The sequence below is a fragment of the Rhizobium favelukesii genome (assembly GCF_000577275.2).
Taxonomy (GTDB): Bacteria; Pseudomonadota; Alphaproteobacteria; order Rhizobiales; family Rhizobiaceae; genus Rhizobium; species Rhizobium favelukesii.
Genome location: NZ_HG916853.1, coordinates 1 through 57671 on the forward strand (window position 1 = coordinate 1; position 57671 = coordinate 57671).

The following is a 57671-nucleotide window of genomic DNA, read 5'->3' on the forward strand; positions in this document are numbered from 1 at the left end:
ATGAGTTGTCTTATCCACGGCAAAAAGATGTATCTACGAAATTTACCGTGTGTACGAGAGGACGTCGTGGAGAATCCCGCTCAGCTTCAGAAGGCTATTCATAAACTGATAGCGGCGCACGCGCGAGATCTCTCGGGCGCGCTTCACGAGCATCGCGTGAAACTTTATCCGCCCGAGGCTCGAAAGACGCTTCGGTCGTTTTCATCGATAGAGGCTGCGAAGCTCATCGGCGTCAACGATGGCTACCTTCGCCACCTTTCGATCGAGGGTAAGGGGCCGCAGCCTGAGATCGGAAATAACAATCGCCGTTCGTATTCAGTCGAGACTATTCAGGCGCTCCGCGAGTATCTCGACGAGAATGGCAAGGGTGACCGTCGCTACTCACCACGTCGCAGTGCTCGTGAGCACTTGCAGGTTATAACCGCGGTAAACTTCAAGGGAGGCAGCGGTAAGACCACGACCGCTGCTCATCTTGCTCAGTATCTTGCGCTCAATGGATATCGGGTTCTTGCGATTGATCTTGATCCGCAGGCCAGTATGTCCGCGTTGCACGGATTCCAGCCTGAGTTTGACGTCGGGGAAAACGAGACGCTGTACGGCGCCGTTCGTTACGATGAAGAGCGTCGCCCGCTGAAGGACGTAATCAAGAAAACCTACTTTGCGAACCTTGATCTCGTTCCGGGCAATCTCGAGCTTATGGAGTTCGAGCACGATACCGCCAAAGTACTCAGCTCTAACGACCGCAAGAACATCTTCTTCACGCGAATGGACGACGCAATTGCGTCAGTGGCGGACGACTATGACGTTGTCGTCGTCGATTGCCCTCCCCAGCTCGGCTTTCTGACAATCTCCGCTCTGTGCGCAGCAACCGCCGTTCTTGTCACCGTCCACCCTCAGATGCTCGATGTGATGTCGATGTGCCAGTTTCTGCTGATGACCTCAGAACTTTTGAGCGTCGTCGCGGATGCCGGCGGCAGCATGAACTACGATTGGATGCGTTATCTCGTTACGCGCTACGAGCCAGGGGACGGACCGCAAAACCAGATGGTGTCGTTTATGCGCACGATGTTTGGCGACCATGTGCTGAACCACCCGATGCTCAAGAGTACAGCCATTTCAGACGCGGGCATTACCAAGCAGACTCTTTATGAGGTGAGCCGCGACCAGTTTACGCGAGCAACATACGACCGAGCCATGGAATCGCTCGACAACGTGAACAGCGAAATCGAACAGCTCATTCAATCATCTTGGGGCCGCAAATGATGGCAGTAGAAATCCCACGAAACGCGACATTGACGGAAAAGTTGCCAGCCGGAAACTTTTCGAATTTTGCACTCTCTATGTCCACGCATCAGGCTTATCACGAGTGCCTCAAGGGAAAGCAAGATGGCTAGAAAACATCTCCTTTCAGATTTGAAAGCCCCTGCTTCATCAGCTACGGAGCTCGATGAAGCCAGGGCGGCCGACTTCCCTACCCCGCAATACGCGCCTCGAGGTGCAATCGGTGCCGTCTCCCGTTCGATTGAAGCTTTGAAGTCGCAGGGACTGAGCGAACTCGATCCCGAACTGATAGATGCGCCGTCCGTTACTGATCGACTTGATGAGGATGGGGCTCAGTTTGAGGAGTTTGCTCGCAACATCCGCGAGAATGGGCAGCAGGTTCCAATTCTTGTCCGCCCTCACCCGACCGTGGAAGGACGGTATCAGATCGCTTACGGCCGCAGACGATTGAGAGCGGTCAAAGCGGCCGGCCTCAAGGTCAAGGCCGCAATCAGAAATTTGACAGATGACGAGCTTGTACTGGCGCAAGGTCAGGAAAACAGTGCACGTCAGGATCTATCGTTTATCGAGCGGGCGCTCTATGCGGCCCAGCTCGAAGCGAGTGGGTACCAGCGCCCAGTCATCATGGCAGCGCTGGCTGTCGACAAAAGCAACCTTTCACGGTTGATTCAGGCTGCGACCCAATTGCCGGACGACATCATCCGGCTGATTGGTGCTGCCCCAAAGACGGGCCGTGATCGCTGGTATGAGCTCTCATCGCGATTGGCGGTAGGAGGGGCGGCAGAGAAGGCGCGCGCCCTTCTGTCGACCAGCGACGTCGGCTCCCTCGGTTCTGATGAGCGATTTGTCCGCGTTTTCGACGCAGTTGCACCAAAGAAACCTAAGAAGGAAAAAGTTCAGGCAGATGTCTGGCAAGCCGACGATGGGGTCAAGGCTGCGAGTTTCCGCCAGGACAGACGAACACTGACATTGATGATCGACAAGAAGGCAGCGCCGGAATTCGGTGAGTACCTGATGTCGGCTCTCCCCGAGATCTACGCTTCGTTCAAGAAGTCGAAGCAATAGATGAGTCGTAACGAAGAAAGGTGCCGATAGCGCAAAGAAAAAGCCCTCCGAAACGGTGTTCCAGAAGGCCTCTCTCAGTTTGGCCGCTTAGAGAATCGCATTTCCCGGAATCACAGTCAAGAGTCAACGCCACACCGGCGTAGCCTTTTCTTTGCCTTGTGAAAGGTGAAGGACATGGAAACGGGTTATATCACGACGCCCTTTGGGCGGCGGCCGATGACGCTTGCCCTGGTGAAGCGTCAGGTGAAGACCGAGCAGGCTGTAGCAGACGGTTCGGTTGATAAGTGGCGTGTGTTTCGCGACGTAAGCGACGCCCGCTCGCGCCTTGGCCTTCAAGATCGAGCCTTGGCCGTCTTGAATGCACTGTTAACATTCTTCCCAGTTGCCGAACTCAGCAACGAGAGGAACTTGGTCGTCTTCCCATCGAATGCTCAGCTATCAGCCCGCACAAATGGCATCGCTGGGACAACCCTGCGCAAATGCCTCGGTTCGCTCGTGGAGGCCGGTGTAATCATCCGCAAGGATAGCCCTAACGGCAAGCGCTACGCTCGAAAAGGCGACGAAGGAAACATAGAGGACGCGTACGGCTTCAGTCTCGCGCCGCTTCTTGCGCGCGCCGGCGAGTTTGCTGCCCTCGCCCAAGACGTGGCTGCTGAACAGCGCCGGTTCCGCATCACGAAGGACCGCCTCACGATCGTTCGGCGAGATGTCCGCAAGCTGATCACTGTCGGGATGGAAGAGAACCTTGCGGGCGATTGGACTGCCGCGGAAACGTGCTTTGTCGAGATTGTAGGAAGGTTCGTTCGACGCCCGACTCTACAGGATCTGATAGCGAGCCTCGACGAGATGAGCCTTCTTCACGAGGAAGTCTCCAGGATGCTGGAAATTAAAGAAGAAACCACAAAAAACGATGGCAATGCCATCGCGGACGGATGCCACATACAGAATTCAAATACCGAATCCTCCAATGAACTTGAACCTCGCTTCGAAAAGAAGCAGGACGAAAAGTCCGAGACAAACAAGCAGACAGAGCGGAAAGCGGAACCGGAGGCGTTCCCGTTGTCCATGGTGCTGCGTGCCTGCCCGGAGATTGGACCGTTTGGCCCAGGGGGATCTATCGGTAGCTGGCGCGAAATGATGTCGGCCGCGGTAACAGTTCGGTCCATGCTTGGTGTCAGCCCCTCGGCCTACGAGGAGGCGTGCGAAGTCATGGGGCAGGCCGGGGCGGCGATAGCGATAGCGTGTATCTACGAGCGTGGTGGGCACATCAACTCGGCGGGGGGATATCTTCGGGATCTGACGGCGAAAGCGCGGCGAGGGGAGTTTTCGCTTGGGCCGATGCTCTTTGCGCAGCTGAGGGCAAACTCGGTGCCGAACAACGCCACCGCGTGAATCGAAAGAAATTGAGGTGTTTCATGCTAAGCCACTGAAGATTAGCGGTAAGTTCTTAAAGTTTCCGGCCGGAAACTCATCACTGCCGATGTCTTAGCTTGCGGGGCTTCCCCTGAAGATCTTCGACCATCATCAATTCATTACGCGCCAAACGCTGGTGCCGCTCTTCATGCACTGGGCATCTGAACATTAGACGAATGGCCGATTTCAGGGCGGGGGAGGCGAAGGCACCGTCAAACCCGCGTGTTGTTTGGCACTCATATGCGACTTAAATCCGCTGGCGAGAATTATTCGCACCATCTCGTTGCGATGACGTCGGTAACCAAGAGCCTGAAAGCTCTTCCGCTGTCACGGATTAACCCATTGAACGACTGTGGGTTTCTCCATATCTTCCGCTGGGCATTTGGGTTGGGGACTTTGAAAGAATGGCTGCTCTAACATCTACGACGGTGGAGGTCGACGACGACGTGACCGGCCTCCAATGGGCGGTTAATGATTTCGAAGAATTGGCGAAATTGATTGCGGTCATCGCGCTTGGGCAGGCGCAGCACGCTGTGAGGATCATCGACGCCCTTGAACCTCATGGCCCTGCTCTGTCAGACGAGGAACTGTTTCGCGCAGCGCGGGGTCAAATGTTGATCCGGGGACAAACCGATGCGCAGAAAGAAGTCTCGCGCTACCATCGGGACGGCTTTTTGTTTGAATGCATTTCCTGGATTGTTGCCCGTCAGTCGAGCAGTTCCCGGACCTTCATGAAGGATCCGCACATTGCTTCCACGACGCAAGGTCTCGACGGCCTCGCGATCGAAATGGATCCGACTGAGCCGGTAATGGTTGGCGCAACTATCTTCGAGGACAAATGCACGGAAAATCCGCGGAAGAAGTTCAAGGGCGAGGTGCTCGTGACCTTCGGGGAGCACCACGCCAGCAAACGAATGCGCGATTTGGTTGCCAACGCGGTGAGTTTGATCCGGGAAAGTGGGCTTAACGGGACCGAAGCAACGAAGGCAGCCGCCAGGGTGCTCGACAAGAGCTTTCGGACCTATCGGGCGGCTCTGACCGTTGGAGCCGAGGTATCGACGGCCACAAGACGGGAGAAGCTCTTCAAGGGTTACAACGGTCTAGCCGATATCACCAAGGACCAGCGCATTGGAGCAACGTTGATTGTCAGCGAGTTGCGCGTCTGGTTTCAGGAACTCGCTGAAGAAGTAATTAAAGCACTCAAGCAATTTGAAGCCGACCATGTTTGACATCCGCACATCGGAACTCCTTCGAGCCGCGCCTAGTTTGCCCGAGCTCGATGCCCAACAAATCCCTCAGATGCTGACACGGCACTATGCCGAGCTCGTCTCGGCAAGGCTTAAGGGGGAAGATGACGCCGCTTCAGAGGAAGAAACATGGTCGCTCGATCGTATCGCTGACGCTTATGAGATTGTCGCGTCCATTGAAGAGGATCCCGAACTTCGCCGGGCTGCCGCCTTCGTCGCCGGTACAGCTCAGCAAATTATTGCACACGGCGATCGTCTCCCGCTTTTGAGACCGAGCATACGTCGCCGATCAGTCGCGATGGTGTTGATCCGGCCGTATCGGCAGCGGTGCTCTTCCTGGGAGCTGAACAATATGCTGACGCCTACGAGGCAGGAGCATCCTTTCCCCGGAGTCGGGGACCTTTCGAAATCCGGATCCTCGGCGACCACATTCGCGATTTGGCCCAGGGTAGGCTGACCTCGATACTCATCCGCGCCAATCGCTGGCGCGTCGACGCGCCGATAATTGGTACGATCCAGACCCGTGCCTTTCGTAGCCTCGCATCGGCTTTGATCGAAGGCATTGAGAGACTTGCGGCGAACTTGATGTCAGTCGCGGTCCCTGAAGCGACGCCTGGAAGATTCGCTACTGCTCAGGATGCCTTTCGCAAAGTCATAGAGCTTTGCTCGAATGTGGAACTGGCCGGGGAGGAGATGCTCGGCGGCGAGCTGCGCACTGCCTATGCGGGACCAGCGCATCTTGCCTCCATGTTGCTTTCCGCGTCTGATGCCATTGACCAGGCTGCGCTCGCCAAATTGCCTCCGCCCGATGGCGCAGACGCCGGCTTTTGGCAACGATGGCTCACATTTAGGGCCGAGGACGCGCCCTATGTTTGGCGAAACCATAGGGAAGCAATTCGCAAAGGGTTTTACCAGACTGGGAATTCCGCGGTCCTCGTATTGCCGACCGGGGCCGGTAAGACGACAATCAGCGTGCTGAAGATCGCCGCAACGCTCGCTCGTAAGAAAAAGGTCATTTTCCTTGCTCCTACGCACGCCCTCGTGGAGCAACTCACCGACGACCTGCAGAAGATGTTCCCAACCGACAAGTTTGGGCTAGAGGTTTCCAGCGACTACGATTCCCTGCTCCTGGAAGAAGCGCAGCTGCAGGACATCGAGGTCATGACACCGGAGCGATGCCTGGCGATGCTCTCCTATTCCCCGACGTCGTTCCATAAGGTTGGATTGCTGGTTTTTGACGAATGCCATCTCCTCAGCGCGGAATCGGGAAAAATCGGCCGTGCCCTTGATGGGATGCTGTGCCTGTTGGCGTTTCGAGCTGCTGTTCCGGAAGCGGATATGCTTTTCCTTTCGGCGATGCTGAAAAACGGACCAGAGTTTTCCGAGTGGATTGCAAAACTCACCGGTCGGCCCTGTCTGGCGGTCGATCTGCTCTGGAAGCCAAGCCGCCAGGCTCGTGGAGTCGTTACGTATGAGGAAAATGAAATCACGCAGGCTGTCGAACGCGCAAAATCCGCTCAGAGAGCAAAAAACGTTCAAGAAAAGAAGATTGCAAAGGGCCTGCGCGCACCTGCCGAACGTGAGATCAGGGCGCAGCCCTACGTGGTCTGGGGATTGCAACATAATTGGACAAATTCGACGACGGCGCACGCGTTCACGAGTATTTCGGACGACGCATTCCAGTTGGCGGGTGGCTTCAAAGGAGGAAGGATTTGGGCAACCCCTAACGCCAACGACGTCGCTGCGGCGATCTCGTTAAGGGCCCACAAAAGCGGCCTCAAAACCATCGTTTTCGTCAACACAAAAGCCGATGCAGTCGGAACGGCGAAGAAGATAGCCAGTGAACTGGGCGAAGCCGTCGTTCTCAACGAAAGCGAAGTGGCGTTATGGGATGCTCTCGTACTGGAGCTCGGCGATGCTAAGCATTCGATCTTTGGCGAACCAAACTTCGGTGCTGTCCCGCATAATTCATCGATGCTTCGGCTAGAGCGCGCTTTATCTGAGCGGCTGTTTCGCCGAAGCGACGGTGCGCGCGTGATTGTAGCTACGCCTACTCTTGCGCAAGGTTTGAATCTCCCGGCCCATCTCGCCGTATTGGCGGGCGACAAACGTTCGAGTGCGACAGATGGGAAGCGAGAAGCGCTCGAAGCCCATGAACTCCTGAACGCCGCAGCACGCGCGGGCAGGGCGGGCCACCTGGCCAATGGCGTCGTCATCTTGATTCCCGAACCGATAACGACGTTCAAGCCAGGAGCGGTGCTGAACGCGGATTTGAAGGGTAAGCTGAAGTCTGTTCTGCCCGAGGACGATCGCTGTGTCACGATTACCGATCCTCTCGAGGTGGTTCTCGACCGCGTCATGGAGGGGAAGCTGGATGATCGCCAGGTAACCTATACGATCAATCGCCTCGTGGCGTTGAGCGCGGCGGACGTCGACGTCGCATCAACCGATAACTTGATGTCCCGGTCATTCGGTTCGTTTCTGGCCGAGAAAAAGAAGAAGCAGAACGACTACCTGAAGAAGGTCCAAGAACTGTGGGACTTCGCAAAGGAGGCCGTCGAGAACGATCCTCAGGCGGTCGTCGTATTGATGGCATCCCAGAGCGGGCTTCCCCTTGACCTTCTGGAAAAGCTCAGGGTGCGTCTTTCCGATGGGCTAGGGAACTTGCCAACGACCATAGAGGGATGGATCGGATGGGTGTTTGCCTGGCTGAAGGAAGATGCTGATGCGTGCGAGCATTTGCTGAGAGATGTGGAAAAATCCGCCATATCAGCGGCGGGCAAGAAGGCTGGTACCCCGCTCACTGCTGCCGTGCTTGAGGCCATACAACCCGGCATTGAAGCTTGGATTAGCGACAAGCCGGTAAACGAGATTCAGCGTGCGTTGGGTGGCAATCCGAACGGCACGCCGGAGAGTTCGAAGATGTGCATGCGGGCGCGTGAACTGATCGCGACATTTATTCCTCGTGGCCTTTCGTTTGTGATTGGCGTAGTCGCTCGAATGGCCGAAGAACTTGACGCTGATAAGTCTCAACCGCCGCTCGAATTGGAGTTGCTGCAAAGCCTCTCAGGGGCGGTTCGCCGAGGGTTTGATACAGTCGGGAAACTTCAGTTTGCAAATGGACACCGCGAAATCCTGGGTCGGTTGCAATTGCATCGACTTTATGAGGAGACTTATGGCTTTACGGACGAGGAGTTTGATGAAGAGCTATAGGGCAGGGTATGCAAACTCGCACCTCTGTCTATTGGTGCCTCGTGCTATGGTGGCGTGACCACACAAAAGTGCTCGATCTGTCCGAGATTTGAGTAGCGTGACGACATCGACCGGGCTGCGGTGCCTACCCGTGGCATCCATCTTGCGGTCATAGCAGTCTTGCTGCGCGACCGCTACGACGTTCGGCACTGTTATAGTAGCTCGATGCCTGCTGCAGCGATCGGTGTCTTGACTGCTCCATCGCTTCAGGAAGCGGGATGCCGCGGTTTGCGGCCTCCGTCAGGTAGCCAGATCGCAGCCCATGTGCCGAAAACTCCCCACGGTCTAATCCAGCCAGTTCCACCCGCCGCTTGATGATCGCGTTGACCGACTGCGGATCGATCGCCCGTCGCGAAACAGTCCCCCATCGCCCGATTGCCCGAAACACACTGCCGCTTTCGATTTTGGCGGCCGCCATCCAGGCATTCAGCGCCTCCACCGGCCGGCCGGTGAGATAGACGATATCGTCCTGCTCGCCGCTGGTGGTCTTGGTGCGGCCGAGATGGATGGCGAGAGAGGGGAGGGGAGGGCCTTTCGGCATCTCGATCGGCGGTTCGACGGTCAACTGTTCGCACCGCAGCCCGGCGATCTCGCTGCGTCGGCGGCCGCCGGAGGCAAACGCGACCATCAGGATCGCCCGGTCCCGCAGATCACGCAGGCTGTCGGTCGCGCAGGTCGCCAGCAGTTTTGCGAGCACGTCACCGGTGACCGCCTTGGCGCTCTTGCGAAGACGTTGTCTTGGCGCGGCTCGGATCGCCAGCCGAATGGCTGATTTGAGGGCAGGTGAGGTGAAGGCGCCGTCCGGGCCCCGCCACTTGGTCAGCGTCGACCAATTCGCCAGCCGCCGGCGTACCGTGGCTGGCGCGTGTGGACCGACGGATTTGAGGAACTTTTGGCTCCGCAGGTTTTCATCGACGTCGGCCGGCATACCGTGATCGGGTGCGGAAGCACGCTTTTCCGGATCCCAGAGGTGATGAGCGACGAATTTGAGCAGCATGGCCTCGGGCGCCGGCCAAGGCAGCGATTTGCCGGTGGCGGCCAAGCCCCAGGCTTCCAGATAGGCGAGGTCCGAGGTCAGGGCGCGAAGTGTGTTGTCGCCCATGCCCTGGTTGACGAGATGGCGCAGCGTCTCGATATCCTGGTCGGTGAGCAGCTCGGCGAGCTCGTCGCGGCGCTCCATCGGCAGCACGGCGGCAATGGTGTCGAGCTCTTCGGCGCGCCGCTCGACGGCGGTCAATGATGTCTTGGATTTGGCCACGGGCGCTCCAAAAGGACGGGTCTCGGCGGCCGCCAGGGCCGTGATTTGCCCCGATTCTTTCTGATTTGCGACTCCAGATCAACTACCATCGATAAGCGCTGGTTATCGATGGTTAGAACGCCAATCCGTGAAATCATGTAGTGACGGACATAAACTATCCGCTGGTGTCCGTTTAGCAAGTCTATTACCATGATTTCAATGTCTTACGATTTGGCCAAATTGCCCATCCAGAGCCTGCTGCGACCGATTTCGGACGTGGGCTGTGGCTTTTACTTCCCGATTTCAATAGAAGCCGTAAGCTGAAATCTCAGCCTCCTTTTTTGACCTATCGGCTTCACTCGGGGTAGGGGAGGGGCCTCTTCAAAGTCCCGATGCCTTGGTGAGATTGACACGGAAGCGGTCACGCCGCCGCTGATATTACGGACAATCAGTGTCTTCCGAAAATTTACCGGCCTGAGAGCCGCGGCACGAGGTTGTTTATGACAGTTTGATGACGGAACATGCGGCGCGGTCCCGGCCGTTACGGTGAGGGGACGCTGCGCCGAGGGTATCATGCAGGAATCGGAACTGAAGCTTGAACTTTCACCGTCGGGTGCGGGATCGCTCCTGAAGGAAAATCCGTTCGATTCCTCGCCCACGATCGTTCAGCAAAAGTCCATCTATTTTGACACCTCCGGATGGGATCTTTCCAAGCGCGGCCTGTCGCTGCGCATTCGGCAATCGGGAAACGAGCGGATACAGACCGTCAAAGCCAGCGATGGCGCCGCGGCCGGATCGTTCACGCGCGAGGAATGGGAGCAACCGGTCGCCGGCGATACACCGGTATTCGACGACCCGCAGATCCGAGATCTGCTTGCGGAAGCTGGCCCAAAGCTCACCCGCTTGTTCGCGGTTCATGTCAAACGGCATCATTGGAATGTCGTGGATGGCGACGCCACAATCGAAGTCGCTTTGGATCTTGGCAAGGTCGTTGCAGCGGACCGCGAGGCGCCGTTCTGCGAGATCGAGTTTGAAAAGAAGGCGGGCTCGTCGACAGCGCTGTTTGCGCTCGCCCGCAAAATCGACCTGATCACACCGGCGCATCTCGGAGTGCTGAGCAAAGCGGAACGGGGCTATCGTCTGCTTGGCCCAGCGCCCGGTCCTGTGAAAGCGTCGCCGACCCCGCTCACGTCCGACATGAGTGCGGCAACGGCTTTCGCGCGCGTCGCCGCGGGCTGTCTCAGGCAGTTTCGCCTCAATGAGACGGCGCTGGGCTGGTCCCGTGATGCCGAAGCCCTGCACCGGCTCGCGTGGCGCTGCGACGGCTGCGCTCGCTTTGCTCGATCGCTAAATCGCTGTTCGACGACAGCCGTTTCGACCACCTGCGGCAAGAATTGAAATGGCTCGCCTCGGAACTTGGCGATGCGCGCAATATCGACGTGATGATCGGCCGCGCTTCGAGCGACGCTCTTTTATGCCGCCTCCGAGACGCGCGTGACGACGCCTATGGGGCGGCCGAAGCCTCACTCTCCTCGGTACGTGCCCGCTCGTTGATGATTGATGCGGCCGAGTGGATTTCCATGAGAGACTGGCGAACCGAGCAATCGGACGAGACATCGCACGAGCAGTCTTCAGACGACTTCGCCTCCGGCGTGTTTGATAAACTCTGGAAAAAGGTGGCGAAGGGGGGCGACGATCTCGTCGATGCCGATGACGAGACACGCCATGAGGTGCGCATCGCCGCGAAGAAACTGCGCTATGCGGCTGAGTTTTTCGAGCCGCTTTACAAGGCTCAGGCCAAACGTCACCGCCGCTTCATCACGGCGATGTCAGGTCTTCAGGATGAGCTCGGTAGTCTGAACGATCTTGCCACTGCTTCTGATACGCTGTCGGCGCTCGGACTGTCGGATGTGGAGGGCACGGACAACCTCGTCAGCGCGGACGACAAGGCGAAACTTCTGCAGCAAGCGGCAGAAGCGCACGACACCTTTGTCGAAACGAAACGCTTCTGGCGTTGAGGCGGCGCGCTCAGTCGGACGGCGTCGGCCGGGCGGCCTGCGGAGGCATACTCCCGGACGTCGGGCATACCCGCCGCGCGGAGTAGGGGAGGGGGCTTTTCAAAGCCCGGATGCCTTGGTGAGATTGACACGAAAGCGGTCCCGCCGACGCTGATATCGCCGCGTCATCTCGGCGGACGCGTGGCCGAGCTGCTTCTGCACATAGCGTTCGTCCACCTCAGCGGAGGAGGCAAGGCCGGCACGCAGCGAATGGCCTGAGAACTTTTCCGCGCGCTCGGTGTCGGTGAGGTCGGGGCGCACGCCGGCAGCCAATGCCGCTTTCTTGACGAGGCGCGCCACTTCCTGATCGAGCAGCCGGTCGGGGCCGACATCCTTGCCTTCACCGGTGACCCGCCGGAAGAGCGGGCCGTGCGCAATCCTTGCAAGGTTGAGCCAGGTCTGCAGCGCGACGACAGGGCAGGTGGCGTCCGAGGAACCGCGGCCGATTTCGACTTCGCGCCAGCCGCGTTTTCCCCGGACCGTCACAACCATGCCCTTGTCAAGGATCTCGACCCAGCCGCGACTGTCCTTCGTCTGGTCACGGCCGACGTCGAGCCCGACGATCTCGGAGCGCCGCAGCCCGCCGGCAAAGCCGATCAGCAGCATCGCCCGGTCGCGCAGGCCGCGCAAGGTGCCGCGGGGGAGCGTTTCCAGCATGGCGATCAGGTGTTCGGGCAAAACCGCTTCCTTCTGCCGGGGCGGGGCGGCATGGGTGTTGCGAATGCCGGCGAGCACGGTGGCGATATGGCGATCCTTGCGGTCGAGCGGGACCCCGCGCTGCGCATAGTTCCAGGTGATCGCCGACAGCCGCCGTTCGATCGTCGTCACCGAATTCAGCTTGCGGCCGGCGATTGCCGCACCCGAGGCGGTGTCACTGCCACCGGCACAGGCGGTGATGTAGAGGCCGACGGTGTGCGGGTTGGGCGGCAGGATCTCCAGCCCTTGCCGGCGGCACCAGCCGGAAAAATGCTTCCAGTCGGAGGCATAGGCTTTGCGGGTGTTCGATGAGCTCGCCGCCTCGACATAACCGCGCGCCCGGTCGGCAAGCTTTTCGAGATGCGCCGGCAACACGGTCGTTGCTTCCGCAAGAGGGGAGGGGAGGCCGGCGTTATGCATCGGGATGCCGGCCGACGCCTGCGCCGCGGAAAAATATCACCCGGAACCGCCGTGCTGGGAGATGGAGCAGCGCTCGCCTCGACGAGATTTTCGCTGTTTTGCTGGATGATTTGGCCCATTTCTCTATAATGACAGAAATGAACGATAATGGAAGTTTATCGTTCGTTTTTATCGATCGACATGGCGTGCGGTTTAAAGCACTTTCCCTCGCATAAAGCGCACCAATCGTATATGCTCTTCGGATGGATTCGTTGCCGCCCGCCATAGAACCAGCTGCGCTGTGGTCGCCCCGCCTGCCAGGCTGGGCGCTGTCGCGCCGCGGCGGCGTCCATGAAGCCGACGCCACCTTCGCCTCTGGTATCGCCCTGAAATCACTCGACGATCTCATCCGCGCCGACCCGGCGTGGCTCGGCTGCTGGCGCGATCGCCTGGCCCTCAAATCGGCCACGGTCGCCGCCCAAATGGTCGGCCGCACCGAGGACGAACACGCGTTGCGTGATGCGCTACGGCACCCGGGGACGATCCGGGGCCGGCCGGCAAGCTGTTTTTGGCCATGCGAATGCTGTCGCACCGGCCCAACACGCTTGGGTCGCCTCTCATCAAGGAACTGGCTACGCTTTTGGGGATCCGCTGGGACGATGGTCTTGCCACAGTCCCGGACCGGATCGATTCGGCGATCCAGTCCGGCCGCGCGGCGCCCTTCGTCGCGGCGGATCTGATTGCAGCGATTTGCGCAGCCCGTCCGGACGCCGAGGTGCTGGCCCTGGGCCTGGCCGACGTCGTACTGGCCCGAAAGCTGAGCTGGGCGAGACCCGTGCTGCTGCTTTTGACCGAGCGTTACGGCCCGGCCTTCCGGATGATCGGTGGGCGGGGCCGCGTCCGCCCGGGCGAGCCGGCGTACCCAAAAGCGATCTGCCTGGCGCTGGCTGACGGCGTCGACGCCGCGTTGCGCTCTGCCTTGGATATCGATCGCCGGGCCGCACGGCTGCTGGCGGTGGCGCCGAAGTTGCGGACAAAAGGCGCCGAGGCCGTGATCCGCAGATTGCTGACCGAAGATGCCGTGCCAGCCTCGGCGTCGGGCAGTAGCCTGTCGCGCTGGGCGGCCACCCGGCTGTTCGAGCGGCTGGAGAGTTTTGACGCGGTGCGCGAGTTGTCCGGCCGGTCGTCGTTCCGGATGTTTGGGTTGTGACGATGGCCGGATCCCCCGCAACCAGATCCAGACGAAGAACGCAACCAAGTGTGGGAGACGAACGTCTCTTTGATCGGGAGTTGGAAGATTTGCCGCCTGCACTGCGCTGGCGGGAATGGATGCTGCGGGTCGAGGCGGTGATTTTTGCTTCGGCGGAGCCGGTCGACCGGGAAACTCTGGCCCGGGTGGTCGGCAAGAATTGCAGCATCGACCTACTCATTGAAGACTTGCGGGAAGAACTTCGTTCCCGGCCCTATGAACTGGTGTCGGTCGCCGGCGGCTGGCAGCATCGAAGCCGTTCGGCTTACGCGCCCGCGATTCGCGCCTCGGCCGCGCCGACACGGGGAGCGGCTGCAGCATTGTCGGAGTTCGAGGCGATGGTGTTGATGGCGGTGGGATATTTCCAGCCGGTCACCCGCGGAGAGTTGTCGAAGATCTTCGGCAAGGAAGTTAGCCGCGATACGATCGGTGCGCTACGTGGCGCGGGCTTTCTTTCATCTGGGCCGCGCAGTCCCACACCCGGGGCGCCCTACACATATGTGACAACGAAATATTTCTTGTCGGCCTTCGGCATAGAAACATTGCGCGACCTGCCGGATATAGAGGGTCTCGAAGACGCAGGTTTACTTAGCCGGCATGTAGTCGTGAGTGTCGATGATTTTGACGATCACGTTGTCGATGACGCCGAGGCAGTGGAAGACGGTGACTAACTGGCAAGTAAGTATCAGCTTGGTCTTAATATTCACTGCAGGAGGTGTGGAGTGCGGCTCAGACGGTTTCCTGGGTCTTGCTGATTTCGCGGCGGTTTCTAATGAACTAAAGTGAGTGACCCGGCTTTCGCGCTCTGGTCTAGGTCTACCGCGCGTTGCATCGGACTTCGAGCCGGGTTGCGACCAATTGGGAATAATTGGTCCCGCTTGGATCGCTGAAAAACAGGGTCGTCAGCAGGGCCTGATTTTCGGCGAGAATTTCCTTCGAGTCCGGGCGGACGACTTTTCGGTTGCACCGCGCAAAACCATCCCCCGAGATTTTGAGATCAACATCGTCGGCAAAGTCCAAAGCGGTGTAGAGCGTCGGATCATAGACGCTAAAGACGGCGACGCCTTTCAGCGCGGTTTTCTGTTTCGGTTTCTGCGAAAACGACAGGACGAGAGAGCCATCTTCGTATGCCCCGTGAAAAACGTCCGGCTTTGCCAGCGCCACCGTTTTTCCGTTCATCGTTATGTTTATGTAGTAATTATACTGGGCCAGCGAATTGCGCACGGTATCGGCCACGGCAGCGAGCTCTGCAGGGTCAAGTTTCAGATTGGCGTTCTTGTCGAAGTCGAGCATGACGGATGACGAGAACACCTCGTCGAAGCGCCAGACGTCGCGGACCTCGGCCAGATTGCCATCCGGGTCCGCCACCGCTTCGAACTTTGCGTTGACGAAGATATGCGGATGCGCAGCCGCCGGCCCAGGCGCTGCCGTGACATAACCAGCGATCATGACGAGCAAAAGAATCTTCGACGCCGGCTTTTGAGCTGTGCAAAGGGTCATGCGTGTCAACCTGCCCGGAAATACGCCTGATTTAAGATGCAGGGAACTCCGAGCTTGAAATGGCCTCCGTTGGGGCTGGAATGACTTCTAAAGTTATAAAGACGGCGACGCCTTTCAGCGCGGTTTTCTGTTTCGGTTTCTGCGAAAACGACAGGACGAGAGAGCCATCTTCGTATGCCCCGTGAAAAACGTCCGGCTTTGCCAGCGCCACCGTTTTTCCGTTCATCGTTATGTTTATGTAGTAATTATACTGGGCCAGCGAATTGCGCACGGTATCGGCCACGGCAGCGAGCTCTGCAGGGTCAAGTTTCAGATTGGCGTTCTTGTCGAAGTCGAGCATGACGGATGACGAGAACACCTCGTCGAAGCGCCAGACGTCGCGGACCTCGGCCAGATTGCCATCCGGGTCCGCCACCGCTTCGAACTTTGCGTTGACGAAGATATGCGGATGCGCAGCCGCCGGCCCAGGCGCTGCCGTGACATAACCAGCGATCATGACGAGCAAAAGAATCTTCGACGCCGGCTTTTGAGCTGTGCAAAGGGTCATGCGTGTCAACCTGCCCGGAAATACGCCTGATTTAAGATGCAGGGAACTCCGAGCTTGAAATGGCCTCCGTTGGGGCTGGAATGACTTCTAAAGTTATAAAGACGGCGACGCCTTTCAGCGCGGTTTTCTGTTTCGGTTTCTGCGAAAACGACAGGACGAGAGAGCCATCTTCGTATGCCCCGTGAAAAACGTCCGGCTTTGCCAGCGCCACCGTTTTTCCGTTCATCGTTATGTTTATGTAGTAATTATACTGGGCCAGCGAATTGCGCACGGTATCGGCCACGGCAGCGAGCTCTGCAGGGTCAAGTTTCAGATTGGCGTTCTTGTCGAAGTCGAGCATGACGGATGACGAGAACACCTCGTCGAAGCGCCAGACGTCGCGGACCTCGGCCAGATTGCCATCCGGGTCCGCCACCGCTTCGAACTTTGCGTTGACGAAGATATGCGGATGCGCAGCCGCCGGCCCAGGCGCTGCCGTGACATAACCAGCGATCATGACGAGCAAAAGAATCTTCGACGCCGGCTTTTGAGCTGTGCAAAGGGTCATGCGTGTCAACCTGCCCGGAAATACGCCTGATTTAAGATGCAGGGAACTCCGAGCTTGAAATGGCCTCCGTTGGGGCTGGAATGACTTCTAAAGTTATTAAGAGCACTCCGAGCTGCGCGCCGCTGCTGTTCTCAATCCCTGGACATAGCCTTAAGCCAACCAAAGATTTGAAGGTGATGACGCCTGCGTCGCTTCGGCGCAATTGGCGACCAGTAGCCGCTGTCTTAGACCTACCGCACGGCTCAGGCCTGCGTGATGGGCGCATACTCCCGCCATGCGCATCTCGGGGACATTGCCGCGACATCATCATCTGATGGCCAGTTCCTATTCAATCCTTCACTCGATACCCGACTTGAGGGTCAAGGGCGCGCGCATCAGTGCTCTTCGTATTCGTCATGGAGATTGTATCTTGGCCAGTCGCGTTGGGGAATAAGGTCCCCCAAGCGGAACTCGAAACCTGTGACCCTGCTATAGTCCGGTGTCAGGAAGCACTTGAACTGGAGGCGGTACCATTTCCGCTTGCTTTGAAGTGCCGCGCCGTCCGCCGAAAAGACACTTCCCGACAGCAGCGGATCCGCGATCGCCCAGGCTCTGACGTATTCAGCGTCGATCTCAGCGCTCCATGCGCTGACCTGGGCCATGGCTTCGAGGCCGCACAACTGCTCGACTTGGTCGCTGCGTGCCAGTTTGGCGAGCTCTTCCCGAGCCTCGCGACTTCGTGCGTGCGCGAGTACGTCGCCCGACATCATGCGCGATGGTTTCACCATCGGCGGCTCAAGATCCTGTGCCGCCCTCTCGTTTCGAACAGGAGGAGTACTTACGCCTATGGCCTCGGACCTGGAATCCGTGGTCCGCGCCGTTCGCTTCTCCGCCTCCTGCTCCATCGACGATGGATCGACAATTTCTACGTCGAGGGTTGCCTCTTCCAGAACCTTCAAATCCGGTGGAGCTGGCAGTGAAAGGACGAAAACGCATACCACGACATGCAGCAGCCAGGATATGCCAAGGCTCCATCGAAGTCGGGCATCGGCCGATGTCGGCGTTTCGTAGCTCATCTGGGTTCCGCGCTTCAGCGCCTGTCTTGAACGCAATTGGTAGCCTTCCGTTCAGCCGCTTTGAACCCTGGAGCCAGTACAGGGTCAAGCTCGAACTGACGCTCGCATACTTCGCCGGCGGCTGGGCCGTCGACCAACTCAGCGTGGTCATGAAGTATCGCACCAGGCGCTGAGGCCAAGATCTTCGGTAAGGAAGTGAGCCACGACACGACCGCCGCGCGCCGCGCCTTATGCCTACGTCATGACGCCACACTTCCTCTCGTCACTCGACATGGAGATGTTGCGCGCCCCCCGGATACAGAGGCGCTTGAGGATCCCGGGCTGCACAGACCCAGGAGCGTGGCTGATACGAAATGTTTGTCGCGGCTGATGACAGTTCTGATGCGTACTAAGAGAGAGCAGCGAAAACAGCCTATACCCGATCCAGCATGCGGCCAGCCGCTCAACCTCTGGAAACAGGGGAACGGGCACGCCGCGGACGGCCTCTCAACCAAAAGAGGGATTCAATCCCGATCGCTGCCCCGAGGATAAAGGGCGTCGTAAACCCAAACATCGCCTCAAACAGGTTGTGGCCGCCAACCCAACAGACGACTGCAAACCCGAGCTTTACAAACCCGAAGCCGATGGCCGAAAAAAGCACGATCCAGGAGGCCGTTCTGAGACTGGTAGCAATTTTGATTGTCATGGCACCGAAATAGGGCTTGCCTCGGAAAGAGGGAAATCAAAACTTGTTGCGCACGGACGAGCTTCGGACCACTCGGCACGAGCTTGCCGCTCTGCACGACGCCGCGGTCGTCTCCAACAAGGCGACGTCACAATATAGCTATGGCTAAACTTTTTCGCCCGTGCTACTTGTTGCTAATGGTTCTCAATTGCATTTGCAATAAGGCGTGGATATGAGCGAAACGAAATCGTGGCTGGACCAAAAATTGGACCGCCGATTGCTCCTGGCAGGCGGGCTTGCGGCAGCAGGGGGTACAGTGGTCGCCGCGGGTGGCGCACGCGGGCAAGCCAGCCACCTCGGCCATGCGGTGCCAACGACAGCTGAAGAGAAGGCAGTATCGTCACATCTCACGACGCACGGCGCGATGATGACCGTTGGAGACGTGGATGACGCGCGCAACGGCTTCGATCCGACCAAGCTGCTCAGCGATTGGGACACCGGGACCGTATCGCAATTGCCGGACGGACGTAGGCTGCGCACCTTCGAGGTGACGGCCGAGGACAAAGAGATCGAGATCGCGCCGGGTATCATGTTTCCAGCCTGGACCTACAACGGCCGCGTGCCGGGTCCGTCGCTGCGCGCCACAGAGGGCGATCGCTTGCGGATCGTCTTCAGGAACTACGGCTCGCACCCGCATTCCATGCATTTCCACGGCATCCATGCCGCGCGGATGGACGGCGTACCCGGCGCCGGCCTGATCGGCCCCGGCGAAGAATTCGTCTACGAATTCGACGCGAAACCGTTCGGCTGCCACCTCTACCATTGCCATGCGCTGCCGCTGAAGCGCCACATCCACAAAGGCATGCACGGCGCTTTCGTGATCGATCCCGATCCCGCTCGGCATCCCGAGCATGAGGCTGTTGCCCGCTCGCGTCTGCTTGGCACGCCGGAGAATGCCGGTTGGCAGGAGTTCGTGATGATCATGAACGCCTTCGACACGAACTTCGACAACGAGAACGAGGTCTATGCGGTCAACACCGTCGCGCATGCCTACGCGAAAAAGCCGATCCGGATCGTCAAGGACAAGCCTGTTCGCATTTACCTCGTCAACGTGGTGGAGTTCGATCCGATCAACTCCTTCCACCTGCATGCCAATTTCCCCTGACACCGACGCTGAAGACTGTCGACCTCATCACCTAGTGCCAGGCCGAGCGCGGCATCCTCAAGTTTCATTTTCGGGAGCGCGAGCCGGGCCTGTATATGTTCCATCCACATCAGTCCGGGTTCACCGAGCTCGCTGGGTCGGCAACCGCGACACTGGCGTACTTCGCCATGACGATGGCTTTCCGGATCGTCTGCGTCACGACGGGCCACTACTCGCTGGAAGCCATTGCGGGATTCACGACCTGCGCGGTTCCCTCGATCGCCCTTGGGGTCGAGGGCAGCCTCTGGCTGAGAGGCCGGAGTTTCCGGCTCGGGCGGCGCTCGCGTTCGGACGGGGGTAACTCTCGTTTCAGCAGGTTGCCGCCGGTGGCCCGTGGCTGGAACCAGGATTCTGGCGGCTCCCATGGTTCAATAGCAGATCTTCGCGCCATAATTTGCGCTGGAAGATTTCCGTTACTGCGAGGGGCAATCGGCGTATGCTTTGTCCAGGGCGACGACATGTCGATCGGAGCGCGGAGATGGCTTTCAAATCACTGACCGCGTCCGCAATCCTCTGTGCCGCGATACTGATCGGCTTGCTCGTCAGGAGCGATGCCCACCAGGCCAGCAGCGGTTGGACGTACCCACCTGCGTGCTGCAAGGGCCAGAAATCTGGCGGCGACTGCAACGCGATACCCAGTTCCGACGTTCGAAAGGGACCTCACGGATTCTCCGTCATCATCCATCCTGGAGACCATGCTCTTGTGACAAGGAACCATGAGTTCTTTGTTCCCTACGGAGACGAGATTCCTTCTGGAGACGGGGAATACCATATCTGCCTTCACCCGACCGAAGACAACTTGAACTGCTTCTTCGCGCCGCCCGATATCGGTTAGCCGCGCTGGCGGAAGTATTGGGCGTCTGATCGGACGTCTCTACTGGGGACCAGATCGGGACATGTCGAGCAGACCTGCGCCAACGTCGGCGACCGGCACGGCGACTAGGAGCCCTCAGCGCCCACGCACGCGGAATGAGGTTGCCGCTTCTTCTTCGTATGACGTCGGCGATGATGAACGGCGAAGGCTTGGGCGTATGTGAGTTCATAGCGAACCGCGACCTGCGGCTTCGAGAGGCTAACCGGTGCGCCGGATTTGCGCGAGGAGTTTCTGGCGGAAAACTTCGGCGGGTGTTTTGTAGCTGAGGCATTTGCGCGGTGTCGCGTTCAGATGATTGCAGATCTCGGTGAGATCACGGTCGCTGAGAGACAATGGATCCACCTCTCTCGGCGAAGCGACTGACACGCTCGACCAGCGACGCCACGTTGGCCTTTCCGAACTTCTTGCGAAACTGGATGAGATCGCGTTCCCAAAGCCCGAACTGTTTGCGCTCGGCGACGACGTCTGGCCGGTAGAGAATGTTGACATCCGGGGTGAAACGCCTGCCATGGCGGCGCCTGGCGTGTCGTGGCCGGCGTCTGGCACGATGGCCGGCAGATGTCGCCCCAGCTTGATCGCATGACCGTCCGATGAATAGGCGAACTTGTAGATCGTCTCATGGCTGACGGAGATCGGATGGCGCTCAAGCTGCAATCGGCCAGCAATCTGTTGCGGCGACCAGCCATGCATGATGCGCTCAATCACCGACTGGCGCAGATGCGAGAACCGGGCAAGTTTGCGCAGCTTGGCACGCCGTTCTCGCGCCATGTCATTGGCCATCACGCAATAGTAACCGTTGAGGTCCGGCATCTCACGATCCTCGAAAGTATTGCGGCGCAGCTCACGGAAAATGGTTGAGCGATGTCGGTGCAGTTTCTTGGCGATCACGTCAACGCTGATACCAGCCGTACGCCAGCGAGCAATCTTGCGGCGTTCATTGATCTTCTTGGCACGTGATTTTTGCATTCGATACCTGATGTGAAAGTGCACAACACATCTTCGTGAGCCCGGCTTCCAATCCCGAAACCGAAATGCCAGTATAATTGCATGACCCTCCTGCGGACCCTCCATCGTGTGTTCCTGCTTGTTGCCATGCTCGCGGTCGTTGTCGGCCCGATGAGCATCGGGCTGGCCAGCAGTGCTATGGCGTCTTCGGGTGCGACGGCGATCGAGAATATTTCCAACGCCACGCCGGGAATGCAGATGGCGGAAAACATGCCATGCTGTCCCGACAAGCAGCCCGTCAAGCCGGATTGTGCCAAGGGCTGCCCGTTGGCGCTGGTCTGCACGACATCGATCTTCGCCCACACTCCCCATGTCCACGGCTGGTCGTTCGCGGTCTCCTGGTTGTCCCACCGCTACGATCTGATGCCCGCGTCGCAACTGACCTCGGCCCTGATCGAGCCGCCGGCCCGACCTCCGAAAGCCTGATCTCAAACCAAATTTGAAACACGCCTGCGGTTCTCGCCGGACGCTTGAACGCGTCCGCACGAATCCGATGGCCATCAATTTTGACCCGAAGACGCGATCGAGGAGATCCGTCCCGATGAGATCGGAATCATGAACAAGACTTCCTTTTCCGCAGGAGCGATGCTCCTCGCCGGCGTGCTGGTCGCCGGCTCCGCCACCGTGGCTGTTGCAGCCTCCCAGAACTATGAATTCCAGCCTGTCTCGACCGAGGTGAAACAAGGTCAGGGATCGCTGGTCTCCGTCCGCCTGGTCGACAAGCGGACGGGCAAGCCCGTGCCCGACGCCGTGATCTTCACCACCCGCATGGACATGGCCCCGGAAGGCATGGAGATGATGACGACCCCCGTCGAGGCGGCGACCTCGACGGAGCCCGGCGTCTACGCCTTCAAGTCCGACTTCACCATGGCAGGCGGCTGGCGCTTCAAGCTTGCCGCCAAGGTCCAGGGCGAGCCGGACACCGTCGAGGGCGAAGTCGTCCTCAAGGCAGCGCCTTGAACACGCCATCCCGCGTGACAGCCACGCTCTCCCTCGCCGTATTGCTCGGCGGGGGAGGCTAGAGCGCCGTACCTTTAATCGAACCCATAGCCTGCGGCTGTAAAATAGTTTCGACATTCTTGGCTGTTGAAGAGGTTGCAGATGGATCCGAGCGCATTTGAGAGTGCGTCAAACGTGCGAGCGGCGGCGGCTCGGAGATGGGCCTTAATTTTGGCGAAGGCCATTTCGATCGGGTTCAAATCTGGCGAATAAGACGGCAGAAACAGGAGCCACGCACCAACTTCCTTGAGGCAGGCTTTGGCTTTATCGCTCTTGTGAACGCGAAGATTATCCAGGATGACGACATTGCCTGGTTCGAGTGTCGGCGCAAGCTGGGTCTCGATGTAGGTGTCGAAGATTTCCCGGTTCATCGGCCTGTCAATAATCCAGGGCGCAGTAAGACCGAAACAGCGCAAGCCTGCAATGAATGTCTGTGTCCCCCAGTGGCCAAAGGGCGCATCCGTGATGAGACGCTCGCCGCGCGGGGAGCGCCCACGCAGTCTCACCATCTTTGTGTTCACCGAGGTTTCGTCCAAGAAAACAAGTCGATGCGGTTCAAATCGCATCCGGGGTTGGCGTTTCGAAATCCAGACATCACGATCCTTTCGGATATCAGCGCGAGCGCGTTCCGACGCCATTATCTGTTTTTTTATATGTGTATCCCTGCGTTATCAAAAACCGCGACAGGGACGATGGTGGAATAACCAATCCATGTTCATCCTCAAGGCGACGGGCAAGCTCTGGCATGGTGATATCCGGTTTGCCTTCGACCTGTGCGACCAGGAAATCGCGAAACGCCGACAGTTTCCCTGCACCTGGTGGCCTTCCTTGACGCGCGGGGGTTATCAGCCCAGTCCGCTCCCGGCGTTGCAGCAGCTTGATCGCACTGCTGTCGCTGATTGCGAAATGACGGGCAGCGGCTCGCCGTGATTGGCCGCTAGCGACCATGGAAACAACACGCTGACGAAGATCAACAGAATGAGATTTACCCATGTGATTCACCTCCAACCGCAGTGAATCACACCAATACCCTCGTGAAAACCCCACTCGATTCTCAATTCAAGTGCGATGCTCTATTGGGCTGGCACGAACGATCTTGGCGCGCGGCTCGGTCTTCATGTCGTCGAGCCGGCTCTTGCCACGCCTGCGGCTTCCATGGTCGCTACGACCGGGGCAATCATCTACTACCGCCACCCGGACGGCCGACCGCAGTTCTCCGCGACGCCGAAGAATACCGACGATGGCCGGCCGTTCCTCACTGTACGTGCGAGCGAAGATGTGAGCTTTGCAGAGACCACGCCTAAATCGGTCGAAACGGAAACGATCATGTCATCGTCTGCAGCCACGCCTGCGAAGGGAAAACTGCTCTACTACCGAAACCCGATGGGCCTGCCCGACACCTCCAAGGTGCCGAAGAAGGACTCGATGGGCATGGACTACATCCCCGTCTACGAAGGCGATCAGGGCGACGCCTCAACGGTGAAGGTCTCGCTCGGCAAGCTGCAGCGGACAGGCGTGAAGACGGCCGTGGCGGAGATGGCCAGCATCAGTCGGAAGATCGAGGTGCCTGGCACCATTGCGCTTGACGAGCGGCTCGTCAGCGTCATCTCGATGCGGACGGATTCCTTTGTCGACGACGTCGCCAACGTCACGACGGGCGACCACATCAGCAAGGGCGAGAAGCTCTTCCGCTTCTATTCCAGAGAGATTGCCACCGCGGCGTCGGAATATGCCGCCGGCAGGAGCGATGCGCGTGGCAACGGCGACACCGGTTCGGCACTGCGGTTGAAGAACCTCGGCGTCCCGCAGGAGGTCGTCGATAGCATAGCGAATGCCCGTCAGGTGCCGCCGAGCATCGGCTACACCGCGCCGCGCGACGGCATCATCCTCGAACGCATGGCGACAACAGGTATGATGGCCAAACCCGGCGACGTGCTGTTCCGCATCGCCGACATCTCCAACGTCTGGGTGATGGCCGACGTGCCGGAATATGATCTGGCTTCCGTCCGCAGCGGAGCCGAGGTCAATGTGACCGTTCGGAGCCTTCCCGGCAGGACGTTCAAGGGCGTGGTCGATCTGATCTATCCTGAAGTCGATATGCAGACGCGGACGACGAAAGTCCGCATCGAACTTCCCAATCCGGACGGTGTGCTGCTCTCCAATATGTATGCCGACGTCGGGATCGAGGCCGGAGCACCGAACCCCGTCGTCGCCGTCCCCAACAGCGCCGTCATCGATACGGGCGATCGCCGGGTCGTGTTCATCGACAAAGGCGACGGTCAGTTCGAGCCGAAGGACGTCACGCTCGGTGTCCGGGGCGAGGACCAGACCGAGATCACCAAGGGCATCGCCGCCGGCGACAAGGTGGTCGTGGCCGCCAATTTCCTGCTCGATGCCGAAAGCAACCTCAATTCCGCGCTGAACGCCATGACGCCAGAGGAGGCGAAGCCATGATCTCCCGCCTCATCTCATGGTCCGCCCATAGTCTCGTGCTGATCTTCGTCGGCACGGCGCTTGCCGTCGCCGGCGGGATCTATGCGTTGCGCTCTCTACCGCTGGACGCCATTCCCGATCTCTCCGACATCCAGGTCATCGTCTATACCGAGTATCCCGGCCAGGCCCCGCAGGTCGTCGAAGACCAGGTGACCTATCCGCTGACGACATCGATGCTCACGGTTCCGAAGTCGAAGGTCGTGCGGGGCTTTTCCTTCTTCGGCGTCTCATTCGTCTATGTGATCTTCGACGACGGCACCGATCCCTACTGGGCGCGAAGCCGCGTTCTCGAATATCTGAACGCCGCGCAGGGCCGTCTGCCGCAGGGCGTCACGCCGACGCTCGGTCCGGATGCCACAGGTGTCGGCTGGGTCTATCAGTATGCCGTGGTCGCCAAGCAATTGTCGCTCGCCGAACTGCGATCGCTGCAGGACTGGGTGGTGCGCTTCGCCGTCTCCAAGTCCGAGGGCGTCTCGGAGGTCGCCAGCGTCGGCGGTTTCGTCAAGCAATATTCCATCGTCGTCGATCCGGGCCGGCTGAAGGCACAGGGCGTCACGCTCAACGACGTCGCCAATGCCGTGCGCGCCAGCAACACGGATGTCGGCGGCCGCACCGTCGAACTGTCCGAATTCGAGTTCATGGTGCGTGGGCGCGGCTATCTCAAAGGCATCCCAGACATCGAGAACATCGTCCTGAAAAGCCAGAACGGCGTACCGCTCAGACTGAGCGACGTCGCAAGGGTTGAGCTGGTTCCGGACGAACGGCGTGGCATCACCGAACTGAACGGCGAAGGCGAGGTCGCCAGCGGCATCGTGCTGCAACGGTTCGGTGCCAATGCGCTGACGGTCATCGACAATGCCAAGAAGAGCCTCGATTCCATCAAGAGCAGCCTCCCGGCCGGCACCGAGATCGTCCCGGTCTACGACCGCTCGACACTGATCGAGGCAGCGATCGAAACCCTGAAAGGCACGCTGGTCGAGGAATCGATCGTCGTCGCTCTGGTGACCATCGCCTTCCTGCTGCATGTCCGCAGTGCGCTCGTGGCCATCATCATGCTTCCCGTCGGCATCCTAATGGCTTTCATCGCCATGAAGCTGCTCGGCATTGGCGCAAACATCATGAGCCTCGGCGGCATCGCCATCGCCATCGGGGCGATGATCGATGCGGCGATCGTTATGATCGAGAACGCCCACAAGCATCTGGAACGAGCGCCGCCCGACAAGCCACGGGTGGAAATCCTTGTCGAGGCGGCCAGCGAAGTAGGCCCGGCGCTGTTCTTCAGCCTGCTGATCATCACCGTGTCGTTCCTGCCGATCTTCACGCTGGAATCGCAGGAAGGCCGCCTGTTCGGCCCGCTCGCCTTCACCAAGACCTTCTCGATGGCGCGACGGATCCTGCTCCGACGGAGATGTTCGAGACGATCATCACCCTGAAGCCGAAATCCGAGTGGCGGCCGGGGGTGACCACCGACAGCCTTAAGCAGGAGATGGACGCCGCCATGCAGTTTCCGGGCGTCGCCAATGCCTGGACGATGCCGATCCGCGCCCGCATCGACATGCTGTCTACCGGGATCAGAACGCCCGTCGGCGTCAAGGTCTATGGCACCGATCTCGGCGAGATGGAAAAGATCGCCCGGCAGATCGAGACGGTGCTGAAGACGGTGCCCGGAACGTCGAGCGCCTATGCGGAACGGGTGATCGGCGGCTACTACTTGGACATCATTCCCGACCGCGTCGCGCTCGGGCGTTACGGCCTGACGATCAACGACATCCAGGACGTCGTCGGCATGGCGCTCGGCTCCGAGGTGGTGACGCAGACGGTTGAAGGCCGGGAGCGTTACGGCGTGGCGATCCGATATCCGCGGGCGTCGCGAAGCGATCCGCAGGCTATCGCCAGGGACGTGCAGGTCTCCCTGCCCGGTGGCGGCACGGTGCCTCTCGGCGAAGTCGCGGATGTCAAGCTGACCCGCGGTGCGACCACGATCCGCACCGAGAACGGCCAGCTCGTCGTCTACATCTTCGTCGACATCGCCAACCGCGATCTCGGCGGCTATGTGGCGGAAGCCCAGCAGGCCGTCGCCAAGAAGGTGACAATGCCGCCCGGCTATTCCGTCGCCTGGAGCGGCCAGTTCGAATATCTCGAGCGGGCCAAGGCGCGGCTCGCCGTCGTCGTCCCGCTGACGCTGGCGCTGATCTTCCTGCTGCTCTACCTGAACTTCAAGAGGCTGACGGAAACCCTGATCGTCATGCTGTCATTGCCGTTCGCGCTGGTCGGCGGTATCTGGCTGATGTGGTGGATGGGCTTCAACGCATCGGTCGCGGTCGCCGTCGGCTTCATCGCGCTGGCGGGCGTCGCGGCCGAGACGGGGGTGATCATGCTTATCTATCTCGACCACGCGATGAAGGAGCAGCGCGAAGCCTGCGAAAAGGAAGGTCGAGCCTTCTCGAAGCTGGACCTCAACAGGGCGATCATGGTCGGCGCGGTCGAGCGCGTTCGGCCGAAGATGATGACGGTCGTCGCCATCATGGCCGGCCTTGTGCCGATCCTCTGGAGGACCGGGACGGGATCGGAGATCATGCAACGCATCGCCGTGCCGATGATCGGCGGCATGGTGTCGTCGACGCTGCTGACGCTGGTCGTCATCCCGGCAGTCTACGGCATGGTCAAAGGCTGGCGGCTGCCGTCGGCATCCCTGTCCGATGCGTCCGTGGAGGAGAGCGACGACAAGCTCGAGGCGGCGGAATGAAAGGAGGATGCAATGATGAACGACATGATGGGCGGCGGCATGATGTGGGGCATGGGACTCGCAGGTTTCCTTGGACTGGTCGTGGTCGTCCTCGTGATCGCGGCGCTGATCAAGTATCTGTTCTACCGCTGAAGTCTTCGCCCGCGTCGCGGACAGTCGTTCCGAGACGCGGGCGTCGGGATGCGGTCGGACGCAGTCGCGGCTTGTGTTCGTCGTATTTTAGCGTCATCTTCTCTACTGCCATGAAACGCTTGTCGGCTCGCAAGCTTGTCGCCTTGTTCCTCGCGGTTTTCGTCGCCGTGGGGATGAGCCTGTCCGTCGCCCAGACCACGGGCATGTCGATGAAGATGGCGATGGCCTCCGGGATGACCGGTTCCATGCAGGACGGCTGCCCGGACTGCCCGGACGGCGGTGACGATGGCATGAAGGCGATGGCGTGCGGCGTCGTTTGCACGACGCCCGTCCTTGCCGTGCTTCCCGAGGGAGTATCCGTGCCGGTCGTCGAACAACTCGCCTCGTTCCCCATAAGTAGCTCGCTCCTCCGTGGCACGAGAGCACCACCCGATCTCCATCCTCCCCGAACCACCGACATCGGCTGACGTCCCGGCGGTCGTCTGACGCGACCGAGCCGGGCAAGCGAACGCGTATGCGCCGTGTCGTGGCACGTGTGTATCCACGACCACGAAGGCAGCACGTTCCTCCATCAACGGTGATTGGAAGGATCGACTGTGAATACCGCATTCCATGGCCGCATGTCGCGTCGGGGTTTTCTCCAGGCGAGCTCAAGCTTCCTGTTAGCCGCTGGGCTGCCGTCATCGCTGCTGCGTGCGGCAGGCTCGAACGAGTACCGGATCATCGCCGCGCCGGCCCGCGCGCGTCTCGCCGGCCGGGATCGTCCGGAGACCGACGTCTGGGCCTATGACGGAACCGTGCCCGGACCGCCCGTGCGCCTGCGGCAAGGCGAACCCGCTCGGCTCGTCGTCGAAAACCGGCTCGCCCAGGACACCACCGTCCATTGGCACGGCATCCGCCTGCCCAACGCCATGGACGGCGTGCCCGGCCTGACACAGCCGCCAATCAGGTCCGGCGATAGCTTCGTCTACGAATTCACGCCACCGGACGCCGGGACGTTCTGGTACCACCCGCACGCCAACAGCCTCGAGCAGCTCGGCCGCGGCCTCGCCGGAGCCGTGATCGTCGAGGAGCGCGACCCCGTCGCCGTCGATCGCGATCTGCTCTGGCTCCTCGCCGACTGGCGGCTTAAGGACACAGGCGAGATCGCCTCCGGTTTCGGCAACCGGATGGAGGCTGCGATGTCCGGCCGCGTCGGCAACGCCGTCACCCTGAACGGCCAAGCCTCGGAGACGGAACGGGTCCGCACCGGCGAGCGTGTTCGCCTCCGCCTCATCAACGGTTCGCTCGCCCGGATCATGGCGCTTCGCTTCGAAGGCCACGAGCCGGTGGTCATCGCGATCGACGGCCAGCCTTGCGATCCGCATGAGGAGGCCGGCCGCATTCTGCTCGGGCCTGCCATGCGCGTCGACGTCGTTCTCGACATGCAGGGGGAACCAGGACGGCGCTACGAAGTCGTCGACGACTTCTACGGCGGCCTATCCTATCGACTGACGCAACTGGCCTACGACCCGAAGCCGCCCATTCGCGATCGTCCCCTCGACGCGCCGCTTGGCCTTCCACGCAACCCCTTGCCGGAGCCCGACCTTGGAACGGCCGAGCGTCATGACCTGACGCTCCAGGGCGGCATGATGGGCGGAGGCCTGATGGCTGGAATGGGTGGAATGATGGGTGGCGAAATGATGAAAGGAATGATGGGCATGGGCGGTGGTCCGGCCTGGGCGATCAACGGCATGTCGATGACCGGCGACGGCCATGCCGGCATGGAGCCCGCCCTCACGTTCCAGCGCGGACGCAGCGTCGTACTGATCCTGCGCAACCAGACCGCCTGGTGGCATCCGATGCACCTGCACGGCCACAGCATGCGGGTGTTGAGCCGCAATGGTGCCCCGGTCCCGCACCGCCAATGGCAGGATACCGTGCTGATGGCGCCGAAGGACGTCGTCGAAGCCGCCTTCGTCGCCGACAACCCCGGCGACTGGATGCTGCACTGCCACGTCATGGACCACCAGATGACCGGCATGATGACCGTGCTCCGCGTCACCTGAACTCAAACCTGATGAAAGGAAACTCTGATGCAAAGACGAACTTTTCTCCTCGCAGGCACCGCCGCCCTGCTCCTGCCGCTTCCCGCGATCGCGGACAGCCCTGGTCGCGCAATGCTCTACAAGAACCCGCAATGCAGTTGCTGCGAAGGCTACGCCGCCTATCTGCGTGAGAACGGCTTCGAAGTCGACGTCAAGGCGACCAACGACCTCGCCGAGATCAGCCGCAAGGCCGGCGTGCCCGAAGATCTGGAGGGCTGCCACACCATGTTCATCGACGGCTATGTGATCGACGGGCATGTGCCGGTCAAAGTCGTCCGCAAGCTCCTGTCGGAAAAGCCCGCGATTGCCGGCATCACATTGCCGGGAATGCCGATGGGCTCGCCCGGCATGGTCGGCACGAAGACAGGGACGTTCACAATCTACTCCGTCACGAAGGACGGCAAACCTCCGGCCGTCTACGCGACGGAGTGATCGAGGACATCGGAACATGTCCACGAACGATCCCATCGTTACTGGAGAAGCGTCATGAGACGGTTCCTCCTGAAAGCGATCTTCATAGCCGCCCTGGCGTCCCCGGCCGCCGCCGGACCGCCGAAGAACTTCGTGTTCCGCGACGCGCCAGAGCCGGTGCCTGCGCTTCAATTCACCGACGACGCCGGCACGCCACAGACGTTGGACATGTTCCGCGGCAAGGTCGTCCTCCTCAATATCTGGGCGACATGGTGCCTGCCCTGTCGGCAGGAGATGCCAACGCTCGACCGAGTTCAGGCCATGCTCGGCGGCAAGGATTTCGAGGTAGTGGCGCTCTCGATCGATCGCGGCGGACCGGAGGCGGTGAAGAAATTCTATGCCGAAACCGGCATCCAGCAGCTCGCCATCCACGTGGATGCGACGAGCCAGGCCGGGTTTGCACTTGCTTCCTTCGGCCTGCCGACGACGCTGCTCGTCGACCCGCAGGGGCGGGAGCTTGGAAGGCTCGTCGGACCGGCCGAATGGGACGCGCCGGACATGACTGCGTTCCTCCGATCGGTCATCGCCCTCAGAGAGGACGGACTCGTCCTCAAGCCGCAGAAGGATTAGCTCATGACCACTTCGACTTGGACTGCCGTTTCATTTTCCTCTTCTGCAGGCGCTGCGCAGCGGGGCGGCATGACCTTCCTACGCTCCGTCTTGCTGGCGATTGCGCTGATGACAACGCTGATTACTCCCGTGCTCGCGCACTCGCTGGACGACGTCGACCAGAACTTGCGCGACAACGAGAAATATTTCCAGCCGGCCGACAGCCCGGCGCCCGCCTTCGCGCTGCAGGATTCGGACGGCCGGGCCGTCGGCCTCGCCGATCTCCGCGGCAAGATCGTGGTGCTCAACTTCATCTATACGAGCTGCCCGGACGTCTGCCCGCTGCACACGGAGCGCATCGCCCAGATCCAGGCGATGGTGAACCAGACGCCGATGAAAACGATGGTCACGTTCGTCACCATCACGACGGATCCGAAGCGCGACACTCCGCAGGTGCTCCGCGAGTATGGCTCGGCCCATGGGGTCGACCCGGTCAACTGGATCCTCCTCACCGCCGCGTCCGACCAGCCAGAGGACAACACCCGCAGGATCGCCGAGGCATACGGTCTGAAGTTCGTTGCGGAGGACGGCGGCATGCAGATGCATGGCATCGTCACCCACGTGATCGACCAGGATGGTCAGTTGCGGGCACGGTTCCATGGCCTGAAGTTCGAACCGGTCAACCTGGTGACGTTCGTCAACGCGCTGACCAACCGGACACAGAAGCCGCACGCACATCCGGAGCCGAGCCTTTGGGAGAAAGTTGAAGGATTGTTTCGATGATACCGGATCTGACCGACAATCCGAAATTCCGATCGCACCCGGTCGAGGCGTCCGCAGATCCGACGGCAGGGTGAGTGCTGCTGATAGGAACGCTCTCGACAAGCCGTCACTGTTTAGAGTGACGGCTTGCGATCGACAGGTACGCATCGGCAAGCGGGCTGCGAACGCAAGGCAGCTCGCAACCATCACCCTCGTCGCCCGCCGCTTCCAGCGCACACAGCAAATGCTCGGCAACGTCCCAGCGGCCCTGCCGACAGGCCCGGTTGAACAGAGCGAGGATGTTCTCTTCGAGTGTATCGGGGCGAGCGCGCATTGCCGGCAGTCTCCATCGGTCTGTGACGTTAGGCCTTCCAGCGAGGGTAAGGTCAAGGCCCACCTTCAGCATGTCTGGCCTTCGCCTTGCGCTGAACGCTTGTTTCGAGGTCGCGGTCGACGAGGACCTTCCATGATCCGTACATAGGCCGCAAGCAGGTCCGAAAGCTTCGTGCGCAAGCGCCGCCGTCATGACGAGGCGGGCAACCTGCTTGTCGTTGAGGCGGTCCGGGCCGACATCCTTACCCTTTCCGGTGACGCGGCTGAAGAGGGGACCCTTGGCGAGCTTTCCGAACCTGATCCAGGTCTCGATGGCAACGACCGTGCAGGTGGCATCGGAGGAGCCGCGATGTTGCCAAGCTCGGTATGCTCGTAGCCGAGAACCTGCGCAGGTTTCTTCGTGGTCAGCAGGACCAGGATGTCGACCTCCCGCATTTCTTTCACTTCCGCCGTGAGCGCGGCTTGCTGCTTGAGCGCCCAGATATAGTCGGCGGCGCTGACATTTTTGCCGTCTTCAAGCCGTGAGCGGGTGATGGTCGTGAACCGCGCCGGACAGGCATCGAGCTCCGCGCGATGCTCTTCGTATTCTTCCGGCCAGGAGATTTCCTCGCTCCCGCAGCGTCCAGCCGCTTGCTCTGCTAATACTTCGGCGACAGGGATTCGATGATCCTGCAGTCGGCGACCGTCCCGCAGCCACACTGGTCGATGATGTTGTCCAACTCGGCCTTCAGCGCCTGCAGATCGTGTATCTTTCGTTCGACCTCGGCGCGATGCTCGTTTGCGATTTCATCCACCGCCGCGCACGATTGTTCACGATCGTCACTGAGCTTCAAGAGTCCGCGCACTTGTTCCAGCGAAAACCCGAGGTCTCGGGCGCGTCGGATGAAGCTCAGACGGTTGAGGTGGGCATGATCGTAGGCCCGGTAGTTCCCGTCGGTCCGCCCCGGTTCGGGGAGCAAGCCGTTCTTCTCGTAGAAGCGGATCGTCTCCACCTTTGTACCGGTCTTTTTGGCGAGATAGCCGATCGTGAGAATATTGGTGGACATGGCTTGACCCTATAGTTGCTACAGGGTCCATGTAGTGCGTCAGTTCGAAATTGTCGAGGTGACGTCATGGCTGCTTCCAGCGCCCTGAAAATGAAGATCGAAGGCATGGATTGCGCCGCCTGCGCGATCAAGATCGAGAACGCCATGAAGCGTCTGCCGGGTGTCAGCGACATCAATGTCAGCTACAGCCAGGAAAGCATGGCGATCATGCTGGACGAAGACAGGACGTCGCCCCGAACCGTCGAGGAAAAAATCAAGGCGCTGGGGTTTACCCCCTTTGTAGCGAACCCGGATGCCGGAGCCACCAGAAAGCTGCCGGAATATAGCGATCAGGCCTGGTGGAAGGGCAAGAAGGGCCGCCTGGTGATCTTCACCGGCCTGATGTTCGCAGTCGCCTGGATAATCGCCCATTTGATCCCGGATTGGGGCCAAGCTGCCTATTCGATTGCCGCCCTCATCGCCATCGTGCCCTTCGCGCGCCGCGCGATTGCGGGCGCTACCTCCGGGACGCCGTTCAGCATCGAAACCCTGATGTCCGTCGCGGCGATCGGAGCACTTTTGATCGGGGCAGCCGAAGAATCCGCAGTCGTCATTCTCCTGTTCGCGGTCGGCGAGCTTCTGGAAACGATCGCGGCCGGTCGGGCGCGAGCCGGGATCAAGGCGCTGATCGATCTGGTCCCCAGAAGCGCTCTGCGAGAACGCGATGGCGTCGTCGAGAAGGTCGCGGTCGAAGAACTGATGATCGACAATGTGGTGGTGGTTCGGCCAGGAGACCGAGTTCCCTCCGACGGTAAGGTCATCCAGGGTTTCTTCGAAGTCAACGAAGCTCCGGTGACCGGAGAATCAGTTCCGGTCGCAAAAGACGTCGGCGCCAATGTCTATGCCGGCAGCATCAACACCAACGGCGAGCTGCGTGTGGCGATCAGCCATGTCGCGGCGGACAATACCATCTCGAGGATCATCCACATGGTCGAGGAGGCGCAGGCGTCGAAAGCCCCGATGGCGCGTCTGATCGACCGCTTCAGTGCATGGTATACACCCGCGGCCATGGTTGTCGCGGCGCTGGTCATCGTGGTGCCGCCGGTGTTCTTTGGTGGTGATTGGACGACCTGGATCTATCGTGGCCTCTCGACGCTCCTGATTGCCTGCCCTTGCGCCCTCGTGATCTCGACACCGGCCGCCATCGCCTCCGGGCTGGCGGCCGGCGCGCGCCGAGGTTTGCTGATCAAGGGGGGAGCAGCGCTTGAGACGCTCGGAAAGGTCAAGACGATCGCATTCGACAAGACTGGGACCCTGACTCGCGGCCGCCCTCAGGTCACGGATGTCATTCCGCTTGTCGGGACGGAGAACGACGTGCTGGCGCGCGCAGCAGCTGTCGAACGCAATACCAGTCATCCGCTCGGCGTTGCGATTGGTGAGGCAGCGATCGCCCGCGATCTTACCGTACCGGCAAGTTTTGGCGGCGCCAAGGCGACACCAGGAAAGGCTGTCACTGCCCGATTGAAGAACGGTTTCGTCTCTGTCGGATCGCCGCGCTACGCGGCAGAGCAAACGTCGATCGAGGAAAATGTCTCCGACAGGATTGCCGCCATGGAGGCGGAAGGCAAGACCGTCGTCGTGCTGATGACGGGCAAAGTGATCGAGGGATTGATCGCGTTGCGCGACGAGCCACGAGATGATGCGGCCCCAGCGCTCAGGCGATTGAGGGAGATGGGCGTTGCGACCGTCATGCTGACTGGCGACAACCAGCGCACCGCCAATGCGATCGGTTCGACGCTTGGCATCGATATCAAGGCCGAGCTGCTACCGGATGCCAAGCTTGCCGAGATCGCCCGCCTGAAGGAACAGGGGCCGGTCGCGATGATTGGCGATGGCATCAACGATGCGCCGGCGCTCGCGACGGCATCCATCGGAGTGGCGATGGGCGGCGGAACCGATGTGGCCCTCGAGACTGCTGATGCTGCCCTGCTTCGCGACCGTGTCATGGGTGTTGCAGACTTGATCGCTCTGTCGAAGGCAACACTCGGCAACATCTGGCAGAATATCGGGTTGGCACTCGGCCTCAAGGCCATCTTCCTCGGTACGACACTCTTTGGTGTCACCACCCTCTGGATGGCGATCCTCGCCGATACCGGCGCGACAGTGCTGGTCACGGCCAACGCACTGCGTCTTCTCAGCCACGGCCGCCGAGATGCCAAATAACAGCGATAATGAAAGGAACATCGAATGCGCTTTAGAAATGTGCTCGCCGCGCTGGCAGTGACGCTTCCGACAATGGGGTCGGTTCCGGCTGGGGGCGGAATGACACTCTAAGCCGTTTCTCCGTTAGGCCAGAGATATTCGCCGGTCAGTAATATGTGTGCCCAACCCAGTGGAGAGATATGCGCCAGAAGTTCGGGCGGCACATCAAGTCCTTCATTCCGGCGCTCTGCGATTGCATGGCCGAGATGGAGGGTGTTCCAGTAGATGATGATTGCGGTGAGCAGGTTGAGTCCGGCGATCCGGTAATGTTGGCCCTCGGTGGTTCGGTCACGGATTTCACCCTGGCGACCGATGCGCAGCGCATTCTTGAGAGCATGGTGGGCTTCACCCTTGTTGAGGCCGATCTGGGCACGCCGCTGCATGTCCGTGTCGAGGATCCACTCTATAATAAAGAGTGTCCGCTCCACGCGGCCAACCTCTCGCAGCGCAACCGCCAGATCGTTCTGGCGTGGATAGGAGGCAAGCTTGCGGAGCAACTGGCTCGGCTTGATCTTGCCGGAAGCCATGGTCGCGGCGCAGCGGAACAGGTCGGGCCAGTTCGCGATGATCAATTCCTCGCGGATCTTGCCGCCGACCAGTTTGCGCAAATCCTTGGGTGTCCCTGCGGGATTGAACACGTAAAGGCGCTTCGAAGGCAAATCGCGGATGCGCAGGACAAGGCGGTATCCGAGCATGCTGCTGGTCCCGAACAAGTGATCGGTAAAGCCGGCCGTATCGGCATATTGCTCTCCAACCTGACGACCAGCCTCATTCATCAGCAGGCCGTCAAGGATGTATGGGGCCTCGCTGACTGTCGCCGGAATGGTTTGTGATGCGAACGGCGCGAACTGATCGTTGACGTGAGTGTAAGCCTTGAGGCCGGGTTCGTTTCCATACTTGGCGTTGACCATGTTCATCGCCTCGCCCTGCCGGGCCGAAGGGAAGAACTGGCCATCGCTCGATGCGGTCGTTCCCAAGCCCCAGAACCGGGACATTGGCAGTTTTGCCTGCGCAGCCACCACGATCGCCAGCGCCTGGTCCATTGCGTCGCTTTCGACGTGCCACCGGGCAAGGCGCGATAGCTGCCAGTAATCATGCGTATTCGTGGCCTCCGCCATCTTCCGCAGTCCCAGATTCAGCCCTTCTGCGAGCAGCACATTGAGCAGGCCGACCTGGTCACCGCATGGAACCCCGGTTCTCAGATGAGTGAAGGCTTCGGTGAACCCGAGCGCAGCATCGACCTCCAACAAGATGTCGGTGATCCGAACTGGCGGCATCCGGTGATAGAGATCGAGTATCAATTCCTCGGCACTGTCCGGAACGTCAGCCGTCAGCCGGTCGATCCGCAGCGTTCCATCCTCGATACTGCCACGAGGGATGGTTCCGTCGCGCGCTGCTCGTGCAAGTCTCTTCAGGCCATCGGCGAGCCGAGCCTTTCGATCAGTCAGCCATACTTGCGGATCGAGGGGCACTGCTAGTCTTGTATTAGCTTGTGCCGCAATCATCGGCACCAACACCTGTTTGAGATCGCCATAGCGGCGCGAATGGTCGAGCCAGATGTCACCGGATCGGAAGGCATCCCGCAGGTGAAACAGGACCGCCACCTCCCGAAGGCGATTGTCGCCCTGGTCTTGTGCTCTCAAATGGCGGTGCCATTTCGAATTTGGCCGCAAGAAGCTGTCGGTCGCCGATGGTGACGCTTGCATTTCGCCGATGGCTTTTGCCGCCGTAATCAAGGGCTGGGCTACCGATGCTGCCTTGAACTTCAGGCACCGCAACATGCGCGGCGCGTAGCGGCGGAAGCGATGATATCCTTGTCCCACATGAGCCAATGGATCGTCCGCCAGCGTATTGCTGAGCTGGGCACCGGCCGCGACCAGTTGTTCGAGCCGACCCCATTCCGCCGATTTGGCGACCGCCATTTCCAGCGGCACACCATCATTGCGGGCTTCGAGCAGGGAAGTTCCGAGTGTGGTGAAGGCGTGTAGCGTATCGGTGACGGTTGCCTTGGAATCGGCAATCCGTTCTTCATGCAGCCGTTTCGCCTCGCGCCAGGTCTTTCCGACGATCCGGTCATGGGTCTCGACCACCGTATCGGCGATCGCCGCCTCCCATTCCACGGCGCAGACGGCAAGGATCGCCCAGCGCCGATCAGAGCTGATGTCCCGCAAGCCATCGGTAAAATAGCGCTCGCCCTGCCGACGCAGGCGTGCGACACGGTGCGGCGGGATACCGGCGAGAAGCTGCGGATCAAGAGTCAGGCCACGCAGCAACTCCAGCCTGTCGAGCAGTCGGTTCGCCGCTGCGGAATTGTTGCCGACCTCGAACTGGCGAAGCCAGATGAACCGGCTGACATTGGCATCGAGCACTTCAGTCAGCAACCCATCAAGCCGTTCGCGTGCGTTATTGTCGAGCTTTTCCGCGATCCGCGTCTCGATCCGCCGCTCGGCGGCGACCAGCGCGTCCGCACATAGTCGCTCGATCGTCGATACCGCTGGCAAGATCGTCAGAGTTTCACGACAACGTGCGACCAGGCGCTGAGCAAGATCTTCGTTCGAGCGGGCGTCTTCAGCCTGATGGAAAAGCCAGTCCCGCAGATCACGGGCACCACGACCCGCGAAGGTCTTATAGCCATAGATCTCGCGCAACCCCTCCATATGCTCCTGGCGGGTCTGCCGCCGGGCAGCATAGGTAAGAAGCGCATCGGCTGGGACGCCGAGCTGAGCCCCGATGAACGACAGGACATCAGGCGGGATCACCTCGCCCGGAGCCAGCGCGCGCCCTGGATATCGCAACGCGCAAAGCTGCAGGGCGAACCCAAGCCTGTTCTCCGGCCTGCGGCGTTCCTGGATGTGTCCAAGATCGTCGTCGCTCAGTGTGTAGTGCCGAAGCAGCGACAATTCATCGATTGGCAGATCGAAGAGTGCCGAGCGCTGTCGCTCGGTGAGAATATGTCGCCTTGGCATGCCGCAATTGTCCCTATTGAAGTATAGTCTGTTTTGGACAACAATGAGTCCATACAAATCAAGGCCTTCCGACACTAAAATCCACGAGGGTTCAATTGGGACAGCGCGCCGCAATTTATTGCCGTGTTTCGACTGCCGATCAGTCATGCGAACGACAGGAGCGTGACTTGGCTACATTCGCAGATCGTGCCGGCTACGACGTGGCAGCGGTTTTCAAGGAGACAGGCTCAGGCGCAAAGCTCGACCGTGCCGAACGACGCAAAGTCATGGCGCTGGCGCAAGCTCGGAAGATCGACGCGGTGCTTGTTACCGAACTTTCGCGCTGGGGCCGCTCCACGGTCGACCTGCTTAACACGTTGCGCGAGTTGGAGGGGTGGAAGGTGTCGGTGATCGCCATGAACGGAATGGCGTTTGATCTGTCCTCGCCACATGGCCGCATGCTGGCGACATTGCTCTCGGGCATTGCCGAGTTCGAGCGTGACCTCATCAGTGAGCGGGTTAAGTCCGGGCTCGCCGCTGCTAAGGCGCGAGGTAAAGTGCTCGGTCGTCAGACCGGAGAGCGTCCCAAGTCAGATCGGCTTGCGCCGAAGGTAATGGCTTTGATTGCTGAAGGCCGTAGCTATCGCTGGATCGCGCGCGATCTCAGCATCAGCAAAAATACCGTCGCTGACGTTGTTCAGCGCAACCGCATCGACGTTAAAACACCTGAGGAAGCATAGTCTGGAGAATGGAATGACCGACAAAGCACACCATGAAGTCGCCGCTCGCTGGAACCAAAACGCCGACCAATGGACCGATGACGTGCGCAACGGCTACGACGTGTATCGCGACTTGTTCACGTTTCCGGCTTTCGTGGAATTTCTGCCAGATATTACTGGCCTGGACGTTATCGATTTTGGATGCGGTGAAGGCACCAATACCCGACACTTCGCGAAAATGGGCGCTAAGGTGACGGGCATCGATATTTCGCAGGGCTTAATCGAGCATGCCCGGCAGGCGGAGATCGCAGACCCAGTCGGCGTAAAGTATAAAGTTGGGTCGTATAGTTCAGAAACCGGACTGCCTGCCTCTTCCTTTGATGCAGTCGTCTCAACTATGGCGTTAATGGACGGCCCTGATTTTCAAGGCGCTATGAATGAAGCCTACCGCCTGGTCCGTCCGGGCGGGTTCATCGCGTTCAGCGTCCTGCACCCGTGTTTCATTACGCCCGGCTTGCAATGGCAGAAAGATGAGCATGGTAAGACGACCGGTCTGTGTGTTGCTCGCTATTTCAGCAAAGAAGTTTTTACAGAGAACTGGAAGTTCGGAAATCGCCCCAAAGATGAGAATATCGTGCCATTCTCCGTTCCTCGCTTTCCAAGAACAATCGGAGACTATCTCAACGCAGTGGCGTTTGCCGGCTTTCGCTTAACGCGCATCGGAGAGCCTCAACCCACGGAGGACGCTTGTAAGATAGTGCCACGATTCAGCAGGTGGCGCGATCTCGGGGCTTTCCTGCTGCTGGTTATGGCAGAGCGTCCGAAATAAGGCTGTTGCTCCATTCTTATGCGACCATGCTTCCTTAGAGTGTCATTTCGCCCTCTACCGGAACCGACCCCTTGGACGTGGGCTTCGCATCAGGCGCGCTCCGGAAAGGCAATCATGACTAAAACTTTCAAGCCGGGGCAGACTGCCCCTCGTTCTGGACAATACGGGATTCTCGGGACCCGTGGTGGAGACACCGGCAAAGAGCGCACCGTCACGCGCGGCGAGCCGATGCCGCCGACGCCGAAATCCGGCCAGACCTACAAGCTGGTCGATGCGACCCGGAACAAGAACGGTCGCCCGTGAGCCGAAAAAGGACGGCGACCTTCTTTGGCCGCCGTCTCTTTCCGTAGCACTAGGCGGCACTGTCACCGTCACGCGAACACCCGTGTCCCGCCGGGTATTTTGGTTGTCGTCTTTGGGTCAATGCGCGTCGTAGCGCAGGCAAATGTGAATGAATGCTTGGGGTCGCGAACAGCCGTTCTTAAGCCTCTTCTTTGGCTCTCTCGGAACCGATCCCATTTATGGTTACGCTGCGACGATGCTCGGCCCATACACGTTTGACCTGGCTTTCGCTGCATCCCGCCAGCTTGGCAGTCCGAGCGATGCTATTTCCGCCAGTTCTAAGGGCGATGATCCTTTCGTGCGTGGCCGCGTCGGCCTGTCGGCCGGCGTATTTGCCATTGGCCTTGGCTTGATCGACACCCTGCCGCTGACGCTCACGCCGATCCTCGAAATCGTCTCGAGCGATCTGCAGGGCAAGCTTCAGCAACATCTCCTGCACTGACTCGAGCACGATCTTTGTTACGCCTTCGGCGTCGGCCGCGATCTCGCTCAGATCGACAATGCCGGGCACGGCAAGCCGTGCGCCTTTTCCGCGGATCGTTGCAACGAGCTTTTCGGCTTCCGGCAATGGCAGACGGCTAATGCGATCGATCTTTTCCGCGATCACGACTTCGCCCGGCTGAAGGTCCGCGATCAGCCGCAACAGCTCCGGCCGATCGGCCCGAGCACCAGAGGCTTTTTCGCGATAGACGCCGGCGATGTAATACCCGGCCGTCCTGGCGTCGTCGATGATCGACTCCTGTCGCTGAAGATCTTGTTCCTGGGAACTGACGCGCAGATAAATCCTCGCGATGCGTACCGTCATGCCTTCTTGCCTAGCTCAATTGGGTATACTTCATAGCGCCTAGGTTAATGGCCTAGCTCAAAAAGAAAAGTACCAATCTAATTGCGCCACCTGTTTATGACCGACTTAATTGAGCCATTTCGGTGAACTGGACGCGAAATACCGGAGTTGCGGCTTGACGGACGAACCACCATGAGTCGTTGTAGACAATAGTGCCCGCGAGCACCTAATAGAGCTGGCTCGGTTTGTCTGAACAGTCCGTGGCGTTTCGTTAAGTGGATTTCCGCCTCGATTATGCTGCCACCATCATCGGTGTCAGCGCGTTGAAGTAAGCCTGATCCGGTGTTTGCCGGTCAAGGGATGAATGTGGGCGTCGGGTATTGTAAAAGGTCAGATACCGGCCGATCCCAGTGCGGGCCTCGGGCACGGTTTTGTAGGCATGTAGATAGACCTCCTCGTATTTGATCGAGCGCCAGAGCCGCTCGACGAAGACGTTGTCCCGCCAGGCTCCCTTTCCATCCATCGAGATTTCAATCCCGGCCGTCTTCAGCACCGTGATGAAGTCGATGGAGGTGAACTGCGATCCCTGATCGGTGTTGAATATGTCAGGCTTGCCGTATCGCGACAGCGCTTCCTCGACCGCCTCGATGCAAAAGGCCGTCTCCATCGTGATCGACAGCCGCCATGAAAGCACTCGGCGACTGAACCAATCGACGACAGCGCAGAGATAGACAAAGCCCCGCGCCATAGGGATGTAGCTGATGTCCATTGCCCAGACTTGATTGGGTTGTCTAATCGCATTCCGTTCGTCAAGGTATTTTTGGTATTCGGCGTCTTTGCCGTGTTGCGCGACAGGCAACGCGGCGTAAATGGGCTACTGTTTGGATCGGGGCCTCAGCGGCCATATTTTCTTCAGAGCTGTCCAGCGCCGGGAGCAGGGTTGTCTCCGCGGTCGACAAATGTCGCCGCACAATGGGTCTTCGCAGGGTGGACCTTCCTATGTCTGGTGCGCAGTCTCGAACGAGCTGCAGCCCAACTCAACGGAATGATCCAATCCACGTCCGCAGCAGGGACGCTCAGTGCCTCAAATCGGGTTTGACGCGCTGAGTTAGAAGGCTGGCACTTCGCTTATGCGGTGGCGCCAGCCAATGCGTTGAACACTTCTCCCGTCTTGAGCATGCTGTGCATGATGACCGCAAGCTTACGGGCGATCGCCACCGCAGCGCGCTTGAAGCCCAACCGCTCACGCAGTTTAAGCCCCCAGCTCTTGAGACTGCTCTCGTTCCTGGCACTGGTTCTCGTAAGGATCACAGTCGCCGCTTCATAAAGCAGTCCCCGCAGACGGTGGTCACCTCTTCGCGAGATGTGGCCGTCATAATCGACTTCGCCTGACTGGTAGCGCCGCGTTGTCAGCCCGAGCCAGGCGCCAACCGAGCGCGACGTTCGGAAGTTGTCTGGATCTTCAATCGCGGCGACATAGGAGACGGCGGTGACAGCGCCGATCCCCGGGATCGTCATCAACAGCTTCGTCGCCTGGCTTTTCCGCGCCGCTACGAGCAACTGGCGATCAAGATCGGCCGCGCGCTTGCGTATGTCGCGCCACGCCTCAAGCAGAGGCAATATGATCCATGCCAGGCCGTCATTCCCATCCAAAAACTCTCTTACATTGCTATCAAACACCCGACCTGTTCCTTTGGGGACGATCAGACCGAACGTCTTCATCAGGCCGCGGATCTGGTTGCTGAGCTGGGTTGAGATGCTCAAAAGCTGATTGCGGGCCGTCACCAGCGTGCGCGTCAGCATGCTGTCGAACGCTTTTACCCGGACCGCCTTGTAGAAGCCGGCTTCGGCCAGTTGCGCCAAGCCATCCGCATTATTGGCATCGGTCTTGTTGAGCGTCTCGTTCAAGACCTTTTGCGCGTGCCGCGCTTCAATGCAGATTGCCGGAACCCCTTCGGCCGTCAGCGCATGATAGAACCACGTCGACAGCGGCCCCGTCTCGAATACGACGCGCTTGGCGTTTGGCGCGTGCTTGCGGATCATCTGCGCCAAAAGTTTTGGGTCCGAAGGGCACTTCCCGCGCCATATCCGCTTCCCGTCTTCTCGGATCGAGATGGCGGTATCTTTCAACGAAACGTCGAGCCCTATATATCGGTCCATGGTTGCCTCCATTTGGTGTTTGGGCCCGGTACCAATCGAGAGCCCGTATTTCCATCTTATCGGGGGCAACCACCCTTGCCATCCGTAATTTATAGACTGGCCTGGGACGGTCGCGCCGCGATTACCCCATGTCTGGTGACCGCCAGCTTGCGTAGGAGATACGGATAGACCTTGTGCCCAGGTGCCGGTTTAGACGTGTTGGGGCGACGGTAAATCGCCTCAATGCCCATCTTCCTCATCAGCGTCGCGACGTGAAGCCGCCCTGTGACAAGCCCTTCTGCCTTCAAAAGCCCTTGCAACATCCGGCTTCCGGCGAACGGGTAGTCGAGGTGCAGTTCGTCGATCCGGCGCATCAGGGCCAGATCGCCGTCTGACACAGGACGTGGCGAATAATAGATGCTGCCACGACTGAAGCCGAGAAGCTTCGCCTGGCGAACGACCGATAGTTTGTGCTCGCGGTTGATCATTTCTTTCCGCTCAGCAATCCGGCTTTGCCGAGCGCACTTGATAAAAAATCATTCTCTAACGTCAGTTCCCCAATCTTGGCATGCAGCGTTTTGACATCGACGGTCGGGGCCGCAGATTCCGCTTTGGCTTCATCGCCAAAAACGCCCGTCGCCCCCTCAAGGAGCTGGTCTTTCCATTGCTTGATCTGATTGGCGTGCACGTCGAATTGCTGTAAGCGCGATTTTCGATGCGTATTGACGCCTGTTCCACACCGAACGGCGGATAGCATCGGTCGCGGTATCCGGCTCTATTCGGTCGTGGAGGTCTTGGAGAAGTTGAACGGGAGCAGGTCGCCGATGTCGGCATTCTCTTCGCGCTGTGGCAACTCGGTGAGTACGTGGCGCAGCCAGATCAGAGGGTCGACGCCACAGGCGCGGCATGTCAGCATCAGACTGTAAATCACAGCACTGGCCTTGGCTCCGTCAGCAGTGTCGCTGAACAGCCACGATTTTCTTCCGGTCGCAAAAACCCTGATGTCGCGTTCCAGGATGTTGTTATCGATCGGCATCCTGCCGTCGCTGGTGTAGCGCGTCAGATAATCCCATTGGTTCAGGGTGTAGGACACAGCATCGCCGAGCTTGGTATCCGGCACGACCTTCGGCGCGATGTTATCGAGCCACGTCTTGAGGGCGTTCAGGACAGGCAAACTGTGCTGTTGCCGGAAGCGGCGAATGCAGGCGGCCTGCGTTTCACCGGCGTCGGGCTTTATCTCTCGCGCCTGCCTCTCGATCCGGTAGAGCTGCTCGAAGAACCTGAGCGCTTGCTCCGGCGGGCCGCCGCCATTCTTTCTTGCCTTGAGGGCTTCGACGAAGCGCCGCCTGGAGTGAGCCATGCATCCGACATGGGTTGCGCCATGCAATGTGCGCCAGGCTGTGTAGCCATCGCTCACCAATATGCCGCGGTAGTCACCAAGGAAGGTCTGCGGGTGGATCTGGCCGCGCCCGGGCTGATAATCGAGCAGTACGATTGGCTGGTCACTGTCCTCGCCGCTGCGATAGGCCCACATGTACGATGTGCTGGTGGCCTCCTTGTCCTTTTCCTTGAGGACTTGAACCGTCGTCTCATCGCCATGAATGAGAGGCTGCGATCGCAACCGCAGTTTCAGCGCATCATAGATGCGGTGCAGATGCTTCTCGCTTGAGCCGATGACCCAGTGAGCGAGAGCGCCGCGGCTGATCGGAACACCAGCACGCTCGAATGTCTGAGCCACGCGGTAAAGCGGTGTGCCGTCGACGTATTTGTGGACGAGCGCGAAGGCTAACGTCGAGGCGGTAGCGATGCTGCCCGGCAGGGGCTGCGTCGGCATCGGTGCGATCACGACGGGTGTGTTGATCCCGGTGCGGTCGCAATGGCGGCAAGCGTACTTGAACCGCACATTCTGTAGGACCTTTGCCTTGACCTCGATATGGAGCTGCTCGGTAACAGCCTCGCCCATGCGATGCATCTGACCCTGGCAGCAGGGACAAGACTTCTGATCGTCGGGGAGGTCATATTCGACGCGCTCGCGTGGCAGGTCTTCTGGCAGAGGTCTGCGTCCACGCTTCTTTCCCGTTTGACCTTCTACCGCTGGCAGGCCGGTGTCCGGAAGCTCGACAACATCGCCTGCTTCGCTGCCATCCTCGACCGCAGCCTCTTCGGCCTCGTTGAAGAGACGATCAATGTGCTTTTCACTGCGGGGGGCAAAGCGATGGAGTTTTGCCAGTGCAAGCTCTTCTTCCAGCTTGACGACCCGCTGCGAGAGCGCTTCCTTCTCGGCTTTGAGCGCAGCGATTTCGGCAGCATTGGCTGCCAATTGCGCCATCAGTTCTGCAATGCTCGGTTCGCCGGTGCGAGTCATCAGATTCTTGAATCTGAACCGCCCAGCCGCGTCAACTGCTCAATTCGACATCCGTCAGCCGGCAATCTGATATTGCCGCACCGGATGGCGCACCATTGCGTCGATATCGATGCCATCGAGGATCCAGTGAAGCTGTTCTGTCGTCAGCATGACCACCGGCACCTCGCAACGGGGCCATCTGAACCTGTCCTCGGTCAACCGCTTCAGGACCATCACAAAACCGGAACGATCAAAAAACAGCAGCTTCATTCGGTCACGCCGGCGATTGCAGAAGGCAAAAACCGCAGGCGCAAACGGATCCAGCGCCATCGTCTCCTGGACCAGGACCGCCAGGCTGTTGATGCCCGCGCGGAAGTCGATCGGTTCGCGATGCAGGTAAACCTTGAGATCACCGCCCAGTCTGAACATGACCCAGCGCTCCTATGATTGCTTCCAGCACTTCCACACCGGCGCACTCGACGGTCAGGCTGACCCCGTTCGGCAGGAGTGCGCTCACCTTGGATGCGGGAAGGCACTGGCTCAATGGCTTGGTCTTCTTCAGATCGCCAGCAGAACCCGAGTGCATATCCGGAGCAATCTGAACCGGAACGAACGCCGAGGCCAAAGGCAATTGACGCTCCGCTCTGGACTTCTTCATCCACTTCCGGACGAGATTCGCATTGACGCCGTGCTCCAGCGCCAGCCGCGAGACCGAAACGCCGGGTTCTAAGCACGCCGCGACAAGCTGATCTCTCGACGCAGGGTCATATCGACGGCGGCCGTCGCGACCAACAAGCCGTACCTGCAGTTTAGGAGCATCTTCATCCATGATTTGGTGTCCACCTATTTTTTGGTGGACGCTTCATGCCTCACAGCACTCCGCTACAGAAGGCGCACAGAAATTAGCGCTTACGAATTGCTGGGATAATTCCACCAGCGTCTGTTCGCCCCGGATGGCTGCAAGCGCCACCTTCGCCTTAAAAGCCGGGCTATGATTCCGGCGCGGTCGTCTCGACATGCTCTCTCCTGTTTCCGGCATTTAAGCCAAAGTCAGGCAGAAATTCCACTTATACCGGCTGTACAGTTTTCCCGAGCCAGCTCTTATTACGGCGTTCTGGGAGTACCTTATCCTGTTGGAGGTAGCCTACAAGCTGCTGGAAAAGGACCAGAATACCTACCGGCACAATCACAACCTTAACCAGCTTTATACGGACCTGGAAGCGGTTTACCGCGCTCCTGATTTCTCCGCCGAGGGAGATTTTGCCGAGCGGCTATCCAATCTCTCGCAGCGCCTCATCAATGAATATAAGGCTCGATTTGATGGCCACGACGGGCAGCGGCTCAGTGCGGCCCAGGTAACACAGCTTCTTTATACCCACGATCTTCGCGATCTGCGACTGAAGGTATCCGAATACCTGGAATTTAAGGAATCTGTATGGGTGCTCTTCGATAACCTCGACCGTGGTTGGAACACACGAGGTCTTGATGCAATTGACGCCATCGTTTTGCGTTGCCTTGTCGATGCTGGACGGCGGCTGGAACGTGAAATGCGGCGGGACGGCCATAAATTCCACTGCCTCGTGTTTGTGCGGAACGATGTTTACGACCATCTGGTGAAACACAGCACAGACTACGGAAAGGAGTTGCGGGCAACGCTTGATTGGTCCGATCCCGATATGCTCCGCGAGATGTTTCGCCTTCGGCTCATCTCGGCACTGGACGGGGCCGAAGAAGTATTGAAGAGGCCGACATTGAAAAGGGCATGAAGGCATATTCCGAAGACCTTCTTCAGGAGCTTGACCGCGAATTAAGTGACGTCCATCCGGAGGCAAACGACCTTCTTTATTACTTCCTGGACGCTCGTAGCACGCTTTCGCCGACCGAGCTTGAGGTTATCCTGACCGCTGCCGGCATTTCCGCTGATCAGCAGGGGGAAGTGATCGACTTCCTGCTATACTACGGCGTGCTCGGCATTCGATCCGGTGGTGGGGACTACTTCATCTATGCCGTGAATTATGATCTTAAGATATTGAAGATCCGGGCTGGTCGCGACAAGTCACGTTATCAACCCGGCATTCTGGCCGGCGTTGAGTATCGTGCAGGACGCCTCACCATTGTTGGATGCCAGCCAGGTCCCTGCAATATCATCGGCGATCTCCGCGACTGAAAGGTAGCGAAAACTTGTTAGAGAAGGTGACGAGCTCAGCGGAAACCTTCCTAAAAACCATGTCAGAACAGTCCGTCGTCGGGCTGTTCTGATTGCGCGGGCTCACGAAAGCGCCTTGCGCAGTGACCGAAGGAGCGCCTCGGCGTCATCGATCTTTTTCAGGATGTCGGGGTCGCCCTTGAGATCCTGTAGAGTGGTCCATGGAACCCCCTTCATCGCTTCAACCGCTGCCTCCAGATCCCCGGACAATCCGCCCTTTGGCTTCTTCTCGGTGGGTCCCAGGCGCAACATTGCAGAATCGAGATCCCCCGCGTCGCTGAGGAAATGCGCGCGCGCCACCGGATCGGGGAGGATCGATCGCAGTTTGCGCAGGTCCTTGGAGTTGGTTATGCGCTTGTCGTTCACCTTCTTGACGACGGCCTCGACGATGCTGGGCGTGAACAGCTTCTTGCTGACCCCCATCATCTCACGCGCCCAGGTGATGGCTGCACTTGGATCGCGAAGGCTGGTGAACTTCTCCGACAGCTCGAAAATATCGACCAGTTTGTCGAGTTCCCGAACGGTGATCCCGAGTATGTTCGCGGCGCTGGCGCGTCCCATCAGGTCGACGAGGCGGTAGGCCACCATTTCCTTCTCTTTGGCGTCCCATTCCTTGCGCTGCCGATGGATATAGATCCACGCGCGAAGCCGATCCTCATCACTCAGGGTGCGGTCGGTAACCTCGATGGGCAGCTGGCGGAATTCTTCTTTTCCCTGCTCCACCAAGACCCGAGAATTCGTCCACCGGCGATCACCATCGATGATACGGAATTTTCCTGGGAAATCGGGATGGGGTTCTACGAGTAGTGGCTCAAACAAACCGCCATTGGCTTCGATCTGCCGTTGCAGTTCTTCGTCAACCTTGGGCCCGAGCCTCGGCTGCTTGTCATTGGGCAAGATGATATCGATGTCGGCCTTCGTGCGGTACGTCCGAAGAACGGTACGATCGAGCCGGCGTTCCTGAAGGTTGACGACGTTGTCGCGTTCGCGACCCGCCGCCGGGATCGTGTTATTCATTGTCCTGCTCCGATACCCGGGCCGTGCCGATGATCATGTCGATTTCGTTGCTCAGCTCGGCCTTCACTTTCTGCACTGATCGAATGAGTTCGCCCTGACGCTTCCAGACAGATTCGTGTGCCTTCTTTTCCTTAACCTGGATGTCGAGGAGGTCGTCCGTGTGAGTGTCGATCCGGGCAATCAGATCGCTGCAGCGCTCCGAGGTAATGAAGTCATAGAGCGCGGCCGTCTTCTGGGTCTTCTCCTCGCTGCTCATACGCAGAATATGGGTCTGCACGATGTGGTGGCGGATCAGCTGAACGAGAGCGACAACGCGAGCGGGATTGGCCAGCAGAACGCCATCCTGATGGTGCAGCTGCCGCGCGCCGGCCGGGAACTTGCTCGTAGATAGAATCGCATGTTCCGCCTTGGCTGCCATTTGGTCGGTTGCGAGCTTGGTGACGAAGTCGTTACGCCATGCGCCATGATTCTTCGAGTCGTAAATGATGGTGCCGCACTCTTTGCCGTTGTGGATCACTACATGGATAATGTCGGCGCCGGGCTGGCCTTTGTTGACGCGGTCGATCCTGTCGCCCTCGAACTCAGCCTTCAGCGCTTCGAACAGATCGACCTCGGCGCCCTCGCCAAGCTCCTCGTTGGTCTTTTTGTCGAGAGCCCGGGTCAGCTCCGCCACCTTTGCGGACAGCTTGAGCTTTTCCTCAAACGCGAGAGCCTTTTCGGCATTGACGGCCGCTGTCTGAGCGAGCTCGAACGCCTCGCGCTGCTCCTGGAGGCGCTGGTCCAGCAGGGCCTGATGGTCGGCGAGTTGCTTCTCGACCGTAGCCGCTTTGGCTTCCGCGTTTTTCTTCGCCTCTTCGAGCTCGGCGAGCCTGCTTTGGGCGGCCACAGCGGCAGCCTCAGAAGCTTCCGAACGGATTTCGATCTCGCGCGCCGCTGCGGACTCGATCAGTGCCGTGATCTTCGTTTCTGTCTCAGCCGTAACAGTGTCGAGCTGTGCCTTGAGGCTCTTCCCGGCCTCTTCAGCCTTCAGTCTCGCGGCCTCTGCAGACTCGACCCGCTCATTGGCCGCCGCTTCGGCGGCGACCTTGGCCTCGGCCCTAATACTGTCCTGCTTCGCAAGGGCCTCCTGCCGGACCGCCTCGATAGCGGCGTCGCGCTCCTGCTGCTCCTGGGCAAGCCGCTCCTCGAGAGCGACCCTCATTTGTTCTGCATTCTGCTTTTCGGCCTCCGCTTGCGTCACGCGGCTCAACAGGAGATCCTGAGCCTCTTTGCTGGCGAGTTCCGTCGCCGCGATCGCCTCCTGGGCTGCGGCTTCGGCGGCCTTGCGGCCCTCTTCGTGAGCGAGGACGGCTTTGGCGGCGCCTTCCTTGTTGGCCTTGTCGATGGCGTCGGCCTTCTCGCGTGAAAACTGTTCCTGGAGGCGGGCCGAGAGTTCCTCCGCAGTTTTCTTCTGTCGCGTCTCGATCCGCTCCTTAATCTCATCCATCTGGTCGTGCGGGATCTGCTGTTCACACAGCGGGCAAACCTCGTCGTGATCGTGCAGGAACGACGACGAGGGAACAGGATTCGCCTTTAGAAGGGGTGATGCTGACGCGGCCATCTTGATCTCCAGATGTTGCAAAAACTGGGACCTATTTTCTCCTACTTGATCCCGAAGTCAAGTGCTGATATTTATTGGACGTGGGCTCGCATCAGGCGCGCTCCGGAAAGGCAATCATGACTAAAACTTTTAAGCCGGGGCAGACTGCCCCTCGTTCTGGACAATACGGGATTCTCGGGACCCGTGGTGGAGATACCGGCAAAGAGCGCACCGTTACGCGCGGCGAGCCGATGCCGCCGACGCCGAAATCCGGCCAGACCTACAAGCTGGTCGATGCGACCCGGAACAAGAGCGGTCGCCCGTGAGCCGAAAAAGGACGGCGACCTTCTTTGGTCGCCGTCTCTTGCCGTAGCATTAGGCGGCACTGTCACCATCACGCGAACACCCCGTAAGCCTAGCGATCGAGGGCAGTTCAATTGGGACAGGCTGCCACCTGCTGAACCGGACTATTGGTAGAAAATCCCGTTCACTGAAACTCACTTCTGCAGATTCGGGAAATCTGATTCGTGTCTCGGCACTGTTACAGAGGGGTGGGAGGGAGACTCTCAGCACACCTCTGGAACCAAACTGCACTGTTTTCTCTCGTCTGAGCCAAGGCACTCTATCGGGCGGCGGACTATTGCCGCACTCCAAGCCATGTACCTATCATACCGCCATTCGAAAGAGGCGCAACGCAGTCCGCTTGCCAGCGTTAACGCAAGCCCAGGAAATTCCGCCGATGTGGCCGGAGAGCCGCGGTCGCGGCCCTCCGGAAGCCGACGTCAGGCGGCGCGGGCGGTTTTGAGCGACATCGGCCTTTCCAGAACCGGTCCACCGATTTGCGCGACGGCTTTCATCGTCTCCAGCAGTTCGGTCGTCACTTCCCAGGCGACGGCGACCGCATAGAGCGAGCCGATGCGCTGCGGGTCGCCGATGCGCTCGCCGGGGCAACCCATGCGGCGGAACATCCGCTCGAGGAAGACATCCGTCACGGTGACGATGTGGCTGAGGCCGGAGGACAGTCCGAGTTCACCGACGCCGCACATCAGTTCCGCCGCGGCGATCGTCACCTGATTTGAGCCGCGATCCTGTGAAATCTCCGGATCGATGCAGAAACGGCTCGACTCCCACACCGAGGCATCGCGAACCTCCGGATTATCCCCGAGCAGAATGGGGAAGGTATCGTCGAGCATATTGGGCCCAAGCGTCGGAAGCAGGCGCAGAGAGCCGCGCAGCCGTCCGGTCTGGTCAGAGTAGGAAAGCACATAAAGCGGGTTGGCGTCGTCGTAGTGGTCGACTTCCCAATCGCCGCGTACCGACACATCCCATTTCAGCAGATCGTGGAAGACGCGCTTTCGCAGCTTGAACATGGCGTCGATATCCTGGGGATACTGTTTGCGGCTGTTGCGGTTGAAAATCCTGATCATCTTTTTGCTCCTGTGATCTCGAAAGCGAGGAGCAAATGCTGTCAGTGATCGGCGTCCGGAAAAACTGTCGGTAGTGACAGGTTTCAAATGCACGCCAATATGTGGTGAAATCCAGTGCGTCCTTTTGGACGCACTGAACTGGCGATTGCGGGACTAGAAATGGGTTGGAGGCGTCTCGGACGGACTTCGCCGGCGAAGTCAGAAGGTCGGAATAATACCAACATGCATTGATCAAAACCGATGCGCCCACTCGCGCAGTCCAATGGACATTATCTTCCAGGGTTGCGCGACGAGTTTGTTCCAGGCGGCACAGCAGTGAGCGACGATGTCCTCGTAGTCTGTGAAGATGCGGTTCGACAGCCAGTTGTCCCTCATAAACTGCCAGACGTTTTCGACAGGGTTCAATTCAGGCGAACGCGGCGGCAAGAACAGCAATGTGATGTTGTCAGGGACGCTGAGCTTCGGCGTGACGTGCCATCCGGCTTGATCGAGGATGAGGACCGCGTGAGCGCCGTCATCGACTGCCTGGCTGATTTCCAGCAGATGTTGATTCATGGCGTCGGTATCGCAATAGGGCAATACGAGGCCCGCGCCCTTACCTTTCTTGGGGCAGATGGCACCGAAGATGTACGCCCACATCGTCCGTTGATCCAGCGGCGCTGAAGGTCGGGTGCCACGGCGAGCCCATCGGCGGGTGATCTTGTTTTTCTGACCTATGCGCGCCTCGTCGGCCCACCAGAGTTCGATCTCGGTATTCTTCGGGAGGCTGCTTCTGATGGCTGCCAATGCGGCAGGGAACTCTTTTTAAAAGCGTCCACTTCGGGTTCATTCTGGGCGTAGTGGCGCGGCCGGGCAGACAGCTTGGCAAAGCCGAGAGCCTTCAATTCGCGACCAACCGTGGTCTCGTCCATCGAGATCCGGAATTCCTGGAAGATCCATTGGACCAGATCCTTGCGCCGCCACCGAACGACACCGTGGATAGCCGGGATCGGACCACGCTCTACAATCTTGGCCAAGGCCTGGCGCTGATCATCATTCAGCTTGGGCCGATTGCCGGGAGCCTTGCCGTTGAGGAGCCCGGCCGACCCGTGCTCATTGAAACGAACGACCCAGTCGCGAACAATCTGCAAGGTCACGCCCCCGATCCGGGCCGCATCTGTACGCGAGCCGCCGTCATAAATTTCCGCCAACGCCAGAAGCCGCCGCGCTTGAGCGGCATCCTTGGTCCCTTTCGCGAACTGCCGCAGAGCAGGACCATCAAAATCATCGCGCAATGCAATCGCCGAACCCATTGCAAACCTCCCGTTTGCCCCATGGATTCAGATTTTCACCGATTCGGGAATCTGGAGGGTTATGTGAGGTCGGATAGGACAGTGGCGTCATACTCGGCCGACCTCACATAAGCCGGATTGAACGAAGGCGCGGGTTGTTTGGCACTATGGGGATTGCGTTCTGCGTCCGGTTCCGGCGCGGTGATGCGGTGGCCCTGAGGGCGCGCAATCAAGTGGCAGACGGCGAGGTTTTACATGATTGTCGAAGCGCAATGTCGCGGGTCGCTGTGCCGGTTGTGCCGATATGGATGCATTTGCGCCTACGGATCGAACATCTGGCCTGGTTCCAGGCAGCGACGATTGTCCGCCGGAACGGCGTCCAAGTCGGCGGGTGATATGGGTCGTCTGCCGATCGCCTGATGTCATGATGTGTCACATCGGAATGAAGATGACCGTGCTTGAGCGGGTCGGATGTTGGCCTTCATCCGACGCATCGGCCGGTCACATTCGGGGCATGTGAAGGGGTAGCCTTGATTTGGGTTGAGGCAATGCGGTTGCTCGGCCGACGTCGACCGCTGGCCCAGCAGGTCCCGACAGAGGGCGATGCGTTGCCGGCGATGGCTATTGGCGAGAAAGCCGAAGTGACGCATACGGTGAAAGCCGTCGGGTAGTACGTGGAGAAGGAAGCGCCGGATAAACTCGAGCGGGTCAAGGCGCATGATCTTCTCGCGATCATGTCCTTGGCGTCGATAGTCCTTCCACCGGAAGTCGACATGCTCGTCATCGGCACCGACGATACGACTGTTGGCGATGGCCACACGATGGGTGTATCTGCCGAGATAGGCGAGCACTTGGTCCGGTCCGCCAAACGGCGGCTTGGCGTAGACGACCCATTCACTGCGACGGGCGTGCGCGAGATGGCTGGTGAAAGCGGTGGGGTCGGCAAGGCGTGCAAGCGCGTTGGAGAAGCGAAGTTTACGCTGAGCGAAGGCGTCAGCAAGGGCCGTCAGAAAGAGCCGCCGGAAGACACGCGATAGAACTCGGACGGGCAAGAAAAAGCCCGGCCGGGATGCGATCCACTTTGACTTATCCGGTGAGAGACCGCCGCCTGGTATGACGCAGTGGACGTGGGGATGGTGGGTCATCGCCTGGCCCCAGGTGTGAAGCACGGCGATGATACCGATCTCGGCACCCAGCCGTTTAGGGTCGGCGGCGACCGTCTGCAGCGTCTGGGCTGCGATCCGCATCAGCAGTGCGTAGACGACCGCCTTGTTGTGGAAGGCTATCTCGGCGATGCCAGGCGGTAGTGTGAAGACCACATGGAAGTACTGGACCGGCAAGAGATCGCAGATGCGGGCCGCGACCCATCCCCTGCGAGCTATGCCCTGGCACTTCGGGCAGTGACGATTGCGGCAGGAATTATAGGAGATGCGAGTCGTGCCACACTCATCGCAGGCATCGACATGGCCGCCGAGCCTGGGTGTGCGGCAAGCTTCGATCGCGCCCATGACACGTCGTTCGCCACGACTAAGATGACCGGCGTTCTCTCGCCTGTAGCAGCCACCGTGTCGCCGAAAGATGTCGGCAACTTCGAAAGCGGGGCGCAACCGATTATGATACCGGCGGCGTCACCTCCAGTCGCAATCGGTCGAGCGGGCTTGCCGTGGAGCGGATCGTGTCGGTGGAAACCCGCGTGTAATGTGCCGTGCTCGACAGGTGTGCATGACCGAGCAGTACTTGGATAATACGAATATCGGTGCCGTTCTCCAGCAAGTGGGTGGCAAAACTGTGCCGCAATGTATGGATGGTGACCCGCTTGGCCAGTCCCGTTGCTGCAACCGCCGAACGACAAGCGGCATGCAACACCGTCGGCTCGATCGGCTTGTCAGGATTGCGTCCGGGAAAGAGCAGCGTCTTGGGCCTCGTCAAGCGCCAATAGCTGCGTAGGATGCCGAGCAGTTCCGGCGACAGCATGACGTAGCGGGCTTTGCCGCCCTTGCCATGGCGGATATGAATCACCATGCGCGAGCTGTCGATATCACCGATGCTTAGTCCGCAGACTTCCGAGACCCTGAGACCGGCTCCATAGGCGCAGGTTAGTGCCACACGCGCCTTCAGGCTGGAGACAGCTTCCAGGAATTGGACTACCTCGTCCGTCGACAGAACGATAGGTAGCTTCCGCGGTGCGCGGGCATAGGGGATGCGCTCCGGGATCTCATTCTGACCGAGCGTGACCCCATAAAAAAACCGCAGCGCGCAGACGATCTGGTTCAATGCCGCCCAGGATATTCCACCTGAGACAAGGTAGACTTGGAACGCGCGGACATCTTCAAGATCAAGCCGATCCGGCGAGTGGCCGAAATGGCGGCTGAACTTCTGGACGGCATTGATATAGGATCGTTGGGTGGCCGGAGACAGATTGCGGACCGTCATGTCCTCGATCATCCGGCGGCGAAGAGGGCTTATCTCGGCCATCTGGACCTCCTGTCTGAAGGGTGGGTTTGCAACACCCTCATCCTCTCAGCCAGGAGGCTCTTCTCAAAGCCCGCCGCAATTGCCGCGGTAGCGGCTTCGTTCAATCCCAAGTGAGTCGCACTCTGCGCTCGCTGGTATAAGATCGCGCCGGACGGCCTGGGCGACGGCCTGTGCGTTGGACACGACATTCAGCTTGCGCCGGGCATTGGTCATGAAGAAGCGGACGGTCCGTTCGGAGATGCCGAGGATGGTGCCGATCTCCCAATAGCTTTTGCCGGCAGCGGCCCAGCCAAGCACTTCGGTCTCACGGTTGGTGAGCGACCCGGCGTCGTGGTTCGAGAGCTCGATCCTGTTTTCGTTCTCCAGGAGGGCGGCATGAAAGAGATTGGCAAGCAACTGGAAATCACGCAGATGGCAGCGTCTATAGGCCGGCCACTCCTCGGCCGGGACATCGGCATGGATCGCCAAGAAAGCCAGCCGGCGTGGCGGCGCGGCAAGCGGCAGCGTGATGCCATTGACGCCAAGCCCATGATGGGCAGCCGCGGAAAAGAGTTGTTCGCTTTCGGGGTACAGTTTGCGCGCGGCCGCCCAGTCCACCGGTCTAATGCTGCCCATGGCCGACCGAAGGATCGGGTCGATCCGAAGAAATCCTTCATCAATATAAGTTCTGACTGCGCTCGCGCTGTAAGTATGGTGTAGTCTATGAACTACGAATCCCGACGTTAAGACATCAACGTCGACGTAAAGCAGATTTGCAATACTGAAGGTGCTGCGCATCAGGGCGAAAAACCGTTTTGCTTCAACGAGTTTCTCGTTTTCCATAATGTCCAGCAGGTCAAAGAATGCCCGTTGGTCAGTCATGTTGCAAATACCCTGTGAAACTCGGTTTACGCATACCGCATTTGGAACAGACCATTCTCTCTTGCAAATCGGTCAGCGACAATCCCCGCTGTGCAAAGTCGGACATCGTTTCGGGGGAATTACTGTTGCCCATAAGCAGCCTTGCCGATGCGGCCCCCTCCCCGAAAATACCTCCTTACCGCCCGGGGGCAAATTCCAGCATCTCACGCGCATGGCCAGTCCGGACTTAGCCCATGCCTCCAGCGTCGCCGTGCTTTCATCCATCGCGCAAGCCAGTTCGTGCAGCGCCGACAACTCCGCGAAAATCTGTGCCGGCTCCACCTTTTCGTCGCTATGAACTGAGCCGCTGTATAATATGAATTTCATCTCCTGTGGCGGGCCGGGCGTCCGCATCTTGTAGGCTGTTCCTCTGTCCCGGCGCACCGTCGCGACGTAGTCATAGACGTCCCCACTCACGCCGCCTCCAGTCGTGTTATATTCCAAGTGAAGCCGCCAGCCGCCACCGCGCGCGTCGCGCTCTTTCTCTAATGTCAGGGACTCATCCGGAGAACGCTCATAGTCCCAACCCCTTTGAAACCGTAGCCCAGCCATCAGCGGAACGCGGCAATGCTGATATCTCGCGATCTTCAGGACCATGTGCTCCACCTGTCGGAGCGTGTGCCCGCCGATAAACACTTCATCCTGTCGATTGCACGTAAAGCCCATCGCGTACCCTTTGCCGAGGCAATGCCACGGTTTGCAATTTTTGAACCGCCAAAAGCTCGGCCGCAAGACCGTCGCCCCTCAATCTTTTCCGCCTCGTCAGTCCGGAGGAGCCGCCGACATCCTCATCATCTATGGCCGCCTAGAGTGTCTTTTCGCCCTCAGCCGGAACTGACCCCTTCTAGGCGAGATCACCCGCGAGTTCTAGGCCCTGTCGGCTCGAAGCTGGGATTTTGGCCAAGTTGAAGAACGTTGTGGGAACATTGTCTCGCTAATTGACGAGTGATTTGCGGGGAATGACAGTCTGCTCCGAATTATGGAGTAGGCTGATGGGTTTGAGTATTTCGAATGAGGATTTTATCGGGCGTTGGAGCCTGAGCTTTTCCGACATGGATTTTGTGAACGGCAAGCCGGCCCCGGCGCGACTGGGATTGGCGGTTCAGCTTAAGTTCTTCGCCGCACACGGCTTTTTTGTACAGGACGACGCCTCGATCCCGATCGACAGCGTTTGCTGGCTGGCTGAGCAGCTTGACGTCGAATGTGACGCCGTGAACCAGTATGATTTCTCCGGCCGGACTGCGCGCCGGCATTGTGCCGAGATTTTGCAGTATCTCGGCTTTCGGCGCCTGAAACGGCCCGATCGGGAAGAGCTGACATTGTGGATCGCTGGCGAACTGTGTCCGACCGGGCGATCGGTTGGCGCCATGCTCGAGCAGGTTTTTCTTTGGTGGCGGGACCGTAGTATATACGGCCCGTCGCACAAGGAACTGGAACGCCTGGTGTTCGCAACGGCAACATTATCTCGACGACTGGTTGACCGGGGTGAGCGCTCGTCTTTCATCAAGCACGCTCGCATTGCTGGAAGCTTCTATTGCCGAGG

The 57671-nt window shown here is 59.5% G+C and carries 47 protein-coding genes and 9 pseudogenes (1 of these 56 running past the window's edge); 30 read left to right on the plus strand and 26 right to left on the minus strand.

Going from position 1 to position 57671, the window contains the following annotated elements:
- The first annotated feature begins 66 nt into the window (after positions 1 to 66).
- The 6 genes from repA to LPU83_RS59190 all read left to right on the plus strand — a co-directional run bounded on the left by repA (position 67) and on the right by LPU83_RS59190 (position 8219).
- Positions 67 to 1263, plus strand: coding sequence for a plasmid partitioning protein RepA (gene repA, locus LPU83_RS59165; protein WP_024316933.1), 1197 nt, complete (start codon positions 67 to 69; stop codon positions 1261 to 1263).
- Positions 1264 to 1386: 123 nt separating this feature from the next.
- Positions 1387 to 2346 (plus strand): plasmid partitioning protein RepB, encoded by a 960-nt coding sequence (gene repB, locus LPU83_RS59170; protein ID WP_024316934.1) that lies wholly within the window; start codon positions 1387 to 1389, stop codon positions 2344 to 2346.
- A 174-nt stretch (positions 2347 to 2520) separates the two neighbouring features.
- Positions 2521 to 3738, plus strand: coding sequence for a plasmid replication protein RepC (gene repC, locus LPU83_RS59175; protein ID WP_024316935.1), 1218 nt, complete (start codon positions 2521 to 2523; stop codon positions 3736 to 3738).
- A gap of 449 nt (positions 3739 to 4187) precedes the next feature.
- The gene (locus LPU83_RS59180) at positions 4188 to 4988 is read left to right on the plus strand and encodes a hypothetical protein (protein ID WP_051166712.1); all 801 of its coding nucleotides are present in this window, start codon (positions 4188 to 4190) and stop codon (positions 4986 to 4988) included.
- The gene (locus LPU83_RS59185; RefSeq protein WP_024316937.1) at positions 4981 to 5463 is read left to right on the plus strand and encodes a hypothetical protein; all 483 of its coding nucleotides are present in this window, start codon (positions 4981 to 4983) and stop codon (positions 5461 to 5463) included. The genes LPU83_RS59180 and LPU83_RS59185 overlap by 8 nt, the downstream gene beginning before the upstream one ends.
- The gene (locus LPU83_RS59190) at positions 5445 to 8219 is read left to right on the plus strand and encodes a DEAD/DEAH box helicase (RefSeq protein ID WP_024316938.1); all 2775 of its coding nucleotides are present in this window, start codon (positions 5445 to 5447) and stop codon (positions 8217 to 8219) included. The genes LPU83_RS59185 and LPU83_RS59190 overlap by 19 nt, the downstream gene beginning before the upstream one ends.
- Positions 8220 to 8367: 148 nt before the next feature.
- On the opposite strand, the gene LPU83_RS59195 is transcribed toward LPU83_RS59190, so the two are convergent.
- Positions 8368 to 9516: a site-specific integrase gene (locus LPU83_RS59195; protein ID WP_024316939.1), complete on the minus strand. Its 1149-nt coding sequence runs from the start codon at positions 9514 to 9516 to the stop codon at positions 8368 to 8370.
- 552 nt (positions 9517 to 10068) lie between these two features.
- Here LPU83_RS59195 and LPU83_RS75400 point away from each other — a divergent pair.
- Together LPU83_RS75400 and LPU83_RS75405 are read left to right on the plus strand one after the other, a co-directional pair.
- On the plus strand, positions 10069 to 10893 hold the full coding sequence (locus tag LPU83_RS75400) for a CYTH domain-containing protein (RefSeq protein WP_245272570.1): 825 nt from the start codon (positions 10069 to 10071) through the stop codon (positions 10891 to 10893).
- A complete protein-coding gene (locus LPU83_RS75405) occupies positions 10806 to 11513 on the plus strand; it encodes a CHAD domain-containing protein (RefSeq protein ID WP_245272571.1) in 708 nt (235 codons plus the stop codon). Before LPU83_RS75400 ends, LPU83_RS75405 begins: the two co-directional genes overlap by 88 nt.
- A gap of 99 nt (positions 11514 to 11612) precedes the next feature.
- On the opposite strand, the gene LPU83_RS59205 is transcribed toward LPU83_RS75405, so the two are convergent.
- Positions 11613 to 12668 (minus strand): site-specific integrase, encoded by a 1056-nt coding sequence (locus LPU83_RS59205; protein ID WP_029710253.1) that lies wholly within the window; start codon positions 12666 to 12668, stop codon positions 11613 to 11615.
- A gap of 242 nt (positions 12669 to 12910) precedes the next feature.
- Between LPU83_RS59205 and LPU83_RS59210 the strand changes: the two are divergent.
- Together LPU83_RS59210 and scpB are read left to right on the plus strand one after the other, a co-directional pair.
- Positions 12911 to 13857: pseudogene (locus tag LPU83_RS59210) on the plus strand (DUF1403 family protein).
- Between the two features lie 2 nt (positions 13858 to 13859).
- Positions 13860 to 14567 carry an SMC-Scp complex subunit ScpB gene (scpB, locus tag LPU83_RS59215; RefSeq protein ID WP_024316940.1) on the plus strand — a complete coding sequence of 236 codons (708 nt, stop codon included), beginning with the start codon at positions 13860 to 13862 and terminating at the stop codon, positions 14565 to 14567.
- A 145-nt stretch (positions 14568 to 14712) separates the two neighbouring features.
- Here the strand turns inward: scpB and LPU83_RS59220 are convergent, their stop codons facing one another.
- From LPU83_RS59220 to LPU83_RS74305, 4 genes are all read right to left on the minus strand, one after another.
- Positions 14713 to 15396, minus strand: a complete 684-nt coding sequence (locus LPU83_RS59220) for a DUF1007 family protein (protein WP_051509109.1) — start codon at positions 15394 to 15396, stop codon at positions 14713 to 14715.
- A gap of 31 nt (positions 15397 to 15427) precedes the next feature.
- A complete protein-coding gene (locus LPU83_RS59225) occupies positions 15428 to 15943 on the minus strand; it encodes a DUF1007 family protein (protein WP_051509110.1) in 516 nt (171 codons plus the stop codon).
- A 31-nt stretch (positions 15944 to 15974) separates the two neighbouring features.
- Positions 15975 to 16490, minus strand: a complete 516-nt coding sequence (locus tag LPU83_RS59230; protein WP_051509110.1) for a DUF1007 family protein — start codon at positions 16488 to 16490, stop codon at positions 15975 to 15977.
- A gap of 374 nt (positions 16491 to 16864) precedes the next feature.
- Positions 16865 to 17545, minus strand: coding sequence for a DUF930 domain-containing protein (locus tag LPU83_RS74305; protein ID WP_244656150.1), 681 nt, complete (start codon positions 17543 to 17545; stop codon positions 16865 to 16867).
- Between the two features lie 26 nt (positions 17546 to 17571).
- Here LPU83_RS74305 and LPU83_RS59240 point away from each other — a divergent pair, with 26 nt between their 5' ends.
- The 3 genes and pseudogenes from LPU83_RS59240 to LPU83_RS74310 all read left to right on the plus strand — a co-directional run bounded on the left by LPU83_RS59240 (position 17572) and on the right by LPU83_RS74310 (position 20248).
- Positions 17572 to 17718 (plus strand): hypothetical protein, encoded by a 147-nt coding sequence (locus LPU83_RS59240; RefSeq protein WP_157997370.1) that lies wholly within the window; start codon positions 17572 to 17574, stop codon positions 17716 to 17718.
- Positions 17719 to 18441: 723 nt separating this feature from the next.
- Positions 18442 to 19505: pseudogene (locus LPU83_RS59245) on the plus strand (multicopper oxidase domain-containing protein); the annotation flags it as partial.
- A gap of 386 nt (positions 19506 to 19891) precedes the next feature.
- On the plus strand, positions 19892 to 20248 hold the full coding sequence (locus LPU83_RS74310) for a hypothetical protein (RefSeq protein ID WP_024319087.1): 357 nt from the start codon (positions 19892 to 19894) through the stop codon (positions 20246 to 20248).
- 237 nt (positions 20249 to 20485) lie between these two features.
- Here the strand turns inward: LPU83_RS74310 and LPU83_RS59255 are convergent.
- Positions 20486 to 21253 (minus strand): annotated as a pseudogene (locus LPU83_RS59255) (IS30 family transposase).
- Between the two features lie 81 nt (positions 21254 to 21334).
- On the opposite strand from LPU83_RS59255, the gene LPU83_RS59260 reads away from it, so the two are divergent.
- Complete coding sequence (locus LPU83_RS59260) at positions 21335 to 21718, plus strand: hypothetical protein (RefSeq protein WP_029710609.1); 384 nt, start codon at positions 21335 to 21337, stop codon at positions 21716 to 21718.
- Between the two features lie 129 nt (positions 21719 to 21847).
- On the plus strand, positions 21848 to 22252 hold the full coding sequence (locus LPU83_RS59265; RefSeq protein ID WP_024319089.1) for a FixH family protein: 405 nt from the start codon (positions 21848 to 21850) through the stop codon (positions 22250 to 22252).
- A 74-nt stretch (positions 22253 to 22326) separates the two neighbouring features.
- Here LPU83_RS59265 and LPU83_RS59270 read toward each other — a convergent pair.
- Positions 22327 to 23284 (minus strand): IS630 family transposase gene (locus tag LPU83_RS59270; RefSeq protein ID WP_112334086.1). Its coding sequence is split into 2 segments (ribosomal slippage): positions 22327 to 22932 and positions 22934 to 23284, totalling 957 coding nucleotides; the frame shifts between segments, so codons are not numbered across the junction.
- A 75-nt stretch (positions 23285 to 23359) separates the two neighbouring features.
- On the opposite strand from LPU83_RS59270, the gene LPU83_RS59275 reads away from it, so the two are divergent.
- The 7 genes and pseudogenes from LPU83_RS59275 (at position 23360) to LPU83_RS59305 (ending at position 31552) form a co-directional block, all read left to right on the plus strand.
- Entirely contained in the window at positions 23360 to 24745 is a 1386-nt protein-coding gene (locus LPU83_RS59275) for an efflux RND transporter periplasmic adaptor subunit (RefSeq protein ID WP_024318582.1), read from the plus strand.
- A pseudogene (locus LPU83_RS59280) lies at positions 24742 to 27530 on the plus strand (efflux RND transporter permease subunit). The gene LPU83_RS59275 and the pseudogene LPU83_RS59280 overlap by 4 nt, the downstream one beginning before the upstream one ends.
- A 242-nt stretch (positions 27531 to 27772) precedes the next feature.
- On the plus strand, positions 27773 to 28129 hold the full coding sequence (locus LPU83_RS59285; RefSeq protein WP_024318583.1) for a hypothetical protein: 357 nt from the start codon (positions 27773 to 27775) through the stop codon (positions 28127 to 28129).
- A gap of 153 nt (positions 28130 to 28282) precedes the next feature.
- Entirely contained in the window at positions 28283 to 29710 is a 1428-nt protein-coding gene (locus tag LPU83_RS59290; protein ID WP_029710487.1) for a multicopper oxidase family protein, read from the plus strand.
- Between the two features lie 27 nt (positions 29711 to 29737).
- Positions 29738 to 30181 (plus strand): DUF411 domain-containing protein, encoded by a 444-nt coding sequence (locus tag LPU83_RS59295; RefSeq protein ID WP_024318585.1) that lies wholly within the window; start codon positions 29738 to 29740, stop codon positions 30179 to 30181.
- 54 nt (positions 30182 to 30235) lie between these two features.
- Positions 30236 to 30790 carry a TlpA family protein disulfide reductase gene (locus LPU83_RS59300; protein WP_024318586.1) on the plus strand — a complete coding sequence of 185 codons (555 nt, stop codon included), beginning with the start codon at positions 30236 to 30238 and terminating at the stop codon, positions 30788 to 30790.
- Positions 30791 to 30898: 108 nt separating this feature from the next.
- Positions 30899 to 31552, plus strand: a complete 654-nt coding sequence (locus LPU83_RS59305) for an SCO family protein (protein WP_374046221.1) — start codon at positions 30899 to 30901, stop codon at positions 31550 to 31552.
- Positions 31553 to 31658: 106 nt separating this feature from the next.
- Here LPU83_RS59305 and LPU83_RS59310 read toward each other — a convergent pair whose 3' ends face one another.
- From LPU83_RS59310 to LPU83_RS59320, 3 genes and pseudogenes are all read right to left on the minus strand, one after another.
- Complete coding sequence (locus LPU83_RS59310) at positions 31659 to 31865, minus strand: hypothetical protein (protein WP_024318588.1); 207 nt, start codon at positions 31863 to 31865, stop codon at positions 31659 to 31661.
- A 174-nt stretch (positions 31866 to 32039) separates the two neighbouring features.
- A pseudogene (locus LPU83_RS74315) lies at positions 32040 to 32213 on the minus strand (integrase); the annotation flags it as partial.
- A gap of 289 nt (positions 32214 to 32502) precedes the next feature.
- Positions 32503 to 32910, minus strand: a complete 408-nt coding sequence (locus LPU83_RS59320) for a MerR family transcriptional regulator (protein WP_024318590.1) — start codon at positions 32908 to 32910, stop codon at positions 32503 to 32505.
- A gap of 66 nt (positions 32911 to 32976) precedes the next feature.
- On the opposite strand from LPU83_RS59320, the gene LPU83_RS59325 reads away from it, so the two are divergent.
- Positions 32977 to 35112 carry a heavy metal translocating P-type ATPase gene (locus tag LPU83_RS59325; RefSeq protein ID WP_024318591.1) on the plus strand — a complete coding sequence of 712 codons (2136 nt, stop codon included), beginning with the start codon at positions 32977 to 32979 and terminating at the stop codon, positions 35110 to 35112.
- A 107-nt stretch (positions 35113 to 35219) separates the two neighbouring features.
- Here LPU83_RS59325 and LPU83_RS59330 read toward each other — a convergent pair whose 3' ends face one another.
- Positions 35220 to 38117: a Tn3 family transposase gene (locus LPU83_RS59330; protein ID WP_024318592.1), complete on the minus strand. Its 2898-nt coding sequence runs from the start codon at positions 38115 to 38117 to the stop codon at positions 35220 to 35222.
- 95 nt (positions 38118 to 38212) lie between these two features.
- On the opposite strand from LPU83_RS59330, the gene LPU83_RS59335 reads away from it, so the two are divergent.
- The 3 genes from LPU83_RS59335 to LPU83_RS59345 all read left to right on the plus strand — a co-directional run bounded on the left by LPU83_RS59335 (position 38213) and on the right by LPU83_RS59345 (position 39947).
- Positions 38213 to 38836, plus strand: coding sequence for a recombinase family protein (locus tag LPU83_RS59335; protein ID WP_024318593.1), 624 nt, complete (start codon positions 38213 to 38215; stop codon positions 38834 to 38836).
- 13 nt (positions 38837 to 38849) lie between these two features.
- Positions 38850 to 39644: a class I SAM-dependent methyltransferase gene (locus tag LPU83_RS59340; protein ID WP_015241701.1), complete on the plus strand. Its 795-nt coding sequence runs from the start codon at positions 38850 to 38852 to the stop codon at positions 39642 to 39644.
- A gap of 114 nt (positions 39645 to 39758) precedes the next feature.
- Positions 39759 to 39947, plus strand: coding sequence for a hypothetical protein (locus LPU83_RS59345; RefSeq protein WP_024319092.1), 189 nt, complete (start codon positions 39759 to 39761; stop codon positions 39945 to 39947).
- A 178-nt stretch (positions 39948 to 40125) separates the two neighbouring features.
- Here LPU83_RS59345 and LPU83_RS59350 read toward each other — a convergent pair whose 3' ends face one another.
- The 7 genes and pseudogenes from LPU83_RS59350 to tnpA all read right to left on the minus strand — a co-directional run bounded on the left by LPU83_RS59350 (position 40126) and on the right by tnpA (position 46082).
- Entirely contained in the window at positions 40126 to 40791 is a 666-nt protein-coding gene (locus LPU83_RS59350; protein WP_024319091.1) for a recombinase family protein, read from the minus strand.
- A 271-nt stretch (positions 40792 to 41062) separates the two neighbouring features.
- Positions 41063 to 41587 (minus strand): annotated as a pseudogene (locus LPU83_RS59355) (IS3 family transposase); the annotation flags it as partial.
- 311 nt (positions 41588 to 41898) lie between these two features.
- The gene (locus tag LPU83_RS59360) at positions 41899 to 42930 is read right to left on the minus strand and encodes an IS110 family RNA-guided transposase (RefSeq protein ID WP_040680749.1); all 1032 of its coding nucleotides are present in this window, start codon (positions 42928 to 42930) and stop codon (positions 41899 to 41901) included.
- Between the two features lie 131 nt (positions 42931 to 43061).
- Positions 43062 to 43609 (minus strand): annotated as a pseudogene (locus LPU83_RS59365) (IS3 family transposase); the annotation flags it as partial.
- Positions 43610 to 43684: 75 nt separating this feature from the next.
- Complete coding sequence (gene tnpC, locus LPU83_RS59370) at positions 43685 to 45274, minus strand: IS66 family transposase (RefSeq protein ID WP_037069545.1); 1590 nt, start codon at positions 45272 to 45274, stop codon at positions 43685 to 43687.
- 54 nt (positions 45275 to 45328) lie between these two features.
- Positions 45329 to 45682, minus strand: coding sequence for an IS66 family insertion sequence element accessory protein TnpB (gene tnpB / locus LPU83_RS59375; protein ID WP_037069548.1), 354 nt, complete (start codon positions 45680 to 45682; stop codon positions 45329 to 45331).
- Complete coding sequence (gene tnpA, locus LPU83_RS59380) at positions 45663 to 46082, minus strand: IS66-like element accessory protein TnpA (protein WP_037069550.1); 420 nt, start codon at positions 46080 to 46082, stop codon at positions 45663 to 45665. The genes tnpB and tnpA overlap by 20 nt, the downstream gene beginning before the upstream one ends.
- A gap of 274 nt (positions 46083 to 46356) precedes the next feature.
- On the opposite strand from tnpA, the gene LPU83_RS59390 reads away from it, so the two are divergent.
- Together LPU83_RS59390 and LPU83_RS59395 are read left to right on the plus strand one after the other, a co-directional pair.
- On the plus strand, positions 46357 to 47019 hold the full coding sequence (locus LPU83_RS59390) for a P-loop ATPase, Sll1717 family (protein ID WP_374046232.1): 663 nt from the start codon (positions 46357 to 46359) through the stop codon (positions 47017 to 47019).
- On the plus strand, positions 47016 to 47420 hold the full coding sequence (locus LPU83_RS59395) for a hypothetical protein (RefSeq protein ID WP_024319116.1): 405 nt from the start codon (positions 47016 to 47018) through the stop codon (positions 47418 to 47420). Before LPU83_RS59390 ends, LPU83_RS59395 begins: the two co-directional genes overlap by 4 nt.
- Positions 47421 to 47522: 102 nt before the next feature.
- Here the strand turns inward: LPU83_RS59395 and LPU83_RS59400 are convergent, their stop codons facing one another.
- Both LPU83_RS59400 and LPU83_RS59405 read right to left on the minus strand, forming a co-directional pair.
- Positions 47523 to 48476, minus strand: coding sequence for a ParB/RepB/Spo0J family partition protein (locus LPU83_RS59400; protein WP_024319115.1), 954 nt, complete (start codon positions 48474 to 48476; stop codon positions 47523 to 47525).
- On the minus strand, positions 48469 to 50076 hold the full coding sequence (locus tag LPU83_RS59405; RefSeq protein ID WP_024319114.1) for a DUF2130 domain-containing protein: 1608 nt from the start codon (positions 50074 to 50076) through the stop codon (positions 48469 to 48471). Before LPU83_RS59405 ends, LPU83_RS59400 begins: the two co-directional genes overlap by 8 nt.
- Positions 50077 to 50192: 116 nt before the next feature.
- On the opposite strand from LPU83_RS59405, the gene LPU83_RS59410 reads away from it, so the two are divergent.
- Entirely contained in the window at positions 50193 to 50381 is a 189-nt protein-coding gene (locus LPU83_RS59410) for a hypothetical protein (RefSeq protein WP_037071631.1), read from the plus strand.
- 456 nt (positions 50382 to 50837) lie between these two features.
- Here LPU83_RS59410 and LPU83_RS59415 read toward each other — a convergent pair whose 3' ends face one another.
- From LPU83_RS59415 to LPU83_RS59435, 5 genes and pseudogenes are all read right to left on the minus strand, one after another.
- Entirely contained in the window at positions 50838 to 51482 is a 645-nt protein-coding gene (locus LPU83_RS59415) for an acyl-homoserine-lactone synthase (protein ID WP_024319113.1), read from the minus strand.
- 231 nt (positions 51483 to 51713) lie between these two features.
- Positions 51714 to 52774 (minus strand): IS630 family transposase gene (locus LPU83_RS59420; RefSeq protein WP_112334090.1). Its coding sequence is split into 2 segments (ribosomal slippage): positions 51714 to 52282 and positions 52282 to 52774, totalling 1062 coding nucleotides; the frame shifts between segments, so codons are not numbered across the junction.
- 401 nt (positions 52775 to 53175) lie between these two features.
- Positions 53176 to 54360, minus strand: coding sequence for an IS91 family transposase (locus LPU83_RS59425; RefSeq protein WP_082321227.1), 1185 nt, complete (start codon positions 54358 to 54360; stop codon positions 53176 to 53178).
- Positions 54361 to 54364: 4 nt separating this feature from the next.
- Positions 54365 to 55228, minus strand: a complete 864-nt coding sequence (locus LPU83_RS59430) for a tyrosine-type recombinase/integrase (protein ID WP_037069958.1) — start codon at positions 55226 to 55228, stop codon at positions 54365 to 54367.
- A 132-nt stretch (positions 55229 to 55360) separates the two neighbouring features.
- Positions 55361 to 56089, minus strand: a pseudogene (locus tag LPU83_RS59435) (autoinducer binding domain-containing protein); the annotation flags it as partial.
- Positions 56090 to 57120: 1031 nt separating this feature from the next.
- On the opposite strand from LPU83_RS59435, the pseudogene LPU83_RS75880 reads away from it, so the two are divergent.
- Positions 57121 to 57671, plus strand: a pseudogene (locus tag LPU83_RS75880) (Tn3 family transposase); it runs 2351 nt beyond the window's last position.

Excerpts from the sequence above, each read along its gene's own strand:
- LPU83_RS59290 (WP_029710487.1), top strand. The coding sequence starts at position 28,283 with ATGTCGCGTCGGGGTTTTCTCCAGGCGAGCTCAAGCTTCCTGTTAGCC.
- LPU83_RS59395 (WP_024319116.1), top strand. The coding sequence starts at position 47,016 with ATGAAGGCATATTCCGAAGACCTTCTTCAGGAGCTTGACCGCGAATTA.
- LPU83_RS59205 (WP_029710253.1), bottom strand. The coding sequence starts at position 12,668 with ATGCATAACGCCGGCCTCCCCTCCCCTCTTGCGGAAGCAACGACCGTG.
- repB (WP_024316934.1), top strand. The coding sequence starts at position 1,387 with ATGGCTAGAAAACATCTCCTTTCAGATTTGAAAGCCCCTGCTTCATCA.
- LPU83_RS59350 (WP_024319091.1), bottom strand. The coding sequence starts at position 40,791 with ATGACGGTACGCATCGCGAGGATTTATCTGCGCGTCAGTTCCCAGGAA.
- repC (WP_024316935.1), top strand. The coding sequence starts at position 2,521 with ATGGAAACGGGTTATATCACGACGCCCTTTGGGCGGCGGCCGATGACG.
- tnpC (WP_037069545.1), bottom strand. The coding sequence starts at position 45,274 with ATGACTCGCACCGGCGAACCGAGCATTGCAGAACTGATGGCGCAATTG.
- scpB (WP_024316940.1), top strand. The coding sequence starts at position 13,860 with ATGGCCGGATCCCCCGCAACCAGATCCAGACGAAGAACGCAACCAAGT.
- tnpB (WP_037069548.1), bottom strand. The coding sequence starts at position 45,682 with ATGTTCAGACTGGGCGGTGATCTCAAGGTTTACCTGCATCGCGAACCG.
- LPU83_RS75400 (WP_245272570.1), top strand. The coding sequence starts at position 10,069 with ATGCAGGAATCGGAACTGAAGCTTGAACTTTCACCGTCGGGTGCGGGA.
- LPU83_RS74310 (WP_024319087.1), top strand. The coding sequence starts at position 19,892 with ATGGCTTTCAAATCACTGACCGCGTCCGCAATCCTCTGTGCCGCGATA.
- LPU83_RS59225 (WP_051509110.1), bottom strand. The coding sequence starts at position 15,943 with ATGACCCTTTGCACAGCTCAAAAGCCGGCGTCGAAGATTCTTTTGCTC.
- LPU83_RS59295 (WP_024318585.1), top strand. The coding sequence starts at position 29,738 with ATGCAAAGACGAACTTTTCTCCTCGCAGGCACCGCCGCCCTGCTCCTG.
- LPU83_RS59275 (WP_024318582.1), top strand. The coding sequence starts at position 23,360 with ATGCTCTATTGGGCTGGCACGAACGATCTTGGCGCGCGGCTCGGTCTT.
- LPU83_RS59410 (WP_037071631.1), top strand. The coding sequence starts at position 50,193 with ATGACTAAAACTTTTAAGCCGGGGCAGACTGCCCCTCGTTCTGGACAA.
- LPU83_RS59325 (WP_024318591.1), top strand. The coding sequence starts at position 32,977 with ATGGCTGCTTCCAGCGCCCTGAAAATGAAGATCGAAGGCATGGATTGC.
- LPU83_RS59405 (WP_024319114.1), bottom strand. The coding sequence starts at position 50,076 with ATGGCCGCGTCAGCATCACCCCTTCTAAAGGCGAATCCTGTTCCCTCG.
- LPU83_RS59360 (WP_040680749.1), bottom strand. The coding sequence starts at position 42,930 with ATGGACCGATATATAGGGCTCGACGTTTCGTTGAAAGATACCGCCATC.
- LPU83_RS59185 (WP_024316937.1), top strand. The coding sequence starts at position 4,981 with ATGTTTGACATCCGCACATCGGAACTCCTTCGAGCCGCGCCTAGTTTG.
- tnpA (WP_037069550.1), bottom strand. The coding sequence starts at position 46,082 with ATGGATGAAGATGCTCCTAAACTGCAGGTACGGCTTGTTGGTCGCGAC.
- LPU83_RS59330 (WP_024318592.1), bottom strand. The coding sequence starts at position 38,117 with ATGCCAAGGCGACATATTCTCACCGAGCGACAGCGCTCGGCACTCTTC.
- LPU83_RS59265 (WP_024319089.1), top strand. The coding sequence starts at position 21,848 with ATGAACAAGACTTCCTTTTCCGCAGGAGCGATGCTCCTCGCCGGCGTG.
- LPU83_RS59260 (WP_029710609.1), top strand. The coding sequence starts at position 21,335 with ATGACCCTCCTGCGGACCCTCCATCGTGTGTTCCTGCTTGTTGCCATG.
- LPU83_RS59285 (WP_024318583.1), top strand. The coding sequence starts at position 27,773 with ATGAAACGCTTGTCGGCTCGCAAGCTTGTCGCCTTGTTCCTCGCGGTT.
- LPU83_RS59300 (WP_024318586.1), top strand. The coding sequence starts at position 30,236 with ATGAGACGGTTCCTCCTGAAAGCGATCTTCATAGCCGCCCTGGCGTCC.
- LPU83_RS59305 (WP_374046221.1), top strand. The coding sequence starts at position 30,899 with ATGACAACGCTGATTACTCCCGTGCTCGCGCACTCGCTGGACGACGTC.
- LPU83_RS59400 (WP_024319115.1), bottom strand. The coding sequence starts at position 48,476 with ATGAATAACACGATCCCGGCGGCGGGTCGCGAACGCGACAACGTCGTC.
- LPU83_RS59430 (WP_037069958.1), bottom strand. The coding sequence starts at position 55,228 with ATGGCCGAGATAAGCCCTCTTCGCCGCCGGATGATCGAGGACATGACG.
- LPU83_RS59320 (WP_024318590.1), bottom strand. The coding sequence starts at position 32,910 with ATGTCCACCAATATTCTCACGATCGGCTATCTCGCCAAAAAGACCGGT.
- LPU83_RS74305 (WP_244656150.1), bottom strand. The coding sequence starts at position 17,545 with ATGAGCTACGAAACGCCGACATCGGCCGATGCCCGACTTCGATGGAGC.
- LPU83_RS59220 (WP_051509109.1), bottom strand. The coding sequence starts at position 15,396 with ATGACCCTTTGCACAGCTCAAAAGCCGGCGTCGAAGATTCTTTTGCTC.
- LPU83_RS59310 (WP_024318588.1), bottom strand. The coding sequence starts at position 31,865 with ATGCGCGCTCGCCCCGATACACTCGAAGAGAACATCCTCGCTCTGTTC.
- LPU83_RS59340 (WP_015241701.1), top strand. The coding sequence starts at position 38,850 with ATGACCGACAAAGCACACCATGAAGTCGCCGCTCGCTGGAACCAAAAC.
- LPU83_RS59345 (WP_024319092.1), top strand. The coding sequence starts at position 39,759 with ATGACTAAAACTTTCAAGCCGGGGCAGACTGCCCCTCGTTCTGGACAA.
- LPU83_RS59415 (WP_024319113.1), bottom strand. The coding sequence starts at position 51,482 with ATGATCAGGATTTTCAACCGCAACAGCCGCAAACAGTATCCCCAGGAT.
- LPU83_RS59230 (WP_051509110.1), bottom strand. The coding sequence starts at position 16,490 with ATGACCCTTTGCACAGCTCAAAAGCCGGCGTCGAAGATTCTTTTGCTC.